Raw genomic sequence first — 57671 nt, 5'->3', positions numbered from 1 at the left:
CGGCAGCTTGCCCGACTGGAAGAGCCGGTGTTCGCCGGGCGTGTGAATGGCGGTCTTGAGGGCTTCGAGCAGCAGTTCCGTGCGGCGCGGGTCGCTCGCGGCGGGGGCGGCGGTCGGGTTGGGGCCGTCCATGCGTGGACCCGTGGTTTCGGAACGAACCGCGCGTAATGTAACCGTGTCTGTGCCGAGAAGAAAAGCCCAAGGCGGACCAGGGATTCGCACCCCCGCCTGGGTTCCGAACACCCCGGCTTTAACCGCGACCCGTGCGGCGACTTTCTGTGTTGACGGTCGGTCGCTTTGAACCCTGTACGGGCGACCGTTTCGTAGTCCGGCGTTCGCACCGCTGGCTCTTGTGACCCCGGGCGTGAAACGTTGCGCCGATTGGAGTTTTGACGATGACCGTTTCCGTCCGCCCGCGCATCCTCAGTGGCGTGCAGCCGTCGGGCAAGTTGCACCTGGGGAATTATTTCGGCGCGATCAAGCAGCACATCGAGCGACAGGACACGGGCGAGTGCTTCTACTTCATCGCCGACTACCACGCGCTCACGTCGCTTAAAGAAGCTGAGGAGAAGGAAGCCGGGACGGCCGCGAAGAACAAGTCCATCACCCCCCGGCCCGCGCGGCAGATCCTGGCCGAAAACGTTCGCGATGTCGCCCTCGACTACCTCGCGCTCGGTCTCGATCCCGCCAAAGCGAGCTTCTTCCGCCAGTCCGACGTGCCCGAGGTGTGTGAGCTCGCGTGGTTTTTTTCGTCGGTGTTCGGAACGGCTCACCTCGAACGTGCCCACTCCTACAAGGACAAGGTCGCACGTGGGATCACCCCGAGCGTCGGGCTGTTCACCTACCCGCTGCTGATGGCCGCCGACATCCTCATCTACCGTTCGCACCTCGTGCCGGTGGGCAAGGACCAGGAGCAGCACCTGGAGATGACCCGCGATGTCGCCGGGGCGTTCAACAACGCCTACGGAGAGATTTTCCCGCTCCCGGATGGCGTGTATAACGAAGCCGCGGTCGTGCCGGGTACCGACGGCCAGAAGATGAGCAAGTCTTACGGCAACACCATCGAGATCTTCGCTGAAGGCAAGCCGCTCAAGAACGCCGTGATGGGTGTGGTGACCGATTCGACGCCCGTTGAGGAGCCGAAGAACCCGGACAAGTGCAACGCGTTTGCGCTGTACAAGCTGTTCTCGACGGCGGCCGAGCAGGCCGAGATGGCCGACCTGTACCGGAACCCGATGAAGGGGGCGGAGGGGCGCGGCGGCCGGCCGTTCGGGTACGGCGACGCGAAGACCCTGCTGCTCGCGAAGATCGATTCTTACTTCGCCGCGGCCCGCGAGCGCCGGAAGCAACTCGCGCGCGACCCGGGGTACGTCGAGGAGGTGCTCACCGCCGGCGCCCGGAAGGCCCGTGCGGCGGCGCAGATCACGTTGCAACTGGTGCGGCAGTCCGTCGGGATGGGCTCTCGTCCGGTGTAAAGTGACCTTCGTTCACGCCTGAAAACGGCCCGCGCGGCTGTGCTTTTTTGCTGCCTTTTCAGGCCGCGGCTGAACGCCGCGGCGCGTTTCGAATTGCGGTCACACCTCCCTCGATCGTGACCTACCGTTCACAGCGGGCCGTTCGCCGCAGGTTCCCGGACCTGCGGCGCCGCACCCGCACGCCCCGCCCGATTCGTTGCGAGGGTGCCCGCTGTGGCCATCGCCTGCCCGCACTGCCAGCACCGACTGACGCTCACCGCTACGAAGCCGGGGCGCTACCGGCCCCAGTGCCCGGGTTGCGCGAAGCCGTTTCTGCTGTGGGTGCCGGACGAACGCGCGGACGGTACGCCGATGCGGGACAACGTAACCGGCACGCCGGCATCGGCGGTCGGGTTCGCGCTCGCGTGCTCGTCAGGCGGCGAGGGGGCCGAGGGCGGTTCGCGAGGGCAGGGGGCGGCGCACGCGGTCGCGGACACCAACCGGACCCGAGCGCGAGCGGCGGACGATTCCCCCGGCCCGGGCGCGGGCGAACCCGAGGACTCCCCGCTGCCGCCGCGGACGGAGGTGTGCGGGTACTCGATCGCGTGCGAACTCGGGCGCGGGGGCATGGGCACCGTGTACCTCGCGACGCAGCTCTCGCTCGACCGGTCCGTGGCACTGAAGGTCATGAGCCGACGGTGGGCGAACGACCCGGTGTTCGTGGCGCGGTTCACCCGCGAGGCGTTCGCCGCGGCGCAGTTGTCGCACCCGAACATCGTGCAGATTTACGACATCGGCGAGGTGGACGGCGCGCGCTTCTTCAGCATGGAGTACGTCCGCGGCCGGTCGCTGGCGGAGGTGGTCCGGGCTTCGGGGAAGCTCGACCCCGAGACCGCCGTGGGGTACGTGCTCCAGGCCGCGCGGGGGCTGAAACACGCCCACGACCGCGGGATGATCCACCGGGACGTGAAGCCCGACAACCTGCTGCTCGACGAGCAGGGCGTCATCAAGGTCGCGGACCTGGGGCTGGTGAAGACGCCGGCGCTGCCGCCGGCCGACGACCGGCCCGTCGCGTCCAGCTCACAGAGCGGGCTGCACACGCTCCCGCCCGACGTGACCGGCGACCGGATCGCCCTCGGCACGCCGGCGTACATGTCCCCGGAGCAGTGCCGGGACGCGGCCAGCGTCGACCACCGCGCCGACATCTACTCGCTCGGCTGCACCCTGTACGTGCTGGTCACCGGCCAGCCCCCGTTCGACGCGACCACCGCGCTCGGGCTGATGTCGAAGCACGCCTACGACCAACTGGTCCCGCCGGAGCAGATCGCCAGCCGGGTGCCGAAGGAGGTGTCGAGCGTCATCCAGCGGATGATGGCGAAGGCGCCGGAGGACCGGTACCAGGACATGAGCGAGGTGATCCGCACGCTCGAAGCGTGGCTCGGCGTCCACCGCGCGGGGACCTTTTCGCCCCAAGAAGATCAGATTTCGCGTCTGGAATCGTCCGTGCTGCAGTTCAACACGTGCGGCGCGGCGCAGTTCCGGGGGCGGCTCATTTCGGGGTTCTTCGGCGCGGTGGCCCTCGTCGCGGTTCTGCTCGCGTTCTTCGGGAAGATCCCGTGGGCGTTCGGCACGTTCGCGCTGGCGCTGGAGGCGACGCTGGCGTACTTCGTGCTGGACGGGGTTACCCGCAAAGGGCACCTATTCGCTTGCACGCAGCGGTTCCTCACGGGGCTCGGGGTCGCGGACTGGGCCATCGGGCTGGCCGCGTTCGCGCTGTTCTGCGTGCTGCTCGCGCTGCTGAAGGTGCTGTGGATCTGGCTCGGCTTCGGGTTCATCGGGGTCGGGCTCGCGCTCGTGCTCCGATACGGGGTCGATCGCACGCTGGCGGACGAGCGCAAGGCGGTGCTGGACGGGGTCGAGCGGCAGTTGCGGCGGATGCGGGCGCGCGGGCTGGACGAGGAGGAACTGCGGCAGTTCGTGGCGAAGTTCGCGGGCCGGCAGTGGGAGGAGTTCTACGAGGCGCTGTTCGGGTACGAGGCGAAGCTGGCGGCGCGGGCGGTGCTCTTGCGCGGCGGTGTGGCGGGCGCGCGCGACAAGCACGCGGCCTGGCGGGAGCCGCTGATCGCGACGATGGAGCGGATCGAAAAGGGCCGCAAGGAGTCCCGCGCGCGGAACCTGCTGCTCGCCGTCGAGCGCGCCAACCTGCTCGCCGCCGGCGCGAGCGCCGAGAGTGCGGAGAACCACGCGAAGGCGGCCGCGGACGCGATGGTGCGGGCCGCGGCCGAGATCCGCAACGCGGAGACGGCGGCGGCCCGCCCGGGACCCCGCGCCACGCCGGCCCTGCCCGCTCTGGCGGACGTGCGGACGCTGGTCCGGGCCGCCGAGCAACCGGGCGCGTTCGCTCGCGGGGCCGGGCGGAGCCGCGACCCGCTGGGCGTGCTGATCGGACTGTTCATCGGCCCACACGTCCGCGCGACCGCGGCGGCCGTGCTCCTGGGGGCATGCGCGTTGTGGGCGCACCAGAACGGCCTGATCTTTGGAGCGCAAACCGGTACGGATGGGGCGGCCCCGATGGGAGCGGTGCGGGTCACGGAGCCGCTGAGCCTTTCAGGGGTGCCGGGGCCGGCGCTGGCGTGGGTCGAGAGCTTCAATGTGGGGCTGGCCGGGCTGCTGCTGGTCGCATCGCTGGGCTTTCGCGGGAACCTCATGAGTGCGTTCGTGCTGATCGGGGCCGCGGTCGCGATCGCGGGGCACCAGTTCGGCATTCGTACCGTCGAGCCGTTCCGCGACTACCACGTGTCGCTCATGCTCGGCGCGGTGCTGGCACTGGTCGGGTTCCGGCTCGGAACGCGCTGAGCCGACACCCCTCCTCGCCACGAAAACACTGCAAACGGTATCACTGCCAAATCCGCATCATTCGGGTTTGAACGGACGCTACCGCCCAAACGGGCGAAGATGTGGAGCCGGACGCATCGATACCGTTTACAGTAGTTTCAAGTTGGCAATAGCCGTGACGGGATCAATCTCCGGCTCGGAACACGTCCAGATGTCACCCGTCTGCTGACGCAGGCGGTTCGACCGAGGTTTGCCGAACCGCCTGCGTCAGCAGACGGGCGGCGCACAGCCAACGAACTTGAAACTACCGGATTGCGGGGAGTTAGGGTTCGGGTGACCGGTGCGAACGCCGGATGACCACCGTCACGGTCAGTTACGCTCACGGGCATGAGGAACGAGGCCTTGTGGTCCGCCGCGGCGGCGACTCTCTGCCGCTCATCTCCCCGAGCGGAGATCACCGGTCCGGAGGCCAACGCCCGCCACGATAGACCGTTACACGCTCATCCGGTATCATGCCGCCCATCACTCGTCGGGAAGGTCTCATGCTGCGCTGCGTCTTCACCGTCGCCGGTTTGCTCTTTGCCGGTCCTGTGTGCGCTGCGGACCCGCCCAAGGTCACGGACCTCGTGCGGCAGTTGGAGTCGGGAGCGCCCGGGGAGCGGGTCATCGCGGCCGAGCAACTCGGCGACCTCGGGCCGGCCGCCGCCGAGGCGATCCCGGCGCTATCGCGCGCCGCACAGACCGCTCGGCGCTTGGCGAGCGAGGGGGACGCAGAAACGAGACGCGCCGGCGGGTGCCTGTACCAAGCCGCACTCGATGCGCTCGTGGGCATCGGGGCGAAGTCGGCGCCCGCGCTCATGGAATTGATGGTGGATCAGAAGGGCGAAATCCACGGAGAGGTGGGCTGGCTCATCGCCGAACTCGGTCAAGATGCGGCCCCGGTCGCTCCCGCTCTGGCAAAGTTACTTGCTCACGACAGCCAAGACATGCGGGTTTTTGCCGCAGGAATTCTGGCAAAACTCGGACCCGGCGCCGAGAAGGCCGCTCCTGAACTGGTGGCGCTGTTCTTGAATCCCACGAACAAGCACGACCAGAATCTGGTGGGGTCGAGTTGGTTGCCCCCGCCGCCGCGCGTGGCGGCCGTTCTGGCACTCGTGCGGATCGGTCCGAAGGCGGTACCGGCGATTACCGACAAGATCCTCCCAGTCCTGGCCGAGGAAGTGAAGACCGGCGAATTTGGTCCCGCCGGCTCGAGCGCTGATGTTCTGAGCGTTCTCGGGGAGGCGGGGGCGCCGCTCGTTCCGGCGTTGGCCACGATCGTCCGCAAGGGTGAGGACGGACTGCACCGGATGTATGCCGGGAAGGCGCTGCTCGGCCTCGGACCGACCGGGCGCAAGGCGTTCGCAGAACTGCTCGCGAAGGAAACGAACGCGCAGGGCGGATTGGTCTTGGCGCTTCGCGACTACGATTACCACTCAAACGGGCGCTTCCCGCACTTCTACCGCCCGGACGCGCCGGCGCTGGACCTCATGCCGTTCGTACCGGGGCTGGTCGCAACTCTCAAGAACCCGGAGGTGGAAGATCGACTGATCGCCGCTGACTTCTTGTGTGATCACCCGACCAAGGTTCCCGCCGCCGCCCGGGACGCGATAATCGAGTTGCTTCGCGATCCGGCCGTCAAAGAGCTGCTCACAAAGTACGAGGGGTATTGGCGTCTCCCCCGCATCGGGCGGTTCGGCGAGCCGGGCTTCCGCACACTCGCCACGCTCCTCGACTCGGACTCGGTCTACATGCGCAAGTTTGCTGTCGAGCAGCTCCGGGGTTCGAGGCAGTGGTCGGCGGTTGCTCTCCCGAAACTCCGTACGTTGGCCCATGCCCCGGACGTCAAGCTGGCGCTCGACGCGGCGTACACGGCCGCCTGGTTGAGCTTCGACCCGAAAGACGCGGCGCCACTCGCGGGCAGGCGGTTCCTCCGCCGCGCCGACCCCGAGATTCGCGCCGAGGCCGCAACTCGTCTGGAGTGGCTCGGTCCGGTCGGCGTGCCGCACCTCGACGCGCTCGTTCCCCTGCTCGACGATAAGGACGAGGAAATCAATCGGGCCGCAGCCTGGGCGATTCAGGCGGGAGCGCCGAAAGGGTCCGCCGCGGCACGGGCTTTGGCCGAACGAAAACGGGACCGCGACGGGGCAGGCACGCTCATCCCGGAATTGCAACCGGAACACGAGCCGCGCTCTCCCGGCGTTCCGGAGTTGATCGACGTGCTGCGAGCGGTGGGTGACGCAAAGCGGGTCGGGGCTGCGTTCGATCTGGGCGACCGCGGCGCGGCTGCAAAAGACGCCGTGCCCGCGCTGAAGAAACTGTTACTCGACCCGGACGCCGGCTTACGGTTCGCGGCGGCTTACGCGCTGGCCCGGATCACCGGCGACACCCCCGCGCTGCGCCGGCTGATGGCTGGCGAACTGGAGCGGCTCGCCAGCGGGCGTTCTGCTCCTCGGTTCGTGCAATGCGGAGACCCGGAGCCCGACACGGCGACCGGGCCGTTCGTCGGCGGGCGCCCGGGGGCGTGGATAGCGGCTTACGCGTTTGGGCGACTCCCGCCGGACTTCCCGGAACTGATTCCGGTCGCTGCGCGCTGCCTCGAACGATATGGCGACCTAACGGCAGTGATGTCCGGGCTGGAGAAATACGGGCCGAAAGCGAAGGCTGCCGTACCCGCCCTGAGGAAAGTGCTGCGCAGGGAGAAGGAGCCGCTCGACGCGTTTTTTGGTTCCGAGCTAAAACCGGCCTGCTCGGCGCTGAGGGCGATCGGACCCGACGCGCGCGATGCGCTGCCCGAACTGCGTCAACTGTTCGACTCAAGCGCGGTCGAACTCGCCATGGCTGCTGGCGACGCGATCCGAACGATCACCGGCGAAAAGTAACGTTGAATTGAGACAGATACGGAAACTCCGGACCTCAGCTTACCTAGAATAACACCCACCACGAATACACCCCGAGGCAGCCGCATGGCGAACAACACCCACGACGCGATCATCATCGGGGGCGGGCACAACGGGCTGGTGACGGCTGCGTACCTCGCCAAGACCGGGTACAAGGTGCTGGTACTCGAGCGCCGCGAGATCGTCGGCGGGTGCTGTATTACGGAAGAACTGTGGCCCGGGTTCAAGGTCTCCACCGCGGCTTACGTGAACAGTCTGTTACGCCCCGAAATCATTAAGGACCTGGAACTCAAGAAGTACGGGTTCGAGATGCTGCCGCGCAGCCCCTCGTCGTTCACCCCGTTCCCGGACGGGCGGTATCTGATGATGGGGCCGGACAAGGAGATGACCCACCGCGAGATCGCGAAGTTCTCGAAGAGGGACGCGGACGCGTATCCCAAGTACGAGGACATGCTCACGCGGGTGGCCGATTTCCTTGAGCCGATGCTGACACAAACCCCGCCCGACCCGTTCGGCGGGGTGGGATCGCTTTGGAAGCTCGGGCAACTGGGAATGGGGTTCCGCCGCCTGGGCCGCACCACCGCGACCGAAGCTGTTGAGATTCTCACCGGCGCCGCCCGGCCCATTCTGGATCGGTGGTTCGAGTCGGAAGAACTGAAGGCGACCATCGCGACGGACGCCGTGATCGGGGCCTACGCGCCGCCGTCGCACCCGGGCACGGCTTACGTCCTCTTCCACCACGTGATGGGCGAGTGCAACGGCGTGCGCGGGGTGTGGGGCTACGTCCGCGGCGGGATGGGGACCATCTCGAACAGCATTGCATCGGCCGCGAAGAGTTACGGCGCCGAGATCCGCACCAACGCCGAGGTGGGCAAGATCCTGGTCAACAACGGGGTTGTTCAAGGGGTGGCGCTGAAAGACGGCACCGAGTTCCGCGCGCGCCGGGTGGCCTCCTGTGCGGACGCGAACGTGACGTTCCTGAAGCTGATGGACCCGAAGGACCTGCCCGCCGAGTTCACCGCGCAGGTGAAGAAGATCGACTACTCGTCGGCCACGGTGAAGATCAACGTGGCACTGGACCGGCCGCCGAACTGGAAGGCCCTTCCGTCCGACGGGAAGGTCGGGCCGCAGCACCACGGCACGATGCACATCTGCCCGGACCAGGACTACATCGAGCGCGCCTTCGACGACGCGAAGTACGGCCGCTGGTCCCAGAACCCGATGCTCGAATGCACGATGGCAACCGCCCTCGACAGCACGCTCGCGCCCGAAGGTAAGCACATCCTGAGTATGTTCGTGCAGTACGCGCCGTACCATCTGAAGGGCACGACTTGGGACGCGGAAAAGGACAAGTTCGCGGACCGGTGTTTTGACATTTTGGAGGAGTACGCGCCGGGGTTCAAATCGAGCGTGCTGCACCGCATCGTCATCCCGCCGCCGGACATGGAGCGGATGTGGGGCATCACCGGCGGGAACATCATGCAGGGGGCGATGAGCCTGTCGAGCATGTTCAGCTTCCGCCCGGCGGCCGGTTACGCGAACTACCGCACCCCGGTGAAAGGGTTGTATCTGTGCGGCGCCGCCGCGCACCCGGGCGGGGGGGTGATGGGCGCGTGCGGGCTCAACGCGGCCCGGGAGATGTTAAAAGACCGGTAAACCGCTGCACAAGCTGGTATGTGGCGTCGTGTTGTCATACTCCTGTCGTGGGCACGGAGATAAGGCAGAAACGGGTCCAAGACGCCAACGAAACTCTTGAAACCCCGCGTGTTCGCGGGTACCACATCAGCACCGCTGTTTGCCCGTGATCTGCACCAGGATTCGGAGCCCGCATGAACGTTGCTGTCGTTGGCACTGGGTACGTCGGACTGGTTACTGGAACGTGCCTCGCCGAGACCGGCAATTCCGTCACCTGTGTGGACAACAACCCCGAAAAGCTGGCGCTGCTCCAGGGCGGCGGTATCCCGATCTACGAACCCGGGCTCGACGTTCTTGTGAAGCGCAACCGGGAGGCCGGGCGGCTCACCTTCACCGGCGATCTCGCCGCGGCCGTGCGCGGTGCGAAGTTCATTTTCGTCGCCGTCGGCACTCCGGAGTTGCCCAACGGCGACGTGGACCTGAAGTACGTGAACGCGGTCGTTGACGGCGTGTGCGCGGCCCTCAAGGAGTTACCGAAAGGCGCGCCCGGCGACCGGATCATCGTTCTGAAAAGCACGGTGCCGCCCGGAACGAACCGGGCCGTCACGGAGCGGGTGATCGCCAACGGCTGCTCGCACGTGTCGGTCGCCAGTAACCCCGAGTTCCTCAAGGAGGGCGCCGCGCTCGAGGACTTCATGAACCCCGACCGGGTGGTCGTGGGCGTGCGCCACGAACTGGTCGGCGAGGCGCTCGGCGAGCTGTACGCTCCGTACTGCACCGTGGACCGACCGTTCCTGGTGATGGCGCCCGAGTCCGCGGAGATGACCAAGTACGCCGCGAACGCGGTGCTCGCCACGAAGATCAGCTTTATCAACGAGGTCGCGAACCTGTGCGACGCCGCCGGCGCCGACATCAACGCGGTCCGGAAGGGCATCGGTCACGACCAGCGGATCGGGTTCCAGTTCTTCGCCCCCGGTCCGGGGTACGGCGGGTCGTGCTTCCCGAAGGACGTGCTGGGGCTCATCGCCGCCGCGCAGCGGATGGGGGTTAAGCTCCGCGTCTGCGAGGCGGTCGACGAGGCCAACGACGCGCAAAAGAAGGTGCTGTTCGGGAAGATCACCAAACACTTCGGCGGTCAACTCGCGGGCAAGACGTTCGCCGTGTGGGGGCTCGCGTTCAAGCCGAAGACCGACGACATCCGCGAGGCCCCGGCGCTGACCCTCATCGACGCGCTGCTGGCCGCCGGGGCGAAGGTGAAGACGTTCGACCCCGAGGCGGCAAAGAACGTGAAGGCCATTTACGGCGACAAGTTGCAGTACGCTTCGGACCCGCTCGGGGCACTCGACGGGGCCGCCGCCCTGGTCCTGGTGACCGAGTGGCCGGAGTTCCGCGGCCCCGACTTCGTCGAGGTGAGGAAGCGGCTCGCGGCGCCGGTGATCTTCGACGGGCGCAACCTGTACGCCGAGCAGGAGCACCACCTGCTCGAGGCCGGGTTCACGTACTACGGGATCGGTCGCGGTAAGAACTGATCGCCCTTGTTGTGCTCGGCGCGGCGGCATTCGCGCGTTTGGCACGAACCCGCCGCGCCGAGCACAACAAACGGACGGCGCTACTGATTGAACAAGAACGCTTTCGAGTTCAGCAGCGCCCAGATGACGTTTTCGTAAGCGGTCTTCTTGCTCTTCTCGTGCTTGGCGATGTGCTCGAGCGCGAGGTCCATCTTCTCCTTGGTCGGCTTCGCGCCGGTCGCGAGAAGGAACAGCTCCTCGACCTTCTCGGCGTCGGACCGTTTGTCCCTGGCGAGCCGGTCCGCGCGCCCGCCGGCCCGCGCGATCTTGTCCTGTATTTCCTGGCTGTTCAGCAGGTGCAGCGTCATCGCGAGGCTGGCCTCGTTCACCCGCTCGCACTCGCACGCGCTGATCCGCTGCGGGCGGCCGGTCACGTCCAGGAAGTACGACTGGAACGACTCGTCCGGCAGCATGATCGCCCGCGTCGGGGCGAACTTGTCGGTCGGCAGCCCCGCGAAGCTCGTCGGGCTGTCGGTCAGCTTCATCACCGCATCGAACAGCACCTCGGCCTGGAGGCGCTTCGGGTAGTACCGGGCGAACGACTGCTTGTCCCCGGTGTTGAACTCGTTCGGTTCGGCCGAGAGCTGGTAGGTTCGGCTCTTGCAGATGGTTCTGATCAGCGCCTTCAGCGAGTACTTGTTGTCGACCAGCGTTTGCGTCAGCGCGTCGAGCAGTTCGGGGTTGGACGGCGGGTTGGTCACGCGCATGTCGTCGAGCGGATCAACGATGCCGCGGCCGAAGAAGTGCGCCCAGTACCGGTTCGCCACCGTCTTCGCGAAGAACGGGTTCTTGGGCGACACCATCCAGTCCGCAAACTTCTGCCGCGGGTCCTCGTCGCTCGCGGCGGTCATCGGGTCCGCGTCGAGCGCCTTCATCGGCGCGGTTTGACCCGTGCGCTTGTTCTGCACAGCGCCGGCGCTGCGCACGAACAGAACCTGCTTCTGGTTCTGCTGGTTCTGGGGCGACGCGCCCGGTGTTTGCACGCTCTTGAACCCGACGCGGCCGAAGAACGCCGCGACCCCCCAGTAGTCGTCTTGCGACCACTTCTCGTAGGGGTGGTGGTGGCAGTTCGCGCACGCGAGGCGTTGCCCCAGGAACACCTGGCTCACGTCGTCCACGAACTGCTCGGGCGTCTTGACCTCCTTGTACCACACCGTCGGCGGGGATTTGCTCTCGTCGCCGATCGCACACAGGATGTCGCGCACGAAGTCGTCGTAGGGCTTGTCCGCGGTCACCGCCTCGCGGATCCAGGTGTGGAACGCGAACGTGCCGTATGCGCGGTTCGGCTGGTTGCGGCGCTTGACGCGGAGGATGTCGGCCCACTTGTTCGCGAAGAAGTATGCGTACTCCGGCGTTTCGAGCAGCCGGTCAACGAGGGCGCCTCGCTTCTCCGCGCCCTTGTCGGCGACGAACGCCCGGACCTCTTCCGCTTCCGGCAGGGTGCCGGTCAGGTCGAGATACAGTCGGCGGATGAACACCTCGTCGCTGCAAAGCTCCGACGGGGCGATGTTCAGCTCGTTCCACTTCTTCGCGGTGTGACGGTCGACGACCGTTTGTTCCTTGAAGTCGAACGCCGCAACCGCCCCCGCGCGTGGAACGGCCGCCCGGAACACAGTTACCTGCCCGTTGAACCGCGCCATCACCGCGGCTTGACCGGTGATACTCAGTGTGCTCACCAGACCCGCCTCGGTCACGGTCGCGATGTCCGTGTCGTTGCTCTCATACTGCGCGCGGCGGGTCACGTCCTCAACCGAACCGTCGGAGTAGTGCGCGTGCACCGCGAGTTGCTGACGCCCTTTGCGGTCCAGCACGCGGCTCTCGGGAAAAACGCTGATCCTCGTGACGGTCGGGTCGCTCTTGTCGCCGTAGGGGAGCCCGGACGCGATCCACCGGCGGACGATCTTGTACTCCTCGCTGTCCTTCTCCATCTTTTTGCCGCCGCCGTGCGGGACCGCGCCGATCGCCTTCGTGAGGAGCAGGCTGGAGTCCGGGGCGGCCGGGAACACGCGGCGCCCGCGACCCTCCTTCAACAAGTTCTCGTAGTCGAACGGCGGGTCAAATCCGAGCAGGGAGAGGCGGAACCCGTTCTGACCGGCGATCTTCCCGTGACATCCGCCGGACGAGCAGTTCAACTTGGTGAAGATCGGCACGACGTGGTTGGCGAAGTTGATCGGCAGCGGCGTCTCCATCTTCCCCGCCACCACCGGCACCTTGAGCGCCTTGCCCGCAACGCGAACGGTGATCTCGGTGGACCCGTTGGCGAGCGGGAACACGCGGCCGTTCGGTTCGACGCGGACAATTTTCGGGTCGCCGACGGCGTACTGGGCTGCACCGGTGAGGTCGATCGAGCGGCCGTCGGCGCGGATGCCGGTGACCAAAAGTTGGGGGGCGTCGTCCGCGCCTTTCAGGTTGAAGCCCGTCGGGTGTGTAACGACGGCGGTGATCGGGGCGTCGGCGGCCGGGGAGCCTGGGGCGGCGACGCAGAGGACGAGAAGCGCGAGCGCGCGGCGGGTCATTGGGACGTCTCTGGCGGGGGGCGGGCGGTGCGCACGCGGGTGCGGCGTCAGGTGTGGTGTTCGGCTCACTTCACGCGGGTGAAGGTTTTGGAAGGTGTGCTCCGTCCACCGGCGAGGTTCATCGTGTCGCCGGTAATGCTGATCCTCTCGCGTGTCCGGCGGGCTCCTTTTAACGGCGGATCGAGATCGTTGAGGTACACCGTGTCGCCGGAGCCGAGGCTGTATCGGCCCTGGATCGTTGCACCGCCGCTGGCGATGAACCGGCCGTCGGCGGTGAACTCGAACATCGCGCCGTCGGCGGCCTTCCATTGGCCGACGATCTTGCCCCTGTTGTGCGACTCGCACCCCGTCACGAGCAGCGCAAAGGTAATCAGGGCGAGCGCGGCGTTACGCGAGAGGAGGGGCATAAGGGCGCACCTACAGAAGGCGGCCGGTCGGTGGCCCGCGCAATGCGAACGGAGCAATACGATCCGTCCGTTATACCGTACCGCACCGATCCCGCGCCGTCATCAGCCGACCAACTCTTTCACGGGCTCGCGCTCATCAAGGACGTACATCGGACGGCCGGCGCCGTTGGCGAACGTCGTACTGGGGTCGATCCCGAGCACGCCGTAAATGGTACTCAGTACGCGGGGCACGCTCAGCGGGTTGTCTTTCGGCCGCTCGCCCTTGGCAGTGCTCGCGCCGACTGCTTGGCCCATCTTCAGACCGCCGCCGGCGATCAGCGCGCTCATCACCGGGGACCAGTGGTCGCGGCCGGCACTCGCGTTGACCTTCGGGGTGCGGCCGAACTCGCCCCACATCACGGTCACCACGTCGTCCTGCATCCCGCGGTCGTGCAGGTCCTGGATCAGGTTCGCGATGCCCTTATCGACAACCGGGAGTTGCCGCTTGAGGGTTTGGAAGTTCTGCCCGTGCGTGTCCCAGCCGCCGACCGAGAGCGTGACGCAACCGACCCCCGCCTCGATCAGCCGCCAGGCGGTCAGGAACGCCTCCACGCCTTTGTAGCGGTCGACGACCTTCGGGTCTTCTTTCCTGAGGTCGAGTGCGTCGCGGACGACCCCGGCCGTCACCATCTCAATGGCTCTCTCATTGTACGCGTCCATTCCGGTCATCGTGCCGGTGGCATCGATTTCGCGGCGGGTGTCGTCGAACTTGTCGAGTAAGTTCTTGCGATCGCCGAGCCGGTCGGCGCTCACGCCGTTAGCCAACCGGAGGTTCGCGTTCCCTTGACCGCTCGGGGTGAACGGGCGGTGCGCGATCCCGAGGTAACCCGGTTCGGTGCCCCGGCTCATCCCGCGCAGGCTGACGAACGGCGGGACCGCTCCTCCGCTTGAAGAACGCAGCTTTGAGAGCACCGATCCGAAGCTGGGGTGGTCCGCGGTCCGGTTGACCCGTTCGGGGTAGCCGGTCATGACCAGCGAGTCCGAGTGCTCGTCGACGGACACCACTGACCGCACGCACGCGAGCTTATCCCACATCTTCGCTTGGAGCGGAAAGTGCTCACAGATTTCGACCCCGGCGACGTTCGTCTTGATCGGCTTGAACTCGCCGCGAAACTCGGCCGGTGCGTCGGGCTTCAGGTCGTACATGTCCATGTGGGACGGCCCACCGGGCAGGTAGATCATGATCGCGGACTTCTGCGCCGTGCTCGCCTGCTTCTTCGCGCCGGCCGCGCTCGCCGCGCGGTGCCGCATCACGTCGGCCAGGGTCAGACCTGAGCCGAACGCGCCGATCTGGAGGAAGTCGCGACGGGTGTGACCGTCACAGAACCGGCGGGCGGAGCCGAGAAATCGAAGCATCAGCGGACCCCTCGCGAGTGCGGTTGGGTGTGAGGGGATAGTAAATCCCACGGGGCGCGGTGGGAGTACGTGGCTCCGGGGTACTCGGGAGGTCGTACCGCACAGTAGCCACTCATCAGATATTCACATTCCCGCGGGGCGAAGTCAACTGAAATTGTCGTGCGAAAGCGCGAGGGAGTTGAGAAGTGAGAGCCGGGCGGGCGACCCGAGAGCGGGCAAGAAGCCCGCTCCGGGTTACGGCAATTCGATCCCGCACCTCATCGGTTTTTCGGCCGCATGTCGGAAGTGTGCCAACGGTCCGCGCTTCGGTTACCGCGCTTCAAGTTCGGTTTGCAGCGCGAGCCATTTTTGCTCGGCGGCGTCGTGCTGCTCGGCGACCTCGGCCAGCTCGTCGCACATCCGCTGAAGCTCGTCGTCCCCGGCGGGCTCGCCCAGACGCACCTCAAGGGCGCTCCGCTTTTCGTTGAGCGTTGTGAGGGCCTGCTCCAGTTTGGCCATCTCGTGGCGGATGCTCTCTTCGCTCCGGGCGCTGCGGCCCCCCTTCGGGGCGTTGCGCACCTGGTCGGGCAGTTTGGGGCGGTTCGCGGCCATCTCGCGCTCGCCGGCCTCGATCTCCTTGTTCACGCGGTACAGGTACTCCTCGTACTTGCCGCTGTACATCAGCACTTTGCCGTCGCGCACCTCGATCACGCCGTTCGCGACCCGCGAGGTGAAGTGCCGGTCGTGGCTCGTGAAGATGACCGTGCCCTTGTACTCGTCCAGCGCGTCCATCAGGGCTTCGATGGTGTCGACGTCGAGGTGGTTACCCGGCTCGTCGAGGATGAGCACGTTGTAGTCGCTGAGCAGCAGCCCCGCGAGGCACAGCCGCGCCCGCTCACCGCCCGACAGCACCTTGACGCTCTTCTGGAGGTGCGAGCCGCGGAACAGCATCGCCCCCGCGACCTCCAGCACCTCCTGGATCTTTCGCCCCTTGCCCTTCTGTTGCAGGTAGCCCTCGACCGTTTCGCTGTCGGGCAGGGTGGTATAAACGTGCTGCGCGTAGACGCCCAGCTTGCACCCGTGCCCCCACTTCACGTCGCCCTTGAGCGGCTTCAGCGAGTCGACGATTGTGCGCAGGAACGTGGTTTTCCCCTGGCCGTTGTCGCCGACGATCGCGGTGCGCGTGCCGTGGTCGATTTCGATCTGGACGTCCGATGCGATCTCGCGGTCCGGGTAGCCGATGGTGACGTCGCGGCACCGCAGCGCGACCCCCTTGCGCGGTTCCACAATAGGCGCGCGGATGTGCGCGGTGGGCTCGTCGCCCAGCACCTCTTCGGTTTCGAGCTTCTCCAGCGCCTTGGCCTTCGACTGCGCCAGGCCGGCGGTCGCCGCCCGGGCCTTGTTCCGCGCGATGAAGTCCTCGAGCTGTTTGCGCTTCGCAATCACCGCGGCGTTGGCCCGCTCCACGCGCTCGCGGTTCTCCTGCATGAAGTTCAGGTACGCGTCCACTTTGCCCGGGAAGTAGGTCAACTTCCCGCGCGACAGGCCGAGCGTGTGCGTGCAGGTCGCGGCCAGGAACGCGCGGTCGTGCGACACGATCAGGCACGCCGCCCGGAACTCCTTCAAGAAGTGCTCCAACAGGATCTGCGTTCGCAGGTCGAGGAAGTTGGTGGGCTCGTCGAGCACGAGCAGGTTGGGCTCGTGCAGGAGCAGCGCCGCCAGCTTGAGCCGCGTCTGCCACCCGCCGGAGAGCTTCGCGATCGGGCCGTTGAGGTACGCGCCTTTCAGCTCGAACTGCCCCGCCACCTCACCGCACTTCCAGTCCGGCTGCTCGCTGTCGCGCATCAGGAACTCGATCGCCGTCTCGCCCGGCAAGAACGGGTCGTGCTGGCGCAGGTAGCCCAGCCGCAGGTTGGTCCCGCGGGCGATCTCGCCGCTGTCGAGTTCCTCTTCACCCAGAAGGATGCGGAGCAGGGTGCTCTTGCCGGCGCCGTTTCGCCCGACGAACCCCACCTTCGTGTCGTCGCTGAGGGTGGCCGTGGCGCCGTCGAGCAGCACCTGGTCGCCGTAACTTTTGTGCGCGTTGCTGATCTGGAACAGGATGCCCATCGTGCGGATTCTTTCGGTTCCGGGTTCGGGTGTCGTTCGGCGAGAGGTCGTTCCGGCGGGAGCGTTTCAGCTCACAACAGGCGCCGGCTTCGCGGCCGCCACGACGCCCGCGGGTTCTGCGGGGTGGGGCGCCGGCTGGTAGGGGATGACATAGCGCACCACGAACAGAAAAAACACCATGTTCGCGGCGCTGTCACACAGGTGCAGAACTTCGTGGAACCCGAACCCGGGCATCACAATGGGCCACTCGGTAATTTCGCACACGGCTCCGACCGTGTAAAGCAGCGCGCCCGCCCACATCCAGTTCATCGCGCGCCACCCGACCGCCCGGTAATACAGCGGCAGCGGCAAGATCCCGATCCACCCCAGGCTGAGGTAAATGGCCACCACCGCCCAGTGCGGCGCTTTGGGCAGGAGCCACAGGCACGAGATGCCGGCCGCCGCGAGCGTCCACACCATGCGCAGAAACCACTTCCGCCAGGCGCCGGCCAGGAGCACCGACAGGACCGGGGTGTAAGTGCCCGCGATCAGCAAGTAGACGGCGGTCTGGTCGATCTTCTGGAACAGCCGCCACGACCAACTGCCCTTCTCGAAAGGCAGCGCGTGGAACGTGCCGCTCGCGAGGAACAGGGCGACCATTGACGCGCCGTAAATCAGCACGGGGAGCATGCGCCCGGGCCGGTTCGTGGTCAGCCGGAACATCACGAGGGTTGCGAACACCGCCCAAACTGCCGTCAGCAAGTGGGACGAGGAACTTACCGGGTCGCGGAGTACCAGCACGGGCCGTCCTTCCATCTGTTGGGACTGCGGCGAAGAGTATTAGGATAGCGACCGCGACGGTGCCCGCAAACTCGCCCCACAATCCGCTTCACACGCCACCACCGGAACCAGTCTGGTGTCATTTTATTGTGATCTGATCCCCGAACCGCAGACACGGTTCGGGTCGGCCACGTCGGTCCCGTTTTGGCCGGGTCCATCTTCTTCGGATCGCCCAACAGGAGCCGCCGCCCACACGCTGGCCGCGCGGGACGGCAAACCGTGCCGCCGTGAGTCGAACCGAGGCCATCGAACGGCGGCGGTGGGGCTGAATTCAACGACTTTTCGGTACTGCCGGGCGGATGTCGGAGCAAACCTGGACCGGCCTTCACCACCCGCATCACGATCCCTTCCCGCTCGGCCCGCCGTCCGTATATTGAAAGACTTGAAGAGCCTGCACCAGCAATAGGAGATGTAGTATGGCCAAGCGGATGTCTACCCGTATCCGGTACGACCGGATTCGCGATAACGGCGCCCTGTCGCGGACCTACAACGGGCACCTGAAGCGGAAGGAGCGGGCCAGCCGCGACGCCCGGATGAAGAAGCTGATTCAGACCGGCAAGTTCCCCTACGTTCCGGCCGTCCAGAGCTGGCTCAGCAACCAGTTCAATGTCCGGTTCTCGGAAGTGACGGAACAGATGGCAAAAGAAATTGCCGCCAAGTGAGCTGATTCGCCCAAAGGCTCTGATGCAATCTTGGGCGTTTCCTCGCTCAACGTCGCCCGAGCCAACAGGTCCGTCGGCAGGAAGCCCGACGGAACCGGGTTGCCGTTGTAAACGTTTTTGACTCGCGAGCTTCTCGCCGACCCCATTTCGACAACACGTCCACCGTTCGGTATCTCCATCACAATTTGTGATACGGTGCGAGTTCAACTCACCGCGTGGCCGGTCGGGAAATGGCACGAACTCAGCGGCAACTGACGCGAACGCGTTACGCTGACGAGTTTGTAATGCGGGACGCTCTCTCTCCTGGGCGTTCTATCGGACGCCTGTAATTTCTGGCTAAAGCGGCTGTTCCACTGTGCGGATTCACTCCGGTTGTCAACGGCAACGCAGATTAGATTGAATTCTCAATTACGAGCGTATCGCTCCCCTCCAGAGCGACCGCAACGGCGACGTTACCCGCCGCAGCCCATTCTGCGAGCGCCCACCCGTCGCCGGCGAGCAACTCGGTACGTGCGTTCAAAACGCCGGGAGGGTGGCTGGGGTTCAGTTCCACGTCAAAATCGGCAAGGCAAGCGACCGTCGCCCCGGCCGCCTTGATGACCGCTTCTTTTGTCGTCCACCCGCGGAAAAAGCCCGCTTGCTTGGCATCTTCTGGCAACGCGCGGTACGCGGCGCATTCGGCGGGCGAAAAATACCGTCCCACCAGTCCGTCAGCGTCGCGCATCGGCCGAACGATCTCCACATCCACACCGACCCGCCGACGGGCCACGGCCAGGACCGCTATCCCGTCCGTGTGGGTGACGTTGAAGTGAAGCCCGCATGTTGCGTCGCACAGCATCGGTTTGCGGGACGGCAGGTACGTTAGCTCGACGGCGTCGGGGCGCGTGCCGAGGTACGCGCCGAGCAGCCCGCGCAGCAGCCCGCGCCCGATGACGAACTGCTCACGGGCCTTGGCGATCCGGTACCGCTGCGCCCGAACCTGTTCTTCGGAGGTGAGCCAGCGGAACAGTTCGTCGGGATCAACCGGCGGAGTAGCCAGGTCAACGACCCACGCCAGGACTTCGCCGTCGTCGGGGGCGCGGCCGAACACGGCCGGACACGCCCCGACCCGAACCCGCACGCTGTTCGCCGTTTCAACGCTCACGCGCATTTGCCCTTCGCGCCTCATCCGAACCACGCTATCTGCCCCGACTATGAACACCTTCATTCTCATTTCGGCGCTGGCCGTCGGCCAGCAGGGCGCGCCGGCGACGTTCCACTGCCCGGCCCCAACGGCCGCGAAAGGCGATGTGAAGGCGGGGCGACCGCTCACGCACACCTTCGAGTTGGTCAACGCCAGCACGGGTACGGTCACGGTCACCAAGGTCGAAGCGGGCTGCGGGTGCCTGCGGCAGGGCGTGAGCGCGTCCACGCTGGCGCCGGGCGAGAAGACCAAGCTAGCCCTGGAGGTCAACACCCTCACCCAGCCCGACGGTCCGAACCGCTGGCAGGTGAGCGTTTCGTACCAGCTTCATGAGCCCGGGGCCGCGCCACGCACCGGCGAGGTGCTGCTCCAGATTACGGCGACCCTCACACGCGAGATCGCGGTGAACCCGCCGCAACTCGCGTTCTCGACGGCCGGCGCCGCGCAAAAGACACTGGAGGTCACCGACAAGCGGCCCAAGCCGCTGACGGTCCTGAAAGCGACCTCCTCGGCCCCTCACCTGACGGTAGAGGTCGGTGCGGCGGTCAGCGCGGCGGCGGGCCGCACGCAACCGATTACCGTGAAGCTAGCCGCGAACGCGCCGGCCGGTCATCGTGATGAGACGGTGGTGCTCCTCACCGACGATCCCGACTGCCCGGAGCTGCGCATTCCCGTGCGCGTGCTGAAACGTGCCGTCGGTCCGGTCACGGTAACTCCCGACGCGGTTACGGCCCGGTTCGCACCCGGCCAGACCGAAGTGTCTACGCTCGTACAGCTACGGTCGCCGGAAGGTAAGGCGTTCACCGTTGCCGGGGCCGAGGCCGACTTCCCGGGTGTCGGGGTGAAGTTCTCGCCCGGTAGCGGTCCCGTGGCGACGGTTCGCGTGACCGTTCCGGAGGCACTGGCCAAGCAACCCGGCCGGTGCAACGTGCGGGTGCGTCTCGGCGAATCGGGAGGCGAGGTGTCGATCCCGGTCTCGTGGACCGGTGCAAAGAAATAAGTGCGGCGCAAAAAAGCTCCCCGCACCGGCGAAGAGTTGGGGGCCGTGAGATAAAATGTGGGAGCGTCGTGCGGAGCCCACCCTCTCCAAAGTCACCCCCCGGTTCTTTCACCGAGCTTTTGGACAGGAGGTCACGTGTGGACGGTCTGCCCACCGAGCGGAGTCAGCGGCTCTCGCGCGCGGCCGCCTTACGTCTCAGCTTGTACCTGCGGTGCGTCGCGGAGTGGCCCGCGGACGGCGACAAGGTGTCGAGCAGTCGGATCGCCGAGGCGGTGGGCGTGAGCGACGCACAGGTGCGCCGCGACCTGGCCGCACTCGGGCACCTGGGGCAGCGTGGGGTGGGCTACGACGCCCGCGAACTCGCCGCCGCGATCCGCACGGCCCTGGGCATCGATCGCTCGTGGCGCGCGGTACTGGTCGGGGTCGGCAACCTGGGCCGCGCGTTGCTCCGTTACCAGGGGTTCCGCGCGCAGGGCTTTCAGATCGTCGGGCTGTTCGACAGCGACCCCGCGAAGGTGGGGACCGAGGTCGAGGGACTCACGGTCGAGCCGGCCGTGCGTCTCGCCGAGCGGGCCGCCGCCCTCCGGGTCGAACTGGGGGTATTAACCGTGCCCGGTGAAATGGCGCACGCGGCCGCCGAGGCGCTGGTGGGGGCCGGGGTGCGTGGCATCCTGAACTTTGCCCCCGTGGTGCTGAAGCTGCCCCGTAAGGTGCGGCTCGTCACGGTGGACCTCGCCATTCAGTTGGAGCAGCTCGCGTTCCAGGTCCAGCACGGCGACGGGGCGAACCGCGACGACGAGTAGCGCCGCCCCGCGGACCGAAACTTGCATCCCCTCCGGCACGGCGCGGGTCCCCGCGCGGTCACTGTCGCCCGGAGGCACGCCGTGTCCCATCGACTCAAAAAGCTGTCCGAACAAGTGGTCGTCATCACCGGGGCGTCGAGCGGCATCGGGCTGGCGACCGCCGAAGCCGCCGCCGAGCAGAAGGCGAAGCTGGTGCTCGCGGCGCGGAGCGAGGCCGCGCTGCGGGACATCGTGGCCCGGATCACGGCCGGCGGCGGTGAGGCCGTCGCGGTGACGTGCGACGTGTCCGACCGCGCGCAGGTCGAAGCCGTCGCCGCCGCCGCGGTCCAGCGGTTCGGGCGGATCGACACCTGGGTGAACAACGCCGGGATCGGCATCTACGGGCGGCTCGACGAGGTGAGCGAGGAGGACCACCGTCGGGTGTTCGACGTGAACTACTTCGGCCTGGTGAACGGCTCGCTCGCCGCTCTGCCGCACCTCAAAAAGAGCGGCGGCGCGCTCATCAACGTGGGCAGCGAGGTGTCGGAGTCGGCGTTCCCGCTCCTCGGGTCATACGTGGCCAGCAAGCATGCGGTGAAGGGGTTCACGGACAGCCTCCGCATCGAGGTCGAGGACGTGGACCGGGCGCCGGTGTCGATCACCCTGATCCAGCCGACGGCGGTGGACACGCCGTTCCCGGAGCACGCCGGGAACTACCTGCCGAACGAACCCAAGCTGCCCGACCCGAAGATCGACCCGCGGCAGGTCGCCGAGGCGATCCTCGACGCGGCCCAGAACCCGACCCGCGACAAGAGGGTGGGGACGATGGCGAAGGTCAGTACCACGCTGGCGACGCTGTTCCCGAGCCTCGGAGACCGAATGGCTGCGGGGCAAGTGGGGAACCTGAGCACCGACCGGCCGGGCCGCCGTCACGACGGCATCTTGCGCCGGTCGAGCGAGGCCGCGACCACCGCCGCGGGCCGCACCCACGGCACGCCCGCACCGAAGTAGCCCTTCCTCTGCCACCGGCGGCGCGTGCCGCCGGCCCTCACTCCGGACATTCCATGCCTCACGACCTGAACCGCCGTGGCTTCATCGCCACGAGCGCAACGCTGATTGCGAGCAACACCATGCGTGCCGACGCGCCCCCACTGGCTCCTCCCGACAAACAGCCCCCGAACCTCAAGGTCCCCGAGGCGCAGGCGAAAACGGTCGGGTGGGCCGTCGTCGGGCTGGGACAGCTCGCGCTCGAAGAGATCATGCCCGCGTTCGCCAAGTGCAAGCTGTCGCGCCCGGTCGCACTGGTGAGCGGCCACCCCGACAAGGCGAAAAAGGTCGCCGCCGCTTACGGGCTCGATCCGAAGAACATTTACGACTACACGACCTACGACCGGCTCGGCGAGAACCCGGCGGTCGATGCCATTTACATTGTCCTGCCGAACAGCATGCACGCCGAGTACACGGTGCGCGGGCTGAAGGCCGGTAAGCACGTGCTGTGCGAGAAGCCGATGGCGGCCACGGTCGCGGAGTGCGAGCAGATGATCGCGGCCGCAAAGACCGCTAACCGGAAGCTGATGATCGCGTACCGGCTGCGGTACGAGCCGTTCAACATGACGGCCATTGAGGTCTGTCGCACGGGCGGCGCGGGCAAACTCAAGAGCATCACCGCGAGCAACTGCCAGACGACCAAGGCCCCGAACATCCGGCTCAGCAAGGCGCTGGCGGGCGGACCGGTGCAAGACGTGGGCATCTACTGCATCAACGCGTTCCGCTACCTCACCGGAGAGGAGCCGACCGAGGTAACGGCCACGGCACACCAGCCCAAAGACGATCCACAGTTCCGCGAGGTGCCCGAGAGCGTGTCGTTCACGCTGCGGTTCCCGTCGGGTGTGGTCGCGACGGGTGATTGCAGCTTCGGCACCGCCGAGAGCCGCCGCTACCGCGTACAGGGCAGCGAGGGGCTCGTCGAGATGGACCCCGCGTTCGCGTACCGCGGGCTGCGGCTGAACGTGCAGAAGGGCGGGCAGCGGTCCGAGATCAAGCTCACCGAGGTCGACCACTTCGCGGCGGAAATGGACCACTTCTCTGAGTGTGTGCTTGCGAACAAGGCCCCGCGCACCCCCGGCGAAGAGGGCTTGGCCGATATGCGGGTGATCGAGGCCATTGACGAGGCAACGAAGACGGGCCGCACGGTGGCGGTCCGGAGCTGACACACGATCCGGTTACTGGTCTCTTCTTTGGTGTCTGTTTTTTGTGGCACAGACATTCCTGTCTGTGCGGCGCGAGAAGGGCGCACAAACAGGAATGTCTGTGCCACAAAAAACAGACACCGCTCGGACCGTGAATGAGAGGCTCACCTTTGCGCGGGCGGCGCAGAAACCTGCCCGCGTCGCCCGGGCGAAGGCGAGCCAGCCCCAGGATACGGCATCCGAGTTGCACCTGACGTGGGCAGCGCGCACCACCCGCGCGCCGACCCGCCCGGAGTTCGACATGCGGCGAGCGCTGCTTCTTACCGCCCTTGGAGTCGGGGGTTACCTCGCGTACCGCGCGTTGAAGCCGCGGTACGACTTCCGCAACAAACACGTACTCATCACCGGCGGCTCGCGCGGGCTCGGGCTGGTGCTCGCCCGGCAACTCGCCCGGGCCGGGGCTCGCCTCTCCATTTGTAGCCGCGACGCGGCCGAGCTGAGCCGCGCGGTTGACGACCTCCGCGGCCACGGGGCGAATGCCGTCGCGGTCGAGTGCGACGTGACCGATCGCGCCCGGCTCCGCGAGTTTGTTGCGGTCGCGCGGCAGCAGAACGGCCCCGTGGACGTGCTGGTGAACAACGCGGGGGTGATCCGCGTCGCGCCGGCGGACGAGATGCGTGAGGCCGAGTACCAGCAGTCGTTGGACACGCACTTCTGGGCGCCCCTCCACGCGATCCTCGAAGTCGCTCCAGAAATGAAGGCCCGGGGCGAAGGGCGGATCGTGAACGTGTCCTCCTTCGGCGGCAAGGTCGCGGTCCCGCACCTCCTCCCGTACACTGCCGGCAAGTTCGCCCTGACCGGGCTGTCGAACGGGCTGCGCACGGAACTGGCCCGGTACGGCATCACGGTCACGACCGTGTGCCCGGGGCTGATGCGCACCGGCAGCCACCTGAACGCCGAGTTCAAGGGGCGCAACGACGAAGAGTACGCTTGGTTCGCGCTCGGCAACGCCACCCCTGGGCTCTCCATGAGTGCCGAGCGGGCGGCGGCGAAGATCATCGACGCCTGTGCGATCGGGGATTCCGAGGTGGTGCTCGGCCTGCCCGCGAAGCTGGCAGTCGTGGCGCAGGCGGTGTGCCCGAACCTGATGGCAGAGGTGCTCGCGCTGGTCAACCGTCACGTGCTGCCCACGCCCGGGGGCGGGACCGAGGTGTTCAAGGGCCGCGACAGTCGCGGACTCGTTCCCGACGCGCTGACCGCACACACCGACCGCGCGGCGGCCCGCAACAACGAGTTGCACGCGACCGAAATTCCTCCGCCCCTCCCCGTCGCCCGAACGTGAGACCCCCATGAACCCCGATACCGACGAGAGCACGACCAAGAAGAAGGGCGAGCCGGGTGACCCGCCGACCAGTCCGTATGGCCCGCACCCGCACGGCGTGGACGAGGCCGCCGGCGGCGCCGACAGCTCGCCATACGACAACGAGCCGACCGGCGACCGACAGCGGAGGGCCGACGAGGACCGCCGCGCCGGTCGGAACAAACCGTCCGACGATACGAACCAGAGCAGTTGAACGGGTTTCTTCTGGTGTGCGTTCAGTTGCCCGATATTCACGCTCTCACGACTTGGTCTATTCGTTTCCCGTCGCCAGTATTGTCCTCACCCGCCAGCTTCAGTCGGCGGGTCGATAACCTCTACCTGTTGAACCGTCGGCGGGAATACGTTACCTCACGAACCCGCTACCGGGCTGATCCAACCACGCCAACGACCGCCGACCAGGCGCCGCAGTCAATCGACACGACCCCGCCAGTTGCGCTGCGCGGTGCTCGCCTTGCCATCAGTAGCGTAGTGTGGGGCGCGCGAGCCATGAGGGAGGCGTCTAAGCATGTAGCCGAGGCCGTTTGAAGACGACCCGCGACCGCCATGTAGTTGGATACGTATCCCGCTCCCTTGGCGGTCGCGGCTCGTCAAAACACGCCGCACAACCACGGCCGTCTGCTGAGGTGCTATCAACCGTCTTTACCCTGCCCGGCACCGCTGATCGCTTTCTGATGTGTGGTGCTGGTCGCGGGCTGTGAAGCACGCAGATGGGATCCCTGCTGGCAGACCATTCCCATTCGCTGTCGTTTGCTACCCGCGAACTCCCGCTGAGCGGCCGCGGCTGTTACCCGCCAGTGCGGAAAACTGGGGGTTCGCTGCCCCCGGGCTACCCAGAAGTGACCGGTTTGGGACTGGCGAGTGCGCCCCTTCGGATTTCGGGGCTGAGGGTGTGACGGGGGTTACAGTGAACTTCAAAGGGGCTACCAGATGGACATTCACGGGCAGACCAGTGACATTTCGCTACCCACCGAGCTACCGGTTCGCTACCCACGCCCTACTCGCACAATCCGCAGACGCTTACCGATTCAAGATCCAGCAAATCGGGAAGCGTGAAGTGTAACGGGGGTTACAGCGGCTTCAATTGGGGCACGAGCGGGCTCGGAAGTGGCAGTTCGATCCCCTTCGAGCTACCTGGGAACTACCAGTTTGCGGGCGATTCGCTCCCCACGAATCGCCCGCAAATCCCGCAGAAACGGACCACGTGATCGGCAGGTAGCAACTTCAGCAGCAGCGAAGAATCTGGACATAAGTTAATTTGGGGAAATGACTTATATGCGAAAGAACGCGGCCAACTGTGACAGTGCAACCCAAATCGCCAGAGGGTCAAGGCCGCGTGGTGGCGAGTCCTTTGCAGCAGCCGACCAGCCCCGTCCTCTGCCGACGGGGCTGGTCTTTGCAGAACGCATTACGAGATCATTCCTGCACCCAGACAGACACGGACCCGCCCTTGCACCGAAACTCGCCAAACCCTCCGGCGTTGACCGTGACCGGATCCTCAATGTGCTTGGTCGCGTCGCGGAACTTCGTTCCTTCGGGCCGGTTGGTGCCCATCCATTTCGTCCCTTCCGGGCCGTCGCTCATCAGCACCGCCATCGCCTTCGGGTGCTGTTCGTTGCCGAGGCGCACCCAGCCGATCCGGTTCCAGTGGTCGAAGTAGTCGATCTGCTCGCCGTGTCCGTACTCCTTGCGGGCCTTCAAAAACACGTCGAGCAGCACCCGGTGCGACGGCATCACGACCTTGTGTCGGTTCCCGTCGCGTCCGAGGTCTTCGTACTCCGCTCCGTAGTAGTCGGGGTAGAAGAGGCACGGGTATCCGTCGCGGCGGAGCAGGATCGCGGCATACGCCAGAGGCACGAACCAGGGCTCCACCACCGATTCGAGCGACTGGAGCGGTTGGGAGTCATGGTTGGTGACGAACGTCACCGCCTGAATCGGCCGCTCCTTAACCAAACTGCCGTCGAACAGCCGCCGCATGTCGTACTGCCCGTGCGACTGGCTGGCCGCGTGAAAGTTGTAGTGCAGGGGGACATCGAACGCGGTAAACAGCGGGCCGGCCTCGTTCAGGAACCAGTGCAGTTCGGCCAGGTTCCCGGACCAGTACTCAGCGACCGTGAACAGCTCTTTCTTCGTGTGCGCCCGCATGTGTTCGAGCCACGCCGGGAAGATCGGCGCGGAGATGTGCTTCACCGCATCGAACCGGAACCCGTCCACCCCGGTCGTGTTCACGAACCACTGGCCCCAGCGGTTCAGTTCGTCGTTCACCTCTTGGGACTCGAAATCCAGGTCGGCACCCATCAGAAATGCGTAGCTGCCGAACTCCAGCGACACCCGGTCGTCCCACTGCTTGCCGTCGAACAGGTACACCGTGCCGCGGTCGTCGGGGTTGTTGTCGTCGTAGTCGCACCCGTCGAAGTGGCGCCAGCTCCATGTGAAGTCGGAGTAGGTCTTGTTTCGCCCGGGGAAGGTGAACGAGGTGGCCGCGCGGATCTCCCGCGGCTCCCCCTTCGGGTTGCGCCGGTCGTCCACCGAGAACGGTGTGGCGCGCACGGTTTCGAACCCGTCGGCCCCGAGCCGGTGGTTCAGAACGATGTCTGCATAGACACGAATTCCTGCGGCCTGAAGCGATTTGACGGCGGCGAGGTACTCATCCTTGGTGCCGTACTTGGTGCGTACCGTTCCTTTCTGATCGAACTCGCCGAGGTCGTACAGGTCGTACACCCCGTACCCAACGTCACTGGTGCCGTGTGTTCCCTTCGACGCGGGCGGAAGCCACAGCGCGTCGATTCCGGCGGCGGCCAGCTCACTCGCCCGCCGCGCGACCTCGTTCCAGAACGTACCGTCGCCGGTCGTGTACCAATGAAAGAACTGCATCATCACGGCGTTGTGTTCGCTCATGGCTCTCCAAGAGGTTTCAAAAACGGTACGGCACCGGGAGGCATCCCGGTGCCGCGCGGGCGGAACATTCGATTACGGCTTCAAAACCACCTTCACGCACTCGTCCTGCTGAGTGGAGAACTCCTTGTACGCCTCGGCCGCTTGCGACAGGTTGTACCGGTGCGTGATGACGAACGAGGGGTCGATGTCGCCCTTTTCGATCCGGGCCATCAGGGGCTTGAGGTACTTGTGGACGTGCGTCTGGCCCATCTTGAATGTGAGGCCCTTTGCGAACGCGGCTCCCATCGGGAGCTTGTCCAGCAGCCCGCCGTACACGCCCGGGATGGAGACGGTCCCGCCCTTCCGGCAGGCCATGATCGCCATCCGCAGCGCCGTCGGCCGGTCGGTCGCCATGTAGGTGGCGGTCTTGATGCGGTCGTAGAACCCGGCGATCCCGTTTCCGTGCGACTCCAGACCCACGGCGTCGATGCACGCGTCCGGCCCGCGCCCGGCGGTCATCTCGTCGAGCGTGCGCAGCAGATCGACGTGCTCGAAGTTGACGGTTTCGGCGCCGCACAGTTCGCGGGCCTTCTTCAACCGCCCCTCGACGGAATCGATGCCGATGACGCGCTGCGCTCCAAGGAGGAACGCACTCTTGATGGCGAACAGGCCGACCGGCCCGCACCCCCAAACGGCGACGGTGTCACCGGGTTCGATGTTACAGTTCTCGGCCGCCATGTACCCGGTCGGGAAGATGTCCGACAGGAACAGCACCTGCTCGTCGGGCAGGTGGTCGGGCACCTTGATCGGCCCGACATCGGCAAAGGGCACGCGAACGAACTCGGCCTGCCCGCCGGCAAACCCGCCCAGCATATGCGAGTACCCGAACAGCCCGCTGCCGGAGTACCCGTACACGGCTTCGGCGATTTCGGCCTTGGGGTTCGAGTTGTCGCACAGCGAGTAGAACTGCTTCTTACAGAAGAAGCACCCGCCGCACGCCATCGTGAACGGGACGACCACGCGGTCGCCCTTTTTCAGGTTCGTCACGTCGCGACCGGTTTCGACCACCTCGCCCATGAACTCGTGGCCGAGAATGTCCCCCGCCTGCATGGTGGGGATGTACCCGTCGTAAAGGTGCAGGTCCGAGCCGCAAATGGCGGTCGTGGTGATCCGGATGATCGCGTCGCGCGGGTTAAGGATCTGCGGGTCCGGGACGCGCTCGACCGCCACGTCCTTTCGCCCGCGCCAACAGAGAGCACGCATTGAGGTTCCTCGTATGGGATCGGAAAGCTTGAAATCGGCGCCGTCAGCGGACGCCCGGCCCTGTCCTTCAGCGCTGACCGTGGGGCTGCCCATCGGTGGTGGGGATCTCACCGGCCTCCAGAAGCTGCTTGAAGCGGCGCATGTCGGCCTTGATCTGTGCGGCCGGCGACTGGCCGATGAGTTTGGCAACGGCGGTGCCGAGTTTCCCACCCGGCGGGTCGTACTTGAGGGCGACCCGCACCTCGGTGCCCCGCCCGTGTGGCAGTTCGGCGAAGTGAACCGATCCGGCGGTGTCCACATCGGCACCGTCGAGCGAGCGCCACGCGATGACCTGGTTGGGCCGATCAGTGACGAGTTCCGCCTCCCACTCGACGGTGATCCCGAGCGGGCCGCGTGCGATCCAGTGCGAGCGGCCATCGGTGCTGGTGTTCACGTCGATCAGGTGCGTCATGAACGTGGGCAGGTTCTCGAAATCGCGCCAGAACCGGTAGACCTCTTGAACCGGTTTGTTGACCGTAATGGCGTGTTCGACCCGGGTTCCGTGCCCGCCGGCGATCGCTGTTTGAGGTTTCGTCGAATCGGAGGTACTGACCCCAAGAGCCTGGTACAGCGCGCAGTTCCCGGTAACGCCGCGGTAGATCAACCCCGCTCCAACGAGCGCAGACGCGAGCACCGGCGTGCGCCCGGTAAGTCCGAGCGCGGCGAGGGTGCCACCGGCCGCGAGCGAGAGCCAGCGCTCGTTGCTGCTGACGTTGGTGCGTACCTGTGGGAGCTTATTGACAGTGCGTGCGACTAAAGAACCAGTCCCGGCCGCAGACTTTGCGGCGGCAGCTAAAAGGGTTGTTGCCACTTGCGGCCCTCGGTTGAAGTGCAATTCCGCCCGCGTGAACGAGAGCAATCGAAATGCCGTAACCGAATCCGGAGAGTACGCAGGGAACAGATTTGAGCGCTTTTGCAGTCTAAAACGTGATTTACACGGGCGTAAATCGAGGTGCGCTTTAAATTTCAACAATTTGGAAGGGGCCGGGCGCAAGGCGAGGGGAGCGCACTCGCGACCCGAACCACTGCAGGCACAAGCAAGCCCCGGTAGCCGTCGCCGGTTTGTCTCGGACAGCCACGAGCGTCACGGCGCGCCGTCGAGCACGGCCCGAACCTTGCGCGCCAGCCCGAGGGGAGTAAAGGGCTTCTGGAGAAACGCATCGGCCTCGCCCCGCACCCCGTGCCGCACGACCGCGTCGTCGGTGTACCCGCTGATGAACAGCACCCGGGCGTCCGGCTGTAACGTCCGCACCGCGTCCGCCAGTGCCCGGCCGCTCATCTCGGGCATCACGACGTCGGTGACCAGAAGGTGGATGCGGTCCCGCCGCCCCGCGATTGCAGCCAGCGCGGCCCGGCCGTCCGCGGCGGGGAGTACGGTGTACCCTTGGGCCTCGAGCACGAGACTGCAGAGCGAGCGAACCGCGTCCTCGTCCTCGACGAGCAGGACCGTCTCGGTCCCGGGCCGGAGGGCCTCGCCGATCGCCGATTCGCCCGGCCCGGTCGGCGCCGGGGCCTCGGGGAACAGGATGTGGAACGTGGTGCCGGCTCCGGGCGCGCTTTCGGCCCAGATGTGCCCCCCGGCCTGTTTGACGATGCCGTGAACCACGGCGAGCCCCAGGCCGGTGCCTTTACCAGGCCCCTTGGTGGTGAAGAACGGTTCGAAGAGCCGGGCCTTCACCTCGTTGGACATCCCGCACCCCGTGTCGCGCACGGCCAGGCTCACGTACCACCCGGCGCGCAGCTCCCCCGAGTCGGTCGAGCTGCCCGGCGCGACCGGGATCCGGCGCGTCTCGAACGTGAGCCGCCCGCCGGTGGGCATCGCGTCGCGGGCGTTGACCGCGAGGTTCATGATCACCTGGTCGAGCTGGTTCAGGTCCGCCTCGATCCAGCACGGCCCCGCGTGGGACGTTACGGTGAGCGCCACGTCCTCGCCGATCAGCCGGCGGAGCAACCGCTCGGCCTGCGCCACCACCTCTTTCAGGTCGAGCACCTGGGGCGCGACGATCGCCTTGCGGCTGAACGCCAGGAGCTGGGACGTGAGCCCGGCGGCGCGCTCGCCGGCGTCGCGGACCGCCGCCAGCGCGGCCCGGTCGTTCTCGGCGAGCGGACCGCCGAGGAGCAGGTCGGTGTACCCGTTGATGACGGTGAGGAGGTTGTTGAAGTCGTGCGCCACCCCGCCCGCCAGGCGCCCCACTGCCTCCATCTTTTGCGCCTGACGGAACTGGGCCTCCAACCGCTTGCGCTCGGTCACGTCGCGCACCACGCCTGTGAAGTGGCGGGCGTCCTCGATCCGGAACTCGGTCACCGACAGGTCGGCCGGGAAGGTGGTGCCGTCCTTGCGCCGCCCTTCCACCTCGCGCCCCACGCCGATGAGACTGGACACGCCGGTGCCGAAATGATCCTCCAAATAGCTGTCGTGACGCCCGCGAGGCGGTTCGGACACCAGAACCCGCACGTTCCGGCCGACCAGTTCGTCAGCGGTGTAGTTGAACAGGCGCTCGGTGGCCGGGTTCACGGAGACGATCGTGCCGCGCTCGTCGATGGTAACGATCGCGTCGGCCACGCTCCGCATCACCGCGGCGAGCGACTCCTCGGCCCGCTTGCGGTCGGTCAGGTCGGACGCCAGCCCGAGGACCCCGCACACCCGCCCGGCGGCGTCCCGGATCGGCCCCACCCGCGCGTGGACCCACACCCGTGTTCCGTCTTTGCGGAGGTCCTCGTACTCGCCGTGCCACTCGGTCCCGTCCGCCCGCGCCCGAACCTCCCGGCTCAGCTCCGGGCGGAACTCGGCTGGGAACCGGTCCGAGTAGCGGCGGCCGATCATCTCCTGGGCCGTCCACCCGAACAGCCGCGTCGCCCCGGCGTTCCAGTAGGTCACGACCCCGTCGGGGTCCGTTACGACGACCGAGTCCCGGACGTGCGCGAGCACCTGGGCGTCCTGGGCCAGCAGTTCCGCCGTCGTCTTTTGGTCGTGAATGTCGGTGCAGGTGCCGAACCAGCGCTCGACCGCTCCGTCGGGGCTGCGCAGCGCGACCTGCCGGGCAAGGTGCCACCGGAACGCTCCGTCCGAGCGGCGCAGCCGGAACTCGAACTCGTGCGGCTCGCCCGTGCGGAGCACCGCGCCCCACGTGGCCATCGTATGTGGCAGGTCGTCCGGGTGGACCAGGCGCTCCCAGCTCCAGTCGGTGAGCCGGCCGTTCGTGCCGGCGTACTCGGTGGCCCGCCGGTTCGTGTAGTCGATGGACCCGTCGGGCCGCGCGGTCCACACGATCTGGGGGACGCTGTCCGCCAGCACCCGGTACCGCTCCTCGCTCGCGCGGAGTTCGTCCCGGGCGCGCCGCTCGGCGTCACGCAGGTCGCGCTGCACGAGGGCCTGTTTCACCGCCGGCCCGAGCCGGCCCAGCCGGTCTTTCAGCAGGTAGTCCGACGCGCCGAGCTTGATGGCCCGCACCGCGTGTTCCTCGCCGATCGATCCCGACACGATGATGAACGGAACCTCCGGCACCCGCTCGCGCGCGACCTCCAGCGCGCGGAGGGCGTCGAACTGGGGCAGGTTCCAGTCGCACAGAATCACGTCCGGCGCCGCGGCCAGCGCCGCGGCGAATGCCGGTTCGCTGTCGACGCGGGTCACCGCGGGCGCGTACCCGGCGCGCCGCAGCTCGTGTTGAACGAGGCGCCCGTCGGACGGGTTGTCCTCGACGAGCAGCACGCGGAGCGGTCCTTCGGCCATAGGGCTACTCGGGCGGGGGCTGGTTGATGAGGAGCCAGTAGAAGCCGAGCTGGCGCACCACCTCTCCGAACTGGTCGAAGTCCACCGGCTTGACGATGTAACTGTTCACACCCAACTCATAGCACGCGGTCAGGTCCCTGTCCTCTCGGGACGAGGTCAGGACGACGATCGGGATGGAACGGCTGACCGGGCTCTCCTTGAGCCGGCGGAGCACCTCGATGCCGTCCACGAGCGGCAGCTTGAGGTCGAGCAAAATCAGGTGCGGGTGACCCCCGGTCCGGTCGGCGTACCTACCCGTCCCGAACACGAACTCCAGCGCCTCAGCCCCGTCGCGTGCGACGTGGAGGGTGTTGGCGAGGTGGTACTTGCGGAACGCGTGGAGCGTGAGTTTCAGGTCGCTAGGGTCGTCCTCGACCAGCAGCACATCAAGGGGCCGGTGCGTACTCATGGTGCGCTCTCTCCGGAAACCAAGGCCGTGGCCGCGGAACACCGCCCCGGGTCGGGGAGCGGCCGTCCGAGGGTGAACGAGAACGTCGCCCCTTTGCCCGGTTCCGAGTCGGCCCACACGCGACCGCCGTGGCGGTGGACGATGCGTTGGACCAGCGCCAGCCCGATGCCGGTACCCTCGTAGTCCTCGGCCCGGTGCAGCCGCTGGAACACACCGAACAGCTTGTGCGCGTACCGCATGTCGAACCCGACGCCGTTGTCCCGGACGAAGTAGACGGGTCCGTCCGGGGACGCGGTTGCGCCCACTTCGATGAGCGCCAGGCTGCTGAGGCTGCTGTACTTGAGCGCGTTCGCCAGCAGGTTGAGCCACACCTGCCGGAGCAGGGCCGGGTCCGCATCGCAGGGGGGCAGTTCGTTCGACCGGATCTCGATGCGGCGGGCGCCGGTCTGCCGCAACAGTTCGTCGAGGCAGCCCGCGACCAATTCGCTCGTGTTCACCGGCTGGCGCCGGACGGGCTGGCGGCCGAGCCGCGAGAACGTCAGGAGGTCATCCACCAGTCGTCCCATGCGCAGCGTGTTCGCGCACACGTCGGTCAGGTACTCGCGGGCGTCGGCCGGGAGCTGTGGTCCGTACTCGTTGAGCACAATTTGAGAAAACCCGTCGATGGCGCGCAGCGGCGCCCGCAGGTCGTGTGAGACGGAGTAGGAGAACGCCTCCAGCTCGGCGTTCGCTGCCTCCAGTTCGATCGTTCGGTCGCGCACGCGCTGCTCCAAATCCGCGTTCAGGTGGCGGATCTCGGCCTCGGCCCGCTTACGGTCGGTGATATCCTGGAGCGATCCGCGGACCCGGATTACTCGTCCCTCCTCAACGATCGGCCGTGCGATGGTGCGGACCCACTTGAACGCCCCGCGTGCCGAAACCAGTTGCAGCTCAAGGTCATAAGGCGTGCCGGATTCGGTCGCGGCGCGCACCGCCTGCGCAATCCGCGGTCGGTCCTCTTCGACATAGAACTCGATGCCCCGGTCCGGTTTGGGCGGAGGCGCATCCGGGGGCAGGTCGTGGATGTTGGCCACAACCGGGGTCCAGTCGCCCTCAAGCGTCACCGGGTCGAACCACCAGCCGCCGACGTGAGCGAGTTCGGCCGCCTCCCGGAGCAGCAACTCCTGATAGTGGAGCTGCTGCTCGGCCCGTTTCTGCTCGCTCAGATCACGAAGGACTACCAGAAACGCACGCTCCCCGCGGTCGGTGATCGCGATCGCCGTCACCATCACCGGAACAGGGGTGCCGTCGAAGCGAACGATCCGCTCCTCAATCCCGGGGTTCGAAGCGCCGCTCGCGGAGATGGCTGCGATTCGCTGGCGGATGGTCTCGTGGTCGTCCGGGTGCATCAAATCGAACGGGGTTTTGCCGATCAGCGCTTCGGGGGCGGACGCGCCGAACAGACGAACACAAGCCGGGTTACAGAATGCCACGTGCCCGCCGGCGTTGATGTACACCGCGTCCGGCAGGGCGCTCACCAACGTGCGGAACCGCTTTTCGCTCTCCCGAATCGCGGTCTCGGCCTGCTTTTGTTCCGTCTGGTCGATCACGACCACGACGGCTGTTTGCCGCCCGTCTTTCGGGCGCGGCTCGTACATGACCCGCAGCGTCCGCCAGCCGGCCCCCCCTGGCAGCGGCTCGCGCTCGAGGTCGTAGCTCACGTGCTCGCCGGCCAGCGCCCGATCGAGGTGCGGTTTGATCTGTGGCCAACTGGCGGACAGCAGGTCCGGCACCCGCCGGCCGACGATTTGATCCGGGGGTATGCCGAGCACTGCCGCGTAGGTGTCGTTCGCGAACAGGTACTCGTACCGGTCGTTCACCACCACCAGCCCGACTCGCGCCGCACTGGTGACGATAGAAAGGAGGCTCTCTCGGTCGCGGAGAGCCCCTGCTGCACGCATCCGTTCGGTGATGTCCTGGACCAGCCCGTCCAGTCGCGCGAGCCGCCCGCCCGTTTCCCGTACGGCTCGCGCCTGGCAGTGGATCCACGCCACTCCGTCGGCGGTGGTGACGCGAAGGTCTGTGGCGAACCGGTCCGCACCGGCGCGGACAGCTGCGAACTGCTCCAGGACCGTGCCCCGGTCGTCCGGGTAGATCAGACCCATGAGCGAATCCAGTGGCATTGGGATGGTGGGCGCCGGCAAGTCGAGTACCGCGGCGGCTTCGTCGGACCACTCGACGCGCCCGGCGACCTCATCCCAGGTCCAACTGCCGAGCCGGGCGACCCGGAGCGCCTCCCGGAGCTGGTCGCGGGTCGTTTGGAGTGCGTGTTCGGTCCGCTTTCGTGGGGTGATGTCGGCGATGTACCCGTGCCAGACCGTCGAGCCGTCCGCCTCGCGCTCGGGCGCAGAACGGCCGTCGATCCAGAGTTCGTCGCGGCCGGGCGGTCGGACGCGGAACTCTGCCCGCCACTGGAACAGACCGCGCGCGGACTCCTCGATACCGGATCGCACGCGGTCCCGGTCGTCAGGGTGGATGAGGCCGAAGATCGGTGCGGCGTCTCGGGCAAGGGCGGCTGGGCCGATGCCGTAGATGTCCTCGATCCGCGGGCTGGAGTACACAAAAGACGTCGTTCCGTCCGGGCTCAACCGGAAGGAGCACAGCACCAGGGGAACGGCCTCGACGAACTTCTGGAACCGGTCCCGTTCGGCCCGCAGCTCTCGTTCGGCGTCCTTGCGGTCGGTGATGTCTCGCGAAATCCCCACGAGCCCGATGACCTCGCCGTGTTCGTTGCGGTACGGGGCTTTGGTCGCGAGGAACGTGCGGGTGACCCCGGCCGTGGTCAGCTCCTCTTCTGTCGTTTCGGCCCGGTTTGCGGCCATCACCCTCCGGTCGTGGTCCCGAACCATGCGGGCGCTGGCCGGGTCGAACAGAGCGGTGTCGTCGCGACCCAGCAGCTCGGCCACCGGCCGACCGGCGAACCGTGCCGCGGACTCGTTGAGGAGTAGGTACCGCCCGTCGCGGTCCTTGACGAACACGGCATCGGTGGTGCCGTCGGCGACGGCCCGCAGCAGCGCGCCAGCGCCGGCGAACGTCTCGAGCTCGCGACGCGCCAGATAAAACACGAGCAGCGCCGACAGGAGTACGAAAGCCGTGCCCTTCCCGGACGACAGCCAGAACGCCTGGTCGCTTCGCGTGCCGGCCCAGACGGCCCGGTCGGTCAGCCAGATCCAGGCAAGGCCGAACAACAGGTACGCCCACGCGATGCGGGCTGGCCTCGGGGGCCGTCCGGAGAGCGCACGACCCGAAGCAGATAGGGTAGCGCGGGTCCACATGGCGAGCTAACCGGGAGGGGCGACTCCCGGGCCTGGAGCGAAAGGGAGAGACGATCGGGTGAGCGAGTTACCCACTCGAGTAAGAAGCATACCAGCGCGAGGCGTCGGCCGGAAGGCGGTACAAGTAAATGTCCGGCCGCGGAGGGGTACGGGGCAGACGTTCAAATCACTTCGCGGCCGTCAGCGGGAACTTTGCGTCTAACTCGAGGTTCAGTTCCAACACGTTTACGAGCGGCTCGCCCACCAGCCCGGAGAGCGGCACGAACGAGTGCTCTCGGGCCAGCACTGCGATCTCTGCACGCACTCGTCCGGCATCGCCGCTGGCTGGCGTCCGCTTCGCGGCAACGCGATCGAGTTGGTACACCGAAAGCGCGTTCCGAAGCGTGATGTGCGGGTCCAGCCCCGCACCGGACGCGGTTACCATGTCGGCCGGGAACGGTTCAAGGTGCTCCACCTTATCGCGGTTCGCCGGGTCTTGCAGCCACATGTCGAAGAAGTTCGCGTGGACCGCCGCATCCGGCCCCGCCGGTACGATGCGTTTGGTAGCTGTTCCGTTGGTATTCCTCGATTTGACCGCTGCGGGCCATTTGCCGGGGTGCGTCTTGGCGAAGCTGGCGAAGAACCCGGCCACGAGGTCTTCCGGCTTCGGCTCGTCGGACCTCGTGGGGTTCGCCTTCTTCCAATCCTCGACCACCTCCGGGTGGCTTTGCGCCCAGGCGAGGATGTACTCACCTTGTAGCCCGTATTTGTCCTTTGCAAGGTCGGTTTTGGCCCAGTTTGATGCGGCCACGGAGTATACCCCGGCCCAGTCGGCGGCTCGGTCTGGCTTGACCGAATACCACGCCTCCATGTCCTGCTGGGGCGTGCGGACCGCCGACGGTGATCCTTTCTTGTACCGCACGATCGACCCAAGCTGCTGCGCGACGCGGTCGCGCAGCTTCGGGTTGTTGGCGCCCCAGTTCGAGCCGCTCGCGGCGGCCCCGTTGTACCCCGCCGCCGACGGGCGCGGCCAGAAGTACTCGTCGCCGGTGAACGGCTGGGCGATCTGGCTCGACCCCACGACGCGGGGCGAGCCGTCAGGGCCGGGCGCAGTCAGCAGGCTGCCGTTCGCTTTCGTAGGAAACACCGCCTGACCGAACGCCCACAGCCCGAGCGGGTACAGGACGCAGCAGATGACGACACTCAGCACAACGAGCAGCAGATTCGAGAGCAGAGCTTTCATTGTTATTTCCCTTTCGCCCGGCGCGCCGGGCGGTGCGTGCAAAGGTGCGGATTACGCGAGCCCCAGCGCGGCGAGCGCCAAGTCGATGAGCTTGATGCCGACGAACGGCGCGATCACCCCGCCGAGGCCCCAGACGAGCAGATTGCGGCGCAGGAGTGCGTCGGCCCCGACCGGGCGGTACGTCACGCCCTTTAGCGCCACGGGGATCAGCAGCGGAATGATGATCGCGTTGAAGATCACCGCCGCCATGATCGCCGACACCGGGCTCGTCAGGTTCATGAAGTCGAGGGCCTTGAGCCACGGCAGTGTGGCTGCGAACAGCGCCGGGACGATGGCGAAGTACTTGGCCACGTCGTTGGCGATGCTGAAGGTGGTCAGCGCGCCGCGGGTCATCAGTAGCTGCTTGCCGATCTCGACGCACTCGATCAGTTTGGTCGGGTCGCTGTCGAGGTCCACCATGTTGCCGGCCTCTTTCGCCGCTTGCGTGCCACTGTTCATCGCGACGCCAAGGTCCGCCTGGGCCAGCGCGGGCGCGTCGTTGGTCCCGTCGCCCATCATCGCCACCAACCGCCCGCCGTGTTGCTCTTTGCGGATGTATGCCAGCTTTGCCTCCGGGGTGGCCTCCGCGATGTAGTCGTCCACGCCGGCCTGCTCGGCGATGGCCTTCGCGGTCAGCGGGTTGTCGCCGGTAACCATGACTGTGCGGATGCCCATCTTCCGCAGCCGCTCGAACCGCTCGCGGATGCCGGGCTTGAGGATGTCCTCCAGCACCACGATGCCCGCGAGCCGGTTCCCTTCGCACACGAGCAGCGGGGTCGCCCCCTGGGACGCAATCGCGTTCACCTGCTCCTGCACCTGCGGCGGGACGACACCGCCGGTTTGCGCCAAGTGCCGCAGCATCGCGTCGACCGCGCCCTTGCGGATGTTGCGGCCGTCGGGCAAATCGATGCCGCTCATGCGGGTCTGCGCGGTGAACGCCACGAACTTCGACCCCGCGGGCGTGGTGGCGTCCACGGCGCCGGGGAGCCGGCGGTACAGTTCGACGATGCTCTTGCCCTCGGGCGTCTCGTCCGCGGCCGACGCCAGTGCCGCCAACCGGCCCAACTCCGCCGCGGCGAAGTGCCCGGCGGGGCGGAACTCGGTCGCGCGGCGGTTCCCGAGCGTGATGGTGCCGGTCTTGTCGAGCAGCAACGTGTCGATATCGCCCGCCACCTCGACGGCTTTACCGCTCTTCGCGATCAGGTTGGCACGCAGCGCGCGGTCCATGCCGGCGATGCCGATGGCCGCGAGCAGGGCGCCGATGGTCGTGGGGATCAAGCACACCAGCAGCGCGACGAGGGTCGGGACGTCGGTCCCGAGGCTCTTCAGCCCCGCAGCGCCCAGGTAGTTCGCCATGTACTCCTCGGCGTACCGGGCCATCGGCCATAGAGTCGCGGTCACCACCAGGAAGATGAGGGTGAACGTGCTTAGCACCAGTGAGAGCGCGATCTCGTTCGGCGTGCGCTGCCGCGCGGCGCCCTCCACGAGCGCGATCATGCGGTCCAGGAACGACTGGCCCGCGGACGTCGTGAGGCGGACAAGGATCGCGTCTGACAGCACCCGGGTGCCCCCGGTTACGCCGGAGCGGTCGCCGCCGGCCTCGCGCACTACGGGGGCGGACTCGCCGGTGATCGCCGACTCGTCGATGCTGGCCACCCCCTCCACGATCTCGCCGTCGCCGGGTACGAACTCGCCGGCCACCACCAGCACCAAGTCGCCCCGATTCAGTTGCGTGGACGAGATTCGGTCGGTGAACGCTTCGGGGTCGCGGTGCCACGCCGCGAGTGTACCGGACGGCGTCCGCTCGGCGTTCGCGATGCGCAGCCGGCGGGCCGGCGTTTCCTGGCGCGTCTTGCGAAGCGCGTCAGCCTGTGCCTTACCGCGGGCCTCGGCGAGCGCCTCCGCGAAGTTCGCGAACAGCACCGTCAGGAACAGCCACACGTCCAGCGCGACCAGGTACCCGAGCGAGGCGAGCGTGGAACCGGGCGCGAAGACCTTCACCCCGGTGTAAACGATCGACAGGACGGTGCCGATCTCGACGGTGAACATCACCGGGTTCTTCCACAGGATGTCCGGCCGGAGCATGACGAACGCGCGGACCAGCGCGGACTTGAGCAGGTCGGGGGCGAACAGTCCTTGCTTGCGGCTGAGCCGGCGCGCCTGTTTCAGGTCGTCGGCGGTCGGGTTCGGAAGCGTTGCGGTACTCATTGAATTCCTTGAATTCGCAGTGCGGGGGTCGGGACGCAGAATTCCCAGGAGGGCGCCCTTGGTTCCGCGCGCCGAACGGAAATCATCGGCCGAACGGGAGCGGCCCGAAGTGCTCGGCCACCGGCCCCAAAGCCGCGATCGGCAAGAACATCAGCGCGCCCACGAGCAGGATCGTGCCGAGCAGCACGCACCCGAACGTGACCGTGTCGGTGCGGAGCGTGCCCGAGGTGAACGGGGTCGGCTTCTTGCCGCCGAGGCTCGCCGCGAACGCGATCGGGGCGATGATCGGGATGAACCGCGCGAGGATCATCACCAGCCCGCACGCGATGTCCCAGTGCGGGGCGTACGGCGCGGGGGCGCTCGCGTTCTTGTCGGCGTCGCTGAACCCGAAGGTGTCGCCCAGCCCTTCGAAGCCTGAGCCGTTGTTGGCGGACGACGAGGTGAACTCGTACACCCCCTCGCCGAACCCGTGCGCGCCGGGGTTGTTGGTGGACGGGTCGAGCCAGCCGGCCGCCGCGAACAGCCCCAGCGGGGCCAGTATCAGGATCGGGTGCGCGAGGAGCGCCAGGGCGGCGAGCTTCATCTCGCGGGCTTCGACCTTTTTGCCCAGGTACTCCGGCGTTCGGCCCACCATCAGCCCCGCGAGGAACACCGCGACGACGAGGTAGATCAGCATGTTGATGAGGCCGACCCCGATGCCGCCGAACGCGCAGTTGAGCCACATCCCGGTGAGGGGCGCCAGCCCCGCGAGCGGGTTCAGGCTGTCGTGCATGCAGTTCACCGACCCGTTGCTGGTGCAGGTGGTGACCGCCGCCCACGTCGGCCCGGCGCCGGGGCCGAACCGCAACTCCTTGCCCTCCAGGTTGCCGGTGTCTTGCGTCACCGGCAGTCCCACACGTTCGCGGGTGGCGTGGTCGGGCAGCGGCTTCTGCTCGATGCCCCCCTCGCTGTTGAGCGTGGTGACGGTGGGCGGTTGTCCCTTTGCGTCGAGGATCGCCGGGCCACCAGCCAGACCCGGGTTCGGCTTCGCGGTGTCGTGGTGAAGGCCCCAGGCGGTCAGGGCGATCAGGATCACAAGCGACACCCCGAAGATGACCCCCGTGTGCCGGCGGTTGCGGATCATGTGGCCGAACATCACCAGGCACGCCATCGGGATGAGGATGATGCACACGCACTCGATCACGTTGGTCCATGCGGTCGGGTTCTCGAGCGGGTGCGCCGAGTTCGGCCCGAAGAACCCGCCGCCGTTGGTGCCGAGTTGCTTGATTGCCACCACCGCAGCGACCGGACCGCGTGCGATCGTTTGTGGTTTCGCGGAGCCGTCGTCGGTGGTGCCCAGCGCCCCGACCTGAAGCGTTGGAACGTCCTGGTTCCCCCGGAACGTCATGGGCGTGCCGCCGGCGATCAGCAGAAGGCCTACCACCACCGAGAGGGGCAGGGCAACGTAGACCAGCCCGCGCCACACGTCGAGGTTGTAGTTGCCCACAATTATTGCGGGGGAGCTTCCCGCTTGTTCTGCTGCCCCATCGGTCTTATCGCCGCGCAGGCCGCGGATCACCGCCAGCAGGGCCGCCAGCCCGATCGCCGGCGTCATGAACTGCTTGTACATGATCCCGAAGATCTGGCTCCCGTACGTCAGGTGGACCTCGCCGCTGTAGTGCTGGAGGTTCGTGTTCGTGAGGAACGAGCAGGCGGTGTTGAAGATCGTGGAGGGGGACAGCATCCCCTTGTTGTCCGGGTTCAGGAACGCGGGGTGCCACGGCTGCGCGGCGAGCACCACGAACCCGAACACGAACAGGGCCGCGTTGGACAGCAGCATCGCGGACACGTACTGCTTCCAGTTCTGGCCGCCGGTGTCGATGAGCCGCTCAATCGCGTTGCTGGGGCCGGCGCGGTCGAGCACGCGGGCCATGTACCGGCCCAACGGGATCGACAGCGCGACGGTCAGGCCGATAATCAGGACCGGCAGAAGTATCATGGTGGTGCCATTCCGGGTAAATGGTGTCAGATCCGCACGCGCGGCGCGCGGGGGTGCCGGAACCGCTCATGCGGTTCGGACCGTTTCGTTCGGGCCGCCCCGCGCCTTAGGGGCGTGCGCGGGACCCGGGACCGTCCGCCCCGGGCAGGAGCTTCCAGCCCAGGAGAGCAAACCACACGGTCACGATGGCGGCGAGCGCGGCCACCACTTCCAGCACGGCAGACGCGGGCATAAATCCTCCGAGTTAGAACCGCTCGGGGCGCAACAGCGCTGCGAGCAAATAGCCCAATAGGAACAGCGTCACGAGCGCGGTGAACCAGAGCATGGCGTCCTCACACCTTGTCGCAGGCTTCGACGAACAGGAACATGAGCGCAACGGACGCCAGCCCGAGTAGGAGCAGCGCGGGTAGCCAGATCGTTTCGTTCATCGCGGAACCCTCGGCAGCGGAATTGCGAAACGACTCATTGGCAGGCCGCGTGCCGAAGTCGCCCCAAACGCGGAACTGCTAGAAATCCAAGCGGTTTCGCAGATGTACCCGGATGCGGGGCTTGGCGCATCCGGTTGCACCCCGCACGACGAGGATTGCAATTTGCAACCCGGCAGCACCATGCAAACTTCACGCGGTACGCTTCAGTTGCTGGTGATCGACGACGAGGCCAGCCTGCGGCGCACGATCCGCATCGCGCTCGAGAGCTTCGGCCACACGGTGAAGGACGCCGCGAACCGCGCGCAGGCGCTCGAGGCGCTTCGCGCGCAGCGGTTCGACCTCGCGTTCCTCGACCTCAAGCTCGGCCCCGAAAAGGGGCTCGAACTGCTCCCCGAACTGCTGGCAGCGGCGCCGGGCCTGCACGTCGTCATCGTCACGGCGCACGCGAGCCTGGACACCGCGATCGAGGCGCTCCGGAAGGGCGCGTTCGACTACCTGCCGAAGCCGTTCACGCCGAACCAACTCCGCTTGGCCCTCGACCGGTCGGCGCTCGTTCGCGGGCTGCGCGACCGGGTGGCGGCGCTCGAAGAACAGGTCCGGCAGCTCCCGCCGGAGGTCGAACTGGACTCCGCGGAGCCGTCGGTCCGCGCGGCCCTGGACGTAGCGTTCCAGGTTGCCCCGACGGAAGCGACGGTGCTGGTGCGGGGCGAGAGCGGCACGGGCAAGGGGGTGCTCGCCCGGGAACTGCACGCGCGCAGCAAGCGGGCCGCGCGCCCGTTCGTGACCGTTCACTGCCCGAGCCTGTCCGCTGACCTGCTGGAGAGCGACCTGTTCGGGCACGCGAAGGGCGCGTTCACCGGGGCGGTTGCCGACAAGATCGGCAAGGTGGACGTGGCCGACGGGGGGACGCTGTTCCTCGACGAGATCGGCGACCTGCCGCTGGCGCTCCAGCCGAAGCTGTTGCGGCTGATCCAGGACAAGACGTACGAGCGGGTGGGCGAGCCGGCGGCGCGGAGCGCGGACGTGCGGATCGTCGCGGCGACCAACCGCCCGCTTGAGGTTGAGGTGCGGACTGGGCGGTTTCGCGAGGACTTGTTTTACCGGTTGAACGTGATCGAAATCACCATGCCCGCGCTGCGTCAGCGCCGCGGGGACGTGTTGCCGCTCGCGCGCCACCTGCTGAGGTTCTTCGCCCGGCAGTCCGGGAAGCCGGTGACCGGGTTCACGCCGGAGGCGGAAGCGGCACTGGACGCGTACCTGTGGCCCGGAAACGTTCGCGAACTGCGGAACGCGGTAGAGCGCGGAGTCATCCTGACACGCGAAGAGCGTGTGGGTCTGGAACACATGCCGGGTCAACTCACGGCCGCCGGGGGCGGGGCGGCGCGGGTCGAACTCGGCGGCCCGGTCACGCTCGAAGCCCTCGAGGCGGAACACATCCGCCGCGTGGTCGCGGCGGCGCCGTCGCTGGACGAGGCGGCGCGGGTGCTCGGCATCAACCCGAGCACGCTGTACCGTAAGCGGCAGCGCGAGTTAAAGGGGGACGCATGAGCCTACGCACACGTATCCTTCTGTCGCTCGCCCCGCTCGCGCTGCTGCTGGTCGCGCTGGGCGCGGCGGGCGTCATGCTGCTCGACCGCGTGGGCGGGGGCATCGATGCCATCCTGCGCGAGAACTACGTGAGCGTGCAGGCCATGTTCCGATTGGGCGAGGCGGCCGAGCGGATCGATTCGTCGTTCCAGTTCGCCCTGGCGGGCCGCGAGGCCTTCGCGGCCCGCCAGTTCGAGGCGAACTGGGTTGTGCTCGAGGAGCAGTTCGCGGTCGAGGCCGCGAACGTCACGATCCACCCGACGGAGGACGAACTCGTTTCCCGGCTGCGTGGCCTAAAAGCGGAGTACCGCGAGCGGGGGCGCCAGTTTTATGCGCTGCCCCCTGGCTCGCCCGAGCGAACGGCCATGTACTTCGGCCCTTCCGGACTGTTGGAGCGGTTCAACGAGAGCAAGGCCGTGGCGGGCGAGATTCTGCGCGTGAACCGAGAGAACATGGAGCAGGCCCGCGACCGCGCGCGCGACACTGCCCGCACGGCAATGGGCGCGTTCGGGGCCGCACTCGGGCTGGTCGCGCTGCTTCTCGCGGGGGCCGGGTGGTACCTGTTGCGCACGATCCTCGGGCCGATCCGGGCCGTGACCGAGGCGGCGCACGCGATCGGCGGTTCCGGGCAACTCGAGCGCACGGTTCCTGTGTTCGGCCGGGACGAACTCGGGCGGCTCGCCGCCGCGTTCAACGTGATGACGCGCGAGCTGCGCAAATATCGGAGGTCCAACCTCGACAGGCTCGTGCGGGCGCAGCGGACCGCTCAGGCGACGATCGACTCGTTTCCGGACCCGGTGCTGGTGGTCGATCCGGCGGGCCGCGCCGACCTCGCGAACCCGGCGGCCCGGGCACTGTTCGGCGTCGGCCCCACGGCGCAGGGCGACCCGGGGCCGGTGTGGTCGCCGCCCGAACCGCTCGGCGGGCCGGTTGCGGACGCGCTCCAACTTCAGCGCGCCTACCAGCCGGACCAGTTCGACCAGACCGTTTCGTTCCGGCTCGGCGGTGAGGATCGCACCTACCTCCCGCACGTGCGGCCGATCCGCGATCCGGACGGGGACACGCTGGGCGCGGCGGTGGTGCTCCACGACGTGACCCGGTTCCGGCTCCTGGATCAATTCAAGAGTGACCTTGTGGCGACCGTGAGCCACGAACTGAAGACGCCGCTCACCTCGGTGCGGCTCGCGGTTCACATTCTGCTTGAAGAAACCGTCGGGCCGCTGACCACGAAGCAGACCGAACTCCTGATCGACGCCCGCGACAGCGCCGAGCGCTTGCTCGCGCTCATTGAGCAGTTGCTCGCACTCGCCCGGCTGCAGAAGCCGCACGACGAGGGCACGTTTCATCCCGCAGATCCAGCAGAACTGCTTCGAACGGCCGCCGATGCGGCCCGTGCCCGTGCGGACGACAAGCACATCACGCTCGCGGTGAACACGAACGCCGTTGTGCCCGCGGTGGTGGTGGACAGTGATCGGTTCGGGCAGGCGCTCGGCAACTTGCTGAACAACGCGATCACCTACACGCCTCCGGGCGGCACGGTCGCACTCGCGGCCGGCATGACGACCGACGGGGCCGTCGTCCTGAGCGTCGCGGACACCGGGGTGGGCATCCCGGCCGAGCACCTGGCGCACGTGTTCGATCGGTTCTTTCGGATCCCGGGTCAGAGCGAGGAGGGCGGGACCGGGCTCGGTCTCGCCATCGTGAAAGAGGTGGTGGTCGCCCATCGCGGTACGGTCACCTGCGAGAGCGAACCGGGGAAGGGCACGACGTTCCGCATCATACTCCCGGCGCACCTCGCGGAGGGCCGCTCGTGAGCACCGACACCCGCCCCAGCCCGGAGCTGTTTTTGTCGCTGTTGCGCGAACAGCAGCGCGGCCGGCTGAAGGTTTATCTCGGTTTCGCCCCCGGCGTCGGCAAGACCTACGAGATGCTTCAGGAGGGGCAGCGCCTCAAACGGCAAGGCGTCGATGTGGCCATCGGCGTGGTCGAGACGCACGGCCGGGCGGACACGCTGGCGATGGTCGGCGAACTGGAGAAGGTGCCGAGTCGAAAGCTCGAGTACCGCGGCGTAGTACTCGAGGAGATGGACCTGGACGCGGTGCTCCGCCGACGCCCCACGGTCGTGCTGGTGGACGAGTTGGCGCACACCAACGCCCCCGGCGGGCGGCACGGTAAGCGGTACCAGGACGTGGAGGAGTTGCTCCGGGCCGGCATCAGCGTCATCACCACTATGAACGTGCAGCACCTCGAAAGCTTGTACGAGATGGTGGAGCGGTTCACCGGGGTGAAGGTGAAGGAGCGGGTGCCGGATTACGTACTCGCCCAGGCGCACCAAGTGGTGAACGTGGACCTGCCGGCGGAAGACCTTCAAGAGCGGATGCGGGCGGGGAAGATATATCCCGCGGAGCGGATCGAACGTGCGCTGGCGAACTTCTTCACGGAACCGAACCTGAACCAGTTGCGCGAGATCGCTTTGGAGCAGGTGGCGCACGTGCTGGACCGCCGGCGCCAGGAGCGGGAGCGCGATTCGGGAGTTGCGAATACGTCCGAGCGGGTGATGGTGTGCGTGTCGAGCCGCAGCCCGAATGCGCTAAAACTGCTGCGCAAGGGCGCCCGGCTCGCCGACCGGTTCGGCGCCCCGTGGTACGCGGTCTATATCGAGACTCCCTCCGAGCGCACCGAGAGGGTGGACGCGGCGACCGAGCGCCGGCTGACGGACTCGCTCACTCTGGCCCAGCAGTTGGACGGCGTTCCGCTGCGCTTCAAGGGGGCCAGCTTGCCGGACGCCGTGTCGTCGTTCGCGCGCGAGTACGGGATCACGCACATCGTCATCGGGCGTTCGCAGCGGTCCTGGTACCGGCGGCTCTTCCATGCAAGCGTATTGGATCAACTGCTGCGGGCCGTTGCGGGGGTCGATGTGGTCGTGGTAGACACGTGCGGGTAGCAGGCGGCTCGACGCGATCACGCCGGGTGCCGTGTACTCCATTCGAGTTCGCGTCACTCGGCGGGGCGCCGGTACTCCGGGGGCAGTTCGGTGACGCGCCGGACCTCAATGTTGCGGAAAAAGATTTCGCCCTTGATCGACTGGAACCGGATGCGCCCGCGGCGGAGCGGCTCGTCCGGCGGGTCCGCCCGGCGCGACCGGGCCAGTGACAGCACCGGCGTGTCGTTGATGACATGGACCGCCCAATCGTCGACACACACGATCGCGGCCCGGTTCCACCGGCCCACCGGGACCTCCGCGAGCAACTCGGGGTCGATCCGCCGGCCGCCCGGGCGCACCGATTCCACCGCGCCGCCGCGGATCACGCCGACATCAATCCGGAGCAGGTCGTTGAGCCGCCGGTACTCGCCGGCCCGCTGGAGGTGCAACTGCATTCCGTGCGTGCCGCGCGAGCCGAGCTCCCCGGTGCAGTGGTACCGCACGCTCGCGTAGTGCTCGCCGGCCGCTTCCGCCCAGCGGTACTCGAACCGCAGGTGGAAGTTCTCGAACTCCCGGCCCGACTCGACGCTCCCTAAACCCGTTCCGGTCGCCCGCACCGCGGGGCGGCCGTCGAGCGTGACCAGCCCGAACAGGCTTTGCGGGCCGACCCCGATCGGGGTGACGCCGTCGGGCACCACCGGCGTCCATTGCCCCAAGTCGTGTTGGTCCAGGAGCGGTTCCCAGGTGTCGACCGTTGCGAACACGGCGGGCTGGCGCGCCCGCCCGGGGCCGGGCAGCAGTTCCCACGCCGCCCACGCGCCGGCCGCGAGCAGCGCCCCAAGAGCGAGCGCCGCCGGCCAGAGACGCGGCCGCGGCGGGGCGAGTACCTTCTCCAAGTCCGTGAGCAGCGCCGCGGCCGACGGGTAGCGGTCTTCCGGTCGCGGGGCCATCGCGCTCCGGACGATCCGGGCGACCCTCGCGGGCACCGCCGGGTTCAAGGCGCGCGGGTCCGGGGCCGGCTCGCGGAGTTGTTCCGCCACCACCTCCGTTACCGTCGCGCCGGCGTAAGGCGCCGAGCCGGTGAGTAACGCGAAGTACGCGGCCCCGAGCCCGAACACATCCGTGCGCTGGGTCAGCGGTGCCCCGTCGCGCTGTTCGGGGGCCATGTACGCGGGCGTGCCGGCGGTGGAACCCGGGACGGTGACGGTGCCGTCCGAAGCCGACAGGCTGAAGTCGGCGAGCTTCGCGAGCACCCCGCTTCCGGTCGAGCCGTCCGGCGTGCCGGCTCGCTCCGGTAGCAGGATGTTGCCTGGCTTCACGTCCAGGTGCAAGAACCCGGCCCCGTGAATCGCGACCAACCCGCGGCACGCGTCCACGAGGACGCGGGTGGCGAACCGCCAGTCGAGCGCCCCGTCGCGCTTGAGCCGGTCCGCGCAGCTCCCGCCGGGGACGCGCTCCAGGACCAGGAACGCGACCCCGTTCGCCTCTCCGGCTTCGAACACGGCCACCACGTTCGGGTGTAGTAACTGTCCGGCGAGGCGGGCCTCGCTCAGCAGCCGCTCGCGGGCGTGCGGGTCGGCGGACCGCGCGTCCGGCAGCGCCTTGACCGCCACCTTTCGGTCGATGACCGGGTCGTCCGCCTCGAACACCACCCCCATCCCGCCGCGCCCGAGCACCCCGGTGAGCCGGTACTTGCCCAACACGTCCCCCACTGCGGGCGTCGCCGTTCCGAACGCCGCGCGTACCGCCGGCGCACGGCTCGGGAAGCGTTCGACGTACTCCGCCGCTTGCGGGCGCTCGCCGGCGGCCCGGCGCTGCTCCAGCTCCAGCGCGACCAGTTCGGTCAGGAGCGCGTCGCGGGCCGCCGGCTCGACCTGCTCCACGTAGTCCTCGATCCGCGCGCCGGCCCCGGCGCGCTCGAACGCGACGCACACGGCGTCCACGCGGCGTTTGGCGCCGGTGGGTAGCCCAAGGAACGTGGAGGGGGCGGTGTCGGGCATGGAGGCGCCTGTTCAGTGCCTGGGACGAGCGTCGGGCTCGGCCGGCGGGTCGGATTCCCAGATGTCGCGGATCAGGGCGAGCCGGCGGCACACGGTGCGGACCGTGCAACCGAGCCGCTCGGCGATCTCCTCGTTCGTGTACCCGTCCAGCTTGAACCGGGCCAGCTCCCGCAGTTCGTCCGAATCGAGTTTGTCGAACAGCATCCGGATCTCGTCCCCCACCGCCGCGGCCAGTGCCGGGTCCACTATGGACCCGGGAACGTCGTCGGGCAACTCGTCGGTGGGGCGGCCTCGTTTTTGGGCCGACTGGTGTTTGCGCCAGTCCACCGCCTTTCGAGCGGTCAGCACCACCAACAGGTGCCACAGGTCGTCGCGGCTGGCGAGCCGGGCGAACTTCTGACCCGAGGCGGCCCGGCAGAACTGGAAGAAGGCGGACAGGGCCACGTCCTCGGCGTCGGCGGCGCGCCCGACCATGCGCCCGGCGGCGAGCGACACCATGCGGCGAAAGTACCGGTCCCAGAGCGGCCGTGCGGCGTCACCGTCGCCGGCGGCGAGGCGCTGAACCCAGGCGGTAATGGAACCTTCGGTCATCACGCGGTTGGGACGTAGTTGAAGAGAAAAATCGTAACAAATCGATCGGCCGTGTCACCCCCGGAACCGGTTTGTCGTGATCCTCTCTGAGGCGATACTCTCCTTCCGCTTCATTTTCCCTGTTAATCACCCGCGCGGAAAGGCAAAAACGTGCCCCGTTCCGTCGTACCGTTCGCCGCACTGGTCGCGGTCGTGCTGTCGGTGTCGTTCGCCCAGTCGGAACCGCCCGCCAAGGGCGACAAACCGGTGCGGGTCGCGCTGTTCGCCGGTGGCGGTGCCGCCAAGACCAAGGGGCCGGCGGCGGCGGCCGTTGAGAAGACCCCCGGGTTCGAGGTCACGCTCGTGACCGGTGAAGACATCCGCGCCGGTGCCCTCAAAGACTTCCGGGTGCTGATCCAGCCCGGCGGGAGCGGGTCCGCTCAGGCGAAGGACCTGGGCGAAGAGGGCCGCGCGAAGGTGAAGCAGTTCGTGAAGGACGGCAACGGCTACATCGGCATCTGCGCCGGCGCCTACCTCGCGAGCCGCAGCTACGACTGGTCCTTACACATCCTCGACGCCGAAGTGCTCGACCGCGCCCACTGGGCGCGCGGCACCGGCGACGTGGAACTGCGGTTCGGCCCCAAGGGCAAGGAGTTCTTCGACACCAAGGCGGAGAAGCTGACCGTTTACTACGGTCAGGGGCCGCTGCTCGCACCGGGCAAGGACGACGCCATCCCGGATTACGAGGAACTGGCCACTTACGAAACCGAGATTTTCAGCAAGGGCGGGGCGAAGCCCGGAGTGATGAAGGGCACGACCGCTGCCGCCCGCGGCAGCTACGGCACCGGGCGGGTGTTCTGCTGGAGCCCGCACCCCGAGAAGACCGACACGCCGGAGGCAAAGGCCCTGTTCCGCAAGGCCCTGCTGTGGACCGCCGGTAAAGAATAGCCCGCCGCCGACCGCTCACGCCGACTCTCTATTCTCGCTGCCCGGCCGGTCCCCCCCACGACCGGCACGTTGATTCGCTATTCATTTTTGAGGAAGTGCTATGCCTCCCGTCCGACCCCGCCGCGGGTTCACGCTGATCGAGTTGCTGGTGGTGATCGCGATTATTGCGATCCTCATCGGGCTGCTGCTTCCGGCCGTGCAGAAGGTGCGCGAAGCCGCTGCACGCATGAAGTGCCAGAACCACCTCAAGCAGCTCGGCTTGGCCTCGCATAACTACGAGAACACCTACGGCGGCCTACCGCCCACGGCCATCGACTTCGATTCGAACGCGCCGAATACCCTACCGTTCCCGGCACCGAAGGGGACGCGTGCGGCTCGCAGCTTCCACTTCATTCTCCTGCCGTACATTGAACAGTCGAACATTCAGAATAAGTACGATTCGGCCTTGGACTGGCGAGAACTCGTGAACCGGCCGCTGGCCGCTTCGCCGATCCCCATCTACTTGTGCCCGTCGTCACCCGGTAGTGATCGTACCCGGTCGTTCGGTGCCCCGTCAACCTACGGAGGGGGCACCGTGACGGGATACGTAACTGACTACCTGATTTTCGCGCGATGCCGGAGCACCATTAACACTGATACGTTGCTGTCGGCCACCGTGAATAGCTCGTGGAGCGCGGCGACGCGACCGAACGTGGATACGCCGTTCACTGCCATCACCGACGGCACGTCAAACACCATCATGCTGATGGAGGCGGCGGGTGGTCCGACTGCCTACCGGATTGGTCGCCCGACTGGTGACACCACCGCTAACACGCAGATGTGGCCCGACCACCGCAATTACCACATCTTCGACGGGAGCAACCCGGCCACCGGTGTGTCCGACGACGATACCGCCACACGATCGACTCGCACTCTGGCCATGAACGGAACAAATGACGGAGAAGCGTACTCGTTTCACTCGGGCGGTATGAACATCGCGCGAGCCGACGGTTCGGTGGCTTTCATCCGCCAGTCCGTGTCGGTCGGGATCGTGGCGGCCCTGCTCACCCGCAGTCACGGGGAAGTGCTGACGGACTACTAATGCTCTAACCGCGGGCGTCACGGACCCGTGACGCCCGATCCCCTTTCTCGTTTCAAGGCCCATCATGCTGCCACTTCGTCGGTTCGCTCTTATCACGGTCGCGCTGGCGCTCGCGGCTGTCGTTGCCCTGGCCGACGCGCCGGTCGCACCGACGCCCCACGCGATCGGGAAGCCGCCGACGAGTCCCCTGGTGGCGGTCGAGCCGGGCGATTCGCCGGTGATTCTCTCGGCTCCGCACGGCGGCACCAAGGATGTGCCCGGCGTGTCGCCCCGGAAGGGTGACGGGTTGCCGGTCGGTGGGAGTGGGTTCTTCGCTGGGCGGGACGGCGGAACGGAAGAGCTCGCCCACGCGACAGCCGCGGCGATCGCCAAGAAGACCGGGAAGAAGCCGTACCTCGTGGTCGCGCAGTTCCACCGCAAGTTCATTGACGCGAACCGCCCGCCCGAGATCGCCTATGAGGACGCGAAGGCGAAGCCGACGTACGACGCCTACCGCGGCACCCTGGCGTCCTACTGCCGCGAGGTGAAGAAGCGGTACGGCCGCGGGCTGCTGCTCGACATTCACGGCCAGGGGCGCATGAAGGACACGGTCATTCGCGGCACCAAGGACGGAAAGACGGTCGCGTTACTGGTCCAGCGGTACGGCGAGAAGGCGCACACCGGTCCGAACAGTTTCTTCGGGCTGCTCGCCGCGGGCGGGTACAAGGTGTACCCCGAGAAGCTCGCGGACAAGGAGTACGCCACGCTCAGCGGCGGCGACATCGTGCAGACCTACGGTAGCGGCGATTACGGCATCGACGCGATCCAGTTGGAGTTCGGCGGGGACTTCCGCGACGCCGCGAGCCGCACCGCGACCGCCGACAAGGTGGCCGCGGCGGTCGCAAAGTTCACCGAACTCTACCTCTCCGACAAATGACACGGTGAGTTCGTCTCTTGCGTGTCGGCGCGGACCACTTGAAACGATCTGGCCGCGTGGGCGACGACATGCGTCGCCCACGCGGCCAGATCCTCACTCTTTAACAACCCTGATACACGGCGGACGCGGAGGAGCATTTCCGCCCGCCGGATGGGTTCAGGGCGCGGCCTTCTTAACCTCGGGGTTGGCCAGCAGGTACTTTTGGCGCTGCTCGGCGAACGCCCGGACGTTCATCCCCTGCGACCCACGTCCGAAGCCACCGCCGCCGCCACCGGCGCTGGGCGCGTTGTCGTCGGTGTTCCGCTTGAACGCCTCGAAGGAGTCGAGCTTCCGGGTATCCAACTCCACTTCCTTCTCGATCAGCTTGCGGTACTGAGCGACGACCGGCCCGAGCGCTTTCCAGTCAAGTGACTCTTCCGCGATCCGCTTCACATTCGCAAGGTACTTGGCCCGCAGCGCGGGCACCGCGAGCAACTTACTCCGGAGTGGTTTGCTGGCGTCGTTCAGTCCGACGAGCGGGTCGAGTTCGACCCCGCGTCCGCCGCCACCGGATCCGCCCGGCCCACCCGGGAAGCCACCGCCCGGACCGCCGGGGAACCCGCCTCCCGGCCCGGCGAACCCACCGGGACCGCCGGGCGCACGCTCCTTCATCTCCTTGAATTGTTTGAACTGTTCGGCGGTCAGCAACTTTTCGAGTTTCGCCTCCGTTTCCTTCTGGATTTCGGCAAGCTGCTTCTTCTGCTCCGCGGTGAGTTGGAGCGCGTCCTGAAGCGGCGCCGGCAGCACCTCGCCAGGGGCCGGCGGCCGGAATCCGCCGCCACCCGGCCCGCCCATCCCCGGACCACCCATGCCAGGGCCGCCGGCCGGGCGGAACGCCTCGTTCATGTCGTGCGGGATGACATGGAACTTGCCTTTCTCGTCCAGGTAAACGCTGTAGTCGCTGGACCGGATCCAGTACCCGTCGCAGTTGATGAGCGCGGCGTCCAGGGCCAGGAACCACAGGATGTTGTCCAGGTCCGCGATCGGCTTCAGCGCCTCTTCGAGCTTGTTCGGCGGGGTCTGGTTGAGCACCTTGCAGAAGTTCACCAGGGCCTTCCAGGCGTCCTCGTTCTCGCCGCTCTTCATCTCGAAGATGCGCTTGTACGCGGCGGGGTCGTCGCCGAAGTACTCCAGCCCGCCGCGCCCGCCCGGCGAACCGCGGACCTTCCACCGGGTGCCCTTCGTCGTCTTGTAGTTCTCGTTGAGGAACACCTTGTCGAACTGCTGAACGCTGACGTACACGCCCCAGCTCTCGCCGTTGATGACCACCTTCACAAAGTTCGCCTTCGGGGTCGGGGTGTACTTGTTCGCGATGTGAGAGTACAGCACCGTGCTCATCAGCGACGGATCCTCGTGCGCGTTCAGCAGGTTCAGCGTCTTGTACCCGTAGAGTCGCTGCTTCCCGTCGGCCATGTCGAACGACATGTTGAGCGACCGCTTGGACCCGGCCCCCACCCCCATGTACGACGACATCCCCCGGAAGTGGACGCCCACGTTCGGGTACCGCTTGCCGTCCACCGTGACGGTCGCTGGCAGGTCCACGTCGGTGCCGTGGAAGTCCTGCATCTCCGACTCCCAGTCGGCGTTTTCAAACTCCAGGAACAGGGTGCGGAGGACGCTCGCGTCGTACAACTTGGCGTCCGGATAGTTTTTCACCTCGGCCGGGCTCACCTTCGGGCCGGGTTTGCCGCTCTCGCCGCCTTTCCCGAACCCACCCTTCGGACCGCCGAACCCGCCCCGGCCGCCCTTCTTGGCGGCCTCGCGCGCCGGCTTCCGCTCGTCCGCGTTGAGCCAGCCGTCCTTATTCTTGTCATACTCTGCAACCAGCTTCCGCTCTTGCCCGCCGGGCGGCCCGAACCCGCCCTTACCCCCGAACCCTCCGCCCGGCGGTTGCGGAAAGGCTGTTGGCGCACACAGCGCGACGAGCGCTGCCGAAAGTGCCGCGGCTGTGGTTGCCGTTATCCGTCGGTCCATCATCTGCCTCGTGTCGGTCAAGGGCTACACTCGTGAGCGTCCGGCACTCATGAAGTCATCACGATTTCTTCACACATGCTCGTTGAGATAAACTCCGTCGGTTCGGCGGCGGAGACATTTGCGGAACGATTTCGTTGCGGGGCGAGAGACTTGGCGGGTGCCATGAGCCGGGTTACCGGCTCCCGCCTCTTGCGGCCCGAAGTGTGAGAGTGTTTTGCGATCCGGACGAGTGTTTATTTTTGCCTGCGGTCACCCAGGAAGCGACAGTCCAGGCGCTCGGTGAGGGTCGGAAGTTCAAGTGCGTTGTCGCTCTGTTCGCCGGAACAGTTACCCGGCGGCGGGCTGTTCCCCCTGGTCGCATGGGGAACAGTCCGCCGCCACCAACTGCTGAGTCTCGGTGAAAGGTGTCACTCCTTGGTGAACTGGAAAGCGAAGAGCTTCGAGCGCTTCATCCTGACGTGAATACACACGGGTCGCCCAGCGAGTGCCGATACGTCCTCCTTGCCCTTCCAGTAGACGCACTGGTCAACGAAGTTTCCCCCGATCTCCTCGCACTCCGCCAGCGTGAAACCCGGGATCGGTTTTCCGTCCGCGTCCTGCAACTCGACGAACGCGTTCCCCGCCGCTCCGGTGTCGATGTTCAGCCGCAGCTTACTGCCCCGGAAAATGAGCGGCGGCGTGGTAAGCCAGCCGCCCTTGTGATCGGCGTCGGCCGAGACGAACCCGTCGAGCCGCTGGCGCACCACCCCGACACCGCCCTCTTGACCCGCGATCTTGTCGTACTCGGGGCGCAGCACTGCAGAGTCGTGCAACCGGCCGCTGGAATAGTAGTACTGGTACACGTAGTTACCACGCCGCACGAACCCCGGGGCGGCCACCGTGTACCACCGGTCCCACTCGTCCGCTAACCCCGTCGGGATGTACGCGGTCCGCTCGGGGCGCGACCACTTCACCCCGTCGCGGCTCACGGCCAACTGCACTTCGAGCATTCCGTAATCCTCCCACTGACCCTTCACCCGCGGCCGCACGAACGGGTGCCGCTGGGGAGAGAAGTGGCGGAAGTGCGACGGGAACATGAGGTACACGCCGCCGGCCCACGGGTACGGCTCGGCCGCGTTGTAGTACACGTCCGAATGCGGGTCGTCTTCCTTGTCGGCGGAGTACACGACCGGCAGGTTCTCGACCGACGGGAAAATGCGGTGCTTCTCGGTTTTCGTGTACGGCCACGGCTTGAGCGGGTCGTCGGTCTCAATCCGCCCGATGCGGCGCTGGTTCTCGGAGGTGTAATCAAACGCGCGGGTGTAGATGACGTACTTCCTGATCCGCTCGTCCCAGTGAACCACCGTCGGGTTGTCGGTGAAGAACGGGAGCACCCGCCCCACCTTGGTGAATTTCACCCCGTCGGGCGAGTAGCTGGCGAACACCCCGTGCTTGGCCGGGTCGAACGGTTCGGAGAACTCCAGGTGGAACAGCTTGTACCGCTTAGCGGCGTCGGTCTCGTGCGGGTCCAGGAAGATGGTCGGGAAGTGCCCGCCGGGCAGCTTCGTGCCGGTACGGCGGAACGCGAGCCCGTCCGTGCTCTCCAGTACCTGCACGTTTTCGTGTCCGAGGTACAGGCGCGCTTTCTCGCCGTCGATCACGCGGGCGACGTGCCCGCGGAGCGGCTTGCCGCTGTCGTCCTTGAGCGGTCCGAGCTTTTGCGGCGGGTTGACGCGCAACTCGACCCGGTCGCGTCGGGCGATGAGCGCGTCGTCGATGAACAGTTGCTTGCGGTCGCCGACATCGATGGCGACCGGCGGTGCGGCCAGTGCGGCGAGTAAGAGGACGGACGGGAGCATGGGGCGGGTCCGGAGGGGAGGGCCGGCGGCCGTCACGGCTTGACGGCGCGGGTGGCAATGAAGGCGGGCAGGTACTTCGCCAGCGGGTGTGTCGGGTCGCGGTCCTCGAAGAAGGCGGTCATTCGGAACCCGGCGTCCAGTTGCCCGCCGATCTGATCTTCCAGTGTGTGCCCGAAGCACAACGGCTCGTCTTTGCTCGTGTATCGGGTTCGCTCTTCGTCCGTCAGGCTGGTCAGGTCCGAATACGGGATCGGATGCCGCACGACGAGTTCGCCGCGGTCGGTGGCGGCCACGTCGTCGAAGGCGTACAGCACCGGGTTCGTGAACCCCGCCAGGAGAACCCCGTCGGGTTTCAGGACGCGGAAGCACTCGCGCCACACGGGGCGCACGTCCGGCACGAACCCGTTGGAGCACGGATGGAACACCAGTCCGAACGATCCGTTTCCGAATGCGGACAGGTCCCGCATGTCACCTTCGATGGTGGTGAGGGTCAGCCAGTCGCGCTCGGCCACGGAACGGTCTCGAGCGAGCTGCGCCGGCGAGTTGTCGAATACGGTAACTCGGGCTCCGGCGGCTGCCAGTACCGGCCCTTGCTGTCCGCCTCCGGACGCCAAGCACAACACATCCAAACCGGCCAGTGACGGGAACCAATCGCGGGGAACCGGTCGCGTCGGGGTGAGGACCACGGACCATTCACCACGCCGGGCCGCGGCCGTCACCTCGGGACCGACCGGCACGGTCCATTTGTTCCCGGTCGCTACTTGCCGGTCCCAGGCCCGGCGGTTGTATTCGCGCACGTCCACGGCTTCCCTCCGATGTGTGGGCGCGGCCGCGCCTCACGTTCGTGATACGAAGCGGGTTGTTGTGTTTGGTGGCGTTTCCGGTGTGCAAGTGACGGTCTCGAAATCGCGAGACGCCAAACGAGTGGGAAAGGTATTTTGAAGAGGCCGTGGAGTGAATTCGTCGCACGCAACTCGCGTGGACGGTGCAAACTTGATGGGACGAAAATGCGAATACAAAAAAGGACCGGCCGCAAGCTGTCACACTGTCGCCCATTCAGTGTGGCTGCCGCGGCCAGTCTGAAGGAAATATACACTGCGGACCCGGGAGAAAGCAAACATGAGTCGGGCGATTTCCGATTTCCCGGACACATGCCGGATTTATCGACAAGTCTGAACTCGCGACACGATTGGCAATCGCAATCATAAATCGTTATTAGGAAATGACTTGTGTTATTTGACACGGAATAATCAACGGGCGGCGCGAGTCCTGCTCTGGGCTGCTCGTATCACACTTGCCCGAAATTGCTTCCTTGCCTAATCGCCCGCCGTTTCGTTGGTGATTTCCCCGGCGCCCGCGACGGAGTTTTCGGACACCATCCGCTCAGTTCCGAGTTCGC

41 protein-coding genes (1 of these 41 running past the window's edge) are annotated in these 57671 nt (G+C 66.9%); 18 read left to right on the top strand and 23 right to left on the bottom strand.

The annotated features are described in order from the left end of the window. Positions 1 to 132, bottom strand: partial view of a hypothetical protein gene (locus tag GobsT_RS19320; RefSeq protein WP_010045320.1) — the beginning only. Its footprint begins 645 nt before the window's first position; 132 of the gene's 777 nt are visible here — the first part of the coding sequence; its start codon is at positions 130 to 132; its stop codon lies off the left edge, out of view. Between the two features lie 263 nt (positions 133 to 395). Here GobsT_RS19320 and trpS point away from each other — a divergent pair, with 263 nt between their 5' ends. The 5 genes from trpS (at position 396) to GobsT_RS19295 (ending at position 10392) form a co-directional block, all read left to right on the top strand. Next, complete coding sequence (trpS, locus tag GobsT_RS19315) at positions 396 to 1475, top strand: tryptophan--tRNA ligase (RefSeq protein ID WP_010045318.1); 1080 nt, start codon at positions 396 to 398, stop codon at positions 1473 to 1475. 213 nt (positions 1476 to 1688) lie between these two features. Then, entirely contained in the window at positions 1689 to 4310 is a 2622-nt protein-coding gene (locus GobsT_RS19310; protein ID WP_010045316.1) for a serine/threonine-protein kinase, read from the top strand. Between the two features lie 521 nt (positions 4311 to 4831). Beyond that, on the top strand, positions 4832 to 7210 hold the full coding sequence (locus tag GobsT_RS19305; protein WP_010045314.1) for a HEAT repeat domain-containing protein: 2379 nt from the start codon (positions 4832 to 4834) through the stop codon (positions 7208 to 7210). A gap of 84 nt (positions 7211 to 7294) precedes the next feature. After that, positions 7295 to 8884, top strand: a complete 1590-nt coding sequence (locus GobsT_RS19300) for a phytoene desaturase family protein (RefSeq protein WP_010045311.1) — start codon at positions 7295 to 7297, stop codon at positions 8882 to 8884. A 173-nt stretch (positions 8885 to 9057) separates the two neighbouring features. Next, the gene (locus GobsT_RS19295) at positions 9058 to 10392 is read left to right on the top strand and encodes a UDP-glucose dehydrogenase family protein (protein WP_109571007.1); all 1335 of its coding nucleotides are present in this window, start codon (positions 9058 to 9060) and stop codon (positions 10390 to 10392) included. 80 nt (positions 10393 to 10472) lie between these two features. Here the strand turns inward: GobsT_RS19295 and GobsT_RS19290 are convergent, their stop codons facing one another. The 5 genes from GobsT_RS19290 to trhA all read right to left on the bottom strand — a co-directional run bounded on the left by GobsT_RS19290 (position 10473) and on the right by trhA (position 17632). Beyond that, a complete protein-coding gene (locus GobsT_RS19290) occupies positions 10473 to 12947 on the bottom strand; it encodes a DUF1549 domain-containing protein (RefSeq protein WP_109571008.1) in 2475 nt (824 codons plus the stop codon). A gap of 65 nt (positions 12948 to 13012) precedes the next feature. After that, positions 13013 to 13354, bottom strand: coding sequence for a hypothetical protein (locus GobsT_RS19285; RefSeq protein ID WP_010046835.1), 342 nt, complete (start codon positions 13352 to 13354; stop codon positions 13013 to 13015). Positions 13355 to 13456: 102 nt separating this feature from the next. Next, positions 13457 to 14749 (bottom strand): DUF1501 domain-containing protein, encoded by a 1293-nt coding sequence (locus GobsT_RS19280; protein ID WP_010046833.1) that lies wholly within the window; start codon positions 14747 to 14749, stop codon positions 13457 to 13459. Between the two features lie 309 nt (positions 14750 to 15058). After that, a complete protein-coding gene (locus GobsT_RS19275; protein WP_010046832.1) occupies positions 15059 to 16837 on the bottom strand; it encodes an ABC-F family ATP-binding cassette domain-containing protein in 1779 nt (592 codons plus the stop codon). A gap of 66 nt (positions 16838 to 16903) precedes the next feature. Next, on the bottom strand, positions 16904 to 17632 hold the full coding sequence (gene trhA, locus GobsT_RS19270) for a PAQR family membrane homeostasis protein TrhA (RefSeq protein ID WP_081471885.1): 729 nt from the start codon (positions 17630 to 17632) through the stop codon (positions 16904 to 16906). Positions 17633 to 18072: 440 nt separating this feature from the next. Here trhA and GobsT_RS19265 point away from each other — a divergent pair, with 440 nt between their 5' ends. Next, the gene (locus GobsT_RS19265) at positions 18073 to 18318 is read left to right on the top strand and encodes a hypothetical protein (protein ID WP_010046828.1); all 246 of its coding nucleotides are present in this window, start codon (positions 18073 to 18075) and stop codon (positions 18316 to 18318) included. A 391-nt stretch (positions 18319 to 18709) separates the two neighbouring features. Here GobsT_RS19265 and GobsT_RS19260 read toward each other — a convergent pair whose 3' ends face one another. Continuing rightward, a complete protein-coding gene (locus tag GobsT_RS19260) occupies positions 18710 to 19468 on the bottom strand; it encodes a 4'-phosphopantetheinyl transferase family protein (protein ID WP_010046825.1) in 759 nt (252 codons plus the stop codon). A 43-nt stretch (positions 19469 to 19511) separates the two neighbouring features. Here GobsT_RS19260 and GobsT_RS19255 point away from each other — a divergent pair, with 43 nt between their 5' ends. The 6 genes from GobsT_RS19255 to GobsT_RS19230 all read left to right on the top strand — a co-directional run bounded on the left by GobsT_RS19255 (position 19512) and on the right by GobsT_RS19230 (position 25046). Further along, positions 19512 to 20501 (top strand): DUF1573 domain-containing protein, encoded by a 990-nt coding sequence (locus GobsT_RS19255; protein WP_010046823.1) that lies wholly within the window; start codon positions 19512 to 19514, stop codon positions 20499 to 20501. A gap of 137 nt (positions 20502 to 20638) precedes the next feature. Then, entirely contained in the window at positions 20639 to 21304 is a 666-nt protein-coding gene (locus GobsT_RS19250; protein WP_010046822.1) for a redox-sensing transcriptional repressor Rex, read from the top strand. Positions 21305 to 21385: 81 nt separating this feature from the next. After that, the gene (locus tag GobsT_RS19245; RefSeq protein ID WP_010046821.1) at positions 21386 to 22294 is read left to right on the top strand and encodes an SDR family oxidoreductase; all 909 of its coding nucleotides are present in this window, start codon (positions 21386 to 21388) and stop codon (positions 22292 to 22294) included. Between the two features lie 53 nt (positions 22295 to 22347). Beyond that, entirely contained in the window at positions 22348 to 23493 is a 1146-nt protein-coding gene (locus tag GobsT_RS19240; protein WP_010046820.1) for a Gfo/Idh/MocA family protein, read from the top strand. 280 nt (positions 23494 to 23773) lie between these two features. Beyond that, positions 23774 to 24814 (top strand): SDR family NAD(P)-dependent oxidoreductase, encoded by a 1041-nt coding sequence (locus tag GobsT_RS19235; RefSeq protein WP_029601040.1) that lies wholly within the window; start codon positions 23774 to 23776, stop codon positions 24812 to 24814. A gap of 7 nt (positions 24815 to 24821) precedes the next feature. Then, positions 24822 to 25046 carry a hypothetical protein gene (locus GobsT_RS19230; protein ID WP_010043438.1) on the top strand — a complete coding sequence of 75 codons (225 nt, stop codon included), beginning with the start codon at positions 24822 to 24824 and terminating at the stop codon, positions 25044 to 25046. A 1220-nt stretch (positions 25047 to 26266) separates the two neighbouring features. Here the strand turns inward: GobsT_RS19230 and GobsT_RS19225 are convergent. From GobsT_RS19225 to kdpF, 11 genes are all read right to left on the bottom strand, one after another. Next, a complete protein-coding gene (locus GobsT_RS19225) occupies positions 26267 to 27748 on the bottom strand; it encodes an alpha-amylase (RefSeq protein WP_010043439.1) in 1482 nt (493 codons plus the stop codon). Between the two features lie 72 nt (positions 27749 to 27820). After that, the gene (locus tag GobsT_RS19220) at positions 27821 to 28990 is read right to left on the bottom strand and encodes a zinc-dependent alcohol dehydrogenase (protein WP_010043441.1); all 1170 of its coding nucleotides are present in this window, start codon (positions 28988 to 28990) and stop codon (positions 27821 to 27823) included. A gap of 67 nt (positions 28991 to 29057) precedes the next feature. Further along, a complete protein-coding gene (locus GobsT_RS19215; RefSeq protein WP_063744614.1) occupies positions 29058 to 29840 on the bottom strand; it encodes an SRPBCC family protein in 783 nt (260 codons plus the stop codon). Positions 29841 to 30113: 273 nt separating this feature from the next. Next, positions 30114 to 32759: a PAS domain S-box protein gene (locus tag GobsT_RS19210; protein ID WP_010043446.1), complete on the bottom strand. Its 2646-nt coding sequence runs from the start codon at positions 32757 to 32759 to the stop codon at positions 30114 to 30116. A 4-nt stretch (positions 32760 to 32763) separates the two neighbouring features. After that, positions 32764 to 33207 (bottom strand): response regulator, encoded by a 444-nt coding sequence (locus GobsT_RS19205; protein WP_010043448.1) that lies wholly within the window; start codon positions 33205 to 33207, stop codon positions 32764 to 32766. Next, the gene (locus tag GobsT_RS19200; protein WP_010043450.1) at positions 33204 to 36434 is read right to left on the bottom strand and encodes a PAS domain-containing sensor histidine kinase; all 3231 of its coding nucleotides are present in this window, start codon (positions 36432 to 36434) and stop codon (positions 33204 to 33206) included. The genes GobsT_RS19205 and GobsT_RS19200 overlap by 4 nt, the downstream gene beginning before the upstream one ends. A 253-nt stretch (positions 36435 to 36687) precedes the next feature. Continuing rightward, a complete protein-coding gene (locus GobsT_RS19195) occupies positions 36688 to 37743 on the bottom strand; it encodes a potassium-transporting ATPase subunit C (protein ID WP_010043452.1) in 1056 nt (351 codons plus the stop codon). A 51-nt stretch (positions 37744 to 37794) separates the two neighbouring features. After that, positions 37795 to 39990 (bottom strand): potassium-transporting ATPase subunit KdpB, encoded by a 2196-nt coding sequence (gene kdpB / locus GobsT_RS19190; RefSeq protein WP_010043453.1) that lies wholly within the window; start codon positions 39988 to 39990, stop codon positions 37795 to 37797. A gap of 82 nt (positions 39991 to 40072) precedes the next feature. Next, complete coding sequence (kdpA, locus tag GobsT_RS19185) at positions 40073 to 41968, bottom strand: potassium-transporting ATPase subunit KdpA (RefSeq protein WP_010043454.1); 1896 nt, start codon at positions 41966 to 41968, stop codon at positions 40073 to 40075. Between the two features lie 106 nt (positions 41969 to 42074). Continuing rightward, entirely contained in the window at positions 42075 to 42200 is a 126-nt protein-coding gene (locus GobsT_RS40540; protein WP_010043455.1) for a hypothetical protein, read from the bottom strand. A 12-nt stretch (positions 42201 to 42212) separates the two neighbouring features. Continuing rightward, positions 42213 to 42293: a K(+)-transporting ATPase subunit F gene (gene kdpF / locus GobsT_RS41115; RefSeq protein ID WP_010043457.1), complete on the bottom strand. Its 81-nt coding sequence runs from the start codon at positions 42291 to 42293 to the stop codon at positions 42213 to 42215. A gap of 283 nt (positions 42294 to 42576) precedes the next feature. On the opposite strand from kdpF, the gene GobsT_RS19175 reads away from it, so the two are divergent. Genes GobsT_RS19175 through GobsT_RS19165 form a run of 3 tightly spaced genes read left to right on the top strand, consistent with a single transcriptional unit; the run spans position 42577 to position 46927 of the window. After that, positions 42577 to 43944 (top strand): sigma-54-dependent transcriptional regulator, encoded by a 1368-nt coding sequence (locus tag GobsT_RS19175; protein WP_029601042.1) that lies wholly within the window; start codon positions 42577 to 42579, stop codon positions 43942 to 43944. Next, a complete protein-coding gene (locus GobsT_RS19170) occupies positions 43941 to 45797 on the top strand; it encodes a sensor histidine kinase (RefSeq protein ID WP_109571009.1) in 1857 nt (618 codons plus the stop codon). Before GobsT_RS19175 ends, GobsT_RS19170 begins: the two co-directional genes overlap by 4 nt. Beyond that, positions 45794 to 46927, top strand: a complete 1134-nt coding sequence (locus tag GobsT_RS19165; protein ID WP_010049105.1) for a universal stress protein — start codon at positions 45794 to 45796, stop codon at positions 46925 to 46927. The genes GobsT_RS19170 and GobsT_RS19165 overlap by 4 nt, the downstream gene beginning before the upstream one ends. 53 nt (positions 46928 to 46980) lie before the next feature. Here GobsT_RS19165 and GobsT_RS19160 read toward each other — a convergent pair whose 3' ends face one another. Beyond that, positions 46981 to 48906, bottom strand: a complete 1926-nt coding sequence (locus GobsT_RS19160; RefSeq protein WP_010049103.1) for a protein kinase domain-containing protein — start codon at positions 48904 to 48906, stop codon at positions 46981 to 46983. Positions 48907 to 48918: 12 nt separating this feature from the next. Then, positions 48919 to 49497 (bottom strand): ECF-type sigma factor, encoded by a 579-nt coding sequence (locus tag GobsT_RS19155; RefSeq protein ID WP_010049101.1) that lies wholly within the window; start codon positions 49495 to 49497, stop codon positions 48919 to 48921. 150 nt (positions 49498 to 49647) lie between these two features. Here GobsT_RS19155 and GobsT_RS19150 point away from each other — a divergent pair, with 150 nt between their 5' ends. The 3 genes from GobsT_RS19150 to GobsT_RS19140 all read left to right on the top strand — a co-directional run bounded on the left by GobsT_RS19150 (position 49648) and on the right by GobsT_RS19140 (position 52421). Further along, a complete protein-coding gene (locus tag GobsT_RS19150; RefSeq protein ID WP_010049100.1) occupies positions 49648 to 50424 on the top strand; it encodes a BPL-N domain-containing protein in 777 nt (258 codons plus the stop codon). A 100-nt stretch (positions 50425 to 50524) separates the two neighbouring features. Beyond that, positions 50525 to 51505, top strand: a complete 981-nt coding sequence (locus tag GobsT_RS19145) for a DUF1559 domain-containing protein (RefSeq protein WP_010049098.1) — start codon at positions 50525 to 50527, stop codon at positions 51503 to 51505. A 64-nt stretch (positions 51506 to 51569) separates the two neighbouring features. Then, positions 51570 to 52421, top strand: a complete 852-nt coding sequence (locus GobsT_RS19140) for an N-formylglutamate amidohydrolase (RefSeq protein ID WP_010049096.1) — start codon at positions 51570 to 51572, stop codon at positions 52419 to 52421. 156 nt (positions 52422 to 52577) lie between these two features. Here GobsT_RS19140 and GobsT_RS40535 read toward each other — a convergent pair whose 3' ends face one another. From GobsT_RS40535 to GobsT_RS19125, 3 genes are all read right to left on the bottom strand, one after another. Then, a complete protein-coding gene (locus tag GobsT_RS40535) occupies positions 52578 to 54455 on the bottom strand; it encodes a CotH kinase family protein (protein WP_148087805.1) in 1878 nt (625 codons plus the stop codon). Between the two features lie 386 nt (positions 54456 to 54841). Continuing rightward, positions 54842 to 56272: a hypothetical protein gene (locus GobsT_RS19130; RefSeq protein WP_010046064.1), complete on the bottom strand. Its 1431-nt coding sequence runs from the start codon at positions 56270 to 56272 to the stop codon at positions 54842 to 54844. A 32-nt stretch (positions 56273 to 56304) separates the two neighbouring features. Beyond that, the gene (locus GobsT_RS19125) at positions 56305 to 57075 is read right to left on the bottom strand and encodes a class I SAM-dependent methyltransferase (protein ID WP_010046062.1); all 771 of its coding nucleotides are present in this window, start codon (positions 57073 to 57075) and stop codon (positions 56305 to 56307) included. Between the last annotated feature and the right edge of the window lie 596 nt (positions 57076 to 57671).

The sequence above is a fragment of the Gemmata obscuriglobus genome (assembly GCF_008065095.1).
In the GTDB taxonomy this organism is placed as follows: Bacteria; Planctomycetota; Planctomycetia; order Gemmatales; family Gemmataceae; genus Gemmata; species Gemmata obscuriglobus.
The sequence above is the reverse complement of the archived record's forward strand: the minus strand, read 5'-3'. Positions and strand labels throughout refer to the sequence as shown.

Excerpts from the sequence above, each read along its gene's own strand:
- trpS (WP_010045318.1), top strand. The coding sequence starts at position 396 with ATGACCGTTTCCGTCCGCCCGCGCATCCTCAGTGGCGTGCAGCCGTCG.
- GobsT_RS19305 (WP_010045314.1), top strand. The coding sequence starts at position 4,832 with ATGCTGCGCTGCGTCTTCACCGTCGCCGGTTTGCTCTTTGCCGGTCCT.
- GobsT_RS19300 (WP_010045311.1), top strand. The coding sequence starts at position 7,295 with ATGGCGAACAACACCCACGACGCGATCATCATCGGGGGCGGGCACAAC.
- GobsT_RS19295 (WP_109571007.1), top strand. The coding sequence starts at position 9,058 with ATGAACGTTGCTGTCGTTGGCACTGGGTACGTCGGACTGGTTACTGGA.
- GobsT_RS19290 (WP_109571008.1), bottom strand. The coding sequence starts at position 12,947 with ATGACCCGCCGCGCGCTCGCGCTTCTCGTCCTCTGCGTCGCCGCCCCA.
- GobsT_RS19285 (WP_010046835.1), bottom strand. The coding sequence starts at position 13,354 with ATGCCCCTCCTCTCGCGTAACGCCGCGCTCGCCCTGATTACCTTTGCG.
- GobsT_RS19280 (WP_010046833.1), bottom strand. The coding sequence starts at position 14,749 with ATGCTTCGATTTCTCGGCTCCGCCCGCCGGTTCTGTGACGGTCACACC.
- GobsT_RS19275 (WP_010046832.1), bottom strand. The coding sequence starts at position 16,837 with ATGGGCATCCTGTTCCAGATCAGCAACGCGCACAAAAGTTACGGCGAC.
- trhA (WP_081471885.1), bottom strand. The coding sequence starts at position 17,632 with ATGGAAGGACGGCCCGTGCTGGTACTCCGCGACCCGGTAAGTTCCTCG.
- GobsT_RS19265 (WP_010046828.1), top strand. The coding sequence starts at position 18,073 with ATGGCCAAGCGGATGTCTACCCGTATCCGGTACGACCGGATTCGCGAT.
- GobsT_RS19260 (WP_010046825.1), bottom strand. The coding sequence starts at position 19,468 with ATGCGCGTGAGCGTTGAAACGGCGAACAGCGTGCGGGTTCGGGTCGGG.
- GobsT_RS19255 (WP_010046823.1), top strand. The coding sequence starts at position 19,512 with ATGAACACCTTCATTCTCATTTCGGCGCTGGCCGTCGGCCAGCAGGGC.
- GobsT_RS19240 (WP_010046820.1), top strand. The coding sequence starts at position 22,348 with ATGCCTCACGACCTGAACCGCCGTGGCTTCATCGCCACGAGCGCAACG.
- GobsT_RS19235 (WP_029601040.1), top strand. The coding sequence starts at position 23,774 with ATGCGGCGAGCGCTGCTTCTTACCGCCCTTGGAGTCGGGGGTTACCTC.
- GobsT_RS19230 (WP_010043438.1), top strand. The coding sequence starts at position 24,822 with ATGAACCCCGATACCGACGAGAGCACGACCAAGAAGAAGGGCGAGCCG.
- GobsT_RS19225 (WP_010043439.1), bottom strand. The coding sequence starts at position 27,748 with ATGAGCGAACACAACGCCGTGATGATGCAGTTCTTTCATTGGTACACG.
- GobsT_RS19220 (WP_010043441.1), bottom strand. The coding sequence starts at position 28,990 with ATGCGTGCTCTCTGTTGGCGCGGGCGAAAGGACGTGGCGGTCGAGCGC.
- GobsT_RS19210 (WP_010043446.1), bottom strand. The coding sequence starts at position 32,759 with ATGGCCGAAGGACCGCTCCGCGTGCTGCTCGTCGAGGACAACCCGTCC.
- GobsT_RS19205 (WP_010043448.1), bottom strand. The coding sequence starts at position 33,207 with ATGAGTACGCACCGGCCCCTTGATGTGCTGCTGGTCGAGGACGACCCT.
- GobsT_RS19195 (WP_010043452.1), bottom strand. The coding sequence starts at position 37,743 with ATGAAAGCTCTGCTCTCGAATCTGCTGCTCGTTGTGCTGAGTGTCGTC.
- kdpB (WP_010043453.1), bottom strand. The coding sequence starts at position 39,990 with ATGAGTACCGCAACGCTTCCGAACCCGACCGCCGACGACCTGAAACAG.
- kdpA (WP_010043454.1), bottom strand. The coding sequence starts at position 41,968 with ATGATACTTCTGCCGGTCCTGATTATCGGCCTGACCGTCGCGCTGTCG.
- GobsT_RS40540 (WP_010043455.1), bottom strand. The coding sequence starts at position 42,200 with ATGCCCGCGTCTGCCGTGCTGGAAGTGGTGGCCGCGCTCGCCGCCATC.
- kdpF (WP_010043457.1), bottom strand. The coding sequence starts at position 42,293 with ATGCTCTGGTTCACCGCGCTCGTGACGCTGTTCCTATTGGGCTATTTG.
- GobsT_RS19175 (WP_029601042.1), top strand. The coding sequence starts at position 42,577 with ATGCAAACTTCACGCGGTACGCTTCAGTTGCTGGTGATCGACGACGAG.
- GobsT_RS19170 (WP_109571009.1), top strand. The coding sequence starts at position 43,941 with ATGAGCCTACGCACACGTATCCTTCTGTCGCTCGCCCCGCTCGCGCTG.
- GobsT_RS19160 (WP_010049103.1), bottom strand. The coding sequence starts at position 48,906 with ATGCCCGACACCGCCCCCTCCACGTTCCTTGGGCTACCCACCGGCGCC.
- GobsT_RS19155 (WP_010049101.1), bottom strand. The coding sequence starts at position 49,497 with ATGACCGAAGGTTCCATTACCGCCTGGGTTCAGCGCCTCGCCGCCGGC.
- GobsT_RS19145 (WP_010049098.1), top strand. The coding sequence starts at position 50,525 with ATGCCTCCCGTCCGACCCCGCCGCGGGTTCACGCTGATCGAGTTGCTG.
- GobsT_RS19140 (WP_010049096.1), top strand. The coding sequence starts at position 51,570 with ATGCTGCCACTTCGTCGGTTCGCTCTTATCACGGTCGCGCTGGCGCTC.
- GobsT_RS19130 (WP_010046064.1), bottom strand. The coding sequence starts at position 56,272 with ATGCTCCCGTCCGTCCTCTTACTCGCCGCACTGGCCGCACCGCCGGTC.